The 56,823-nt window shown below is 71.3% G+C and carries 50 protein-coding genes (2 of these 50 only partly in view); 10 read left to right on the top strand and 40 right to left on the bottom strand.

Annotated elements, in window-relative coordinates:
- The 3 genes from ACRAKF_RS27335 to ACRAKF_RS27325 all read right to left on the bottom strand — a co-directional run.
- Positions 1-145: the 5' portion of a hypothetical protein gene (locus ACRAKF_RS27335; RefSeq protein ID WP_447040197.1), read on the bottom strand. 71 nt of this gene lie to the left of the window's left edge; 145 of the gene's 216 nt are visible here — the first part of the coding sequence; its start codon is at positions 143-145; its stop codon lies off the left edge, out of view.
- Positions 146-171: 26 nt separating this feature from the next.
- A complete protein-coding gene (locus ACRAKF_RS27330) occupies positions 172-495 on the bottom strand; it encodes a DUF6247 family protein (protein ID WP_447040196.1) in 324 nt (107 codons plus the stop codon).
- A gap of 137 nt (positions 496-632) precedes the next feature.
- Positions 633-962, bottom strand: a complete 330-nt coding sequence (locus tag ACRAKF_RS27325; protein ID WP_447040195.1) for a hypothetical protein — start codon at positions 960-962, stop codon at positions 633-635.
- A gap of 148 nt (positions 963-1,110) precedes the next feature.
- On the opposite strand from ACRAKF_RS27325, the gene ACRAKF_RS27320 reads away from it, so the two are divergent.
- A complete protein-coding gene (locus ACRAKF_RS27320; RefSeq protein ID WP_447040194.1) occupies positions 1,111-1,965 on the top strand; it encodes a helix-turn-helix domain-containing protein in 855 nt (284 codons plus the stop codon).
- Positions 1,966-1,983: 18 nt separating this feature from the next.
- Positions 1,984-2,172 carry a DUF397 domain-containing protein gene (locus ACRAKF_RS27315; RefSeq protein WP_447040193.1) on the top strand — a complete coding sequence of 63 codons (189 nt, stop codon included), beginning with the start codon at positions 1,984-1,986 and terminating at the stop codon, positions 2,170-2,172.
- A gap of 163 nt (positions 2,173-2,335) precedes the next feature.
- Here the strand turns inward: ACRAKF_RS27315 and ACRAKF_RS27310 are convergent, their stop codons facing one another.
- From ACRAKF_RS27310 to ACRAKF_RS27300, 3 genes are all read right to left on the bottom strand, one after another.
- Positions 2,336-2,533 (bottom strand): acyl-CoA carboxylase subunit epsilon, encoded by a 198-nt coding sequence (locus ACRAKF_RS27310; protein WP_447040192.1) that lies wholly within the window; start codon positions 2,531-2,533, stop codon positions 2,336-2,338.
- 36 nt (positions 2,534-2,569) lie between these two features.
- Entirely contained in the window at positions 2,570-4,162 is a 1,593-nt protein-coding gene (locus ACRAKF_RS27305; RefSeq protein WP_447040191.1) for an acyl-CoA carboxylase subunit beta, read from the bottom strand.
- Between the two features lie 340 nt (positions 4,163-4,502).
- Complete coding sequence (locus ACRAKF_RS27300) at positions 4,503-5,204, bottom strand: DUF4232 domain-containing protein (protein ID WP_447040190.1); 702 nt, start codon at positions 5,202-5,204, stop codon at positions 4,503-4,505.
- A gap of 404 nt (positions 5,205-5,608) precedes the next feature.
- Between ACRAKF_RS27300 and ACRAKF_RS27295 the strand changes: the two genes are divergently transcribed.
- The gene (locus tag ACRAKF_RS27295) at positions 5,609-6,226 is read left to right on the top strand and encodes a YceI family protein (RefSeq protein WP_447040189.1); all 618 of its coding nucleotides are present in this window, start codon (positions 5,609-5,611) and stop codon (positions 6,224-6,226) included.
- A gap of 98 nt (positions 6,227-6,324) precedes the next feature.
- On the opposite strand, the gene ACRAKF_RS27290 is transcribed toward ACRAKF_RS27295, so the two are convergent.
- From ACRAKF_RS27290 to ureA, 8 genes are all read right to left on the bottom strand, one after another.
- Positions 6,325-7,695, bottom strand: coding sequence for a hypothetical protein (locus tag ACRAKF_RS27290; RefSeq protein ID WP_447040188.1), 1,371 nt, complete (start codon positions 7,693-7,695; stop codon positions 6,325-6,327).
- A 68-nt stretch (positions 7,696-7,763) separates the two neighbouring features.
- The gene (gene cimA, locus ACRAKF_RS27285) at positions 7,764-9,368 is read right to left on the bottom strand and encodes a citramalate synthase (RefSeq protein WP_447040187.1); all 1,605 of its coding nucleotides are present in this window, start codon (positions 9,366-9,368) and stop codon (positions 7,764-7,766) included.
- A gap of 353 nt (positions 9,369-9,721) precedes the next feature.
- Entirely contained in the window at positions 9,722-10,969 is a 1,248-nt protein-coding gene (locus tag ACRAKF_RS27280; protein WP_447040186.1) for a hypothetical protein, read from the bottom strand.
- Positions 10,970-11,046: 77 nt separating this feature from the next.
- Entirely contained in the window at positions 11,047-12,138 is a 1,092-nt protein-coding gene (locus ACRAKF_RS27275) for a protein TolB (RefSeq protein ID WP_447042208.1), read from the bottom strand.
- 134 nt (positions 12,139-12,272) lie between these two features.
- The gene (locus ACRAKF_RS27270) at positions 12,273-12,887 is read right to left on the bottom strand and encodes a TetR/AcrR family transcriptional regulator (RefSeq protein WP_447040185.1); all 615 of its coding nucleotides are present in this window, start codon (positions 12,885-12,887) and stop codon (positions 12,273-12,275) included.
- A 14-nt stretch (positions 12,888-12,901) separates the two neighbouring features.
- The gene (locus tag ACRAKF_RS27265; RefSeq protein WP_447040184.1) at positions 12,902-13,939 is read right to left on the bottom strand and encodes an agmatine deiminase family protein; all 1,038 of its coding nucleotides are present in this window, start codon (positions 13,937-13,939) and stop codon (positions 12,902-12,904) included.
- Between the two features lie 11 nt (positions 13,940-13,950).
- Positions 13,951-15,633: an urease subunit alpha gene (locus tag ACRAKF_RS27260; protein ID WP_447042207.1), complete on the bottom strand. Its 1,683-nt coding sequence runs from the start codon at positions 15,631-15,633 to the stop codon at positions 13,951-13,953.
- Positions 15,634-15,650: 17 nt separating this feature from the next.
- Entirely contained in the window at positions 15,651-16,337 is a 687-nt protein-coding gene (gene ureA / locus ACRAKF_RS27255) for an urease subunit gamma (RefSeq protein WP_447040183.1), read from the bottom strand.
- A gap of 222 nt (positions 16,338-16,559) precedes the next feature.
- Between ureA and ACRAKF_RS27250 the strand changes: the two genes are divergently transcribed.
- Positions 16,560-16,733, top strand: coding sequence for a hypothetical protein (locus ACRAKF_RS27250; protein WP_447040182.1), 174 nt, complete (start codon positions 16,560-16,562; stop codon positions 16,731-16,733).
- A 74-nt stretch (positions 16,734-16,807) separates the two neighbouring features.
- On the opposite strand, the gene ACRAKF_RS27245 is transcribed toward ACRAKF_RS27250, so the two are convergent.
- Positions 16,808-17,899, bottom strand: a complete 1,092-nt coding sequence (locus ACRAKF_RS27245) for a branched-chain amino acid aminotransferase (protein ID WP_447042206.1) — start codon at positions 17,897-17,899, stop codon at positions 16,808-16,810.
- A gap of 248 nt (positions 17,900-18,147) precedes the next feature.
- The gene (locus ACRAKF_RS27240) at positions 18,148-19,197 is read right to left on the bottom strand and encodes a 3-isopropylmalate dehydrogenase (RefSeq protein ID WP_447040181.1); all 1,050 of its coding nucleotides are present in this window, start codon (positions 19,195-19,197) and stop codon (positions 18,148-18,150) included.
- A 152-nt stretch (positions 19,198-19,349) separates the two neighbouring features.
- Between ACRAKF_RS27240 and ACRAKF_RS27235 the strand changes: the two genes are divergently transcribed.
- On the top strand, positions 19,350-20,948 hold the full coding sequence (locus ACRAKF_RS27235; protein WP_447040180.1) for a purple acid phosphatase family protein: 1,599 nt from the start codon (positions 19,350-19,352) through the stop codon (positions 20,946-20,948).
- Positions 20,949-21,000: 52 nt separating this feature from the next.
- Here ACRAKF_RS27235 and ACRAKF_RS27230 read toward each other — a convergent pair whose 3' ends face one another.
- Both ACRAKF_RS27230 and ACRAKF_RS27225 read right to left on the bottom strand, forming a co-directional pair.
- On the bottom strand, positions 21,001-21,129 hold the full coding sequence (locus ACRAKF_RS27230; RefSeq protein WP_447040179.1) for a hypothetical protein: 129 nt from the start codon (positions 21,127-21,129) through the stop codon (positions 21,001-21,003).
- A 203-nt stretch (positions 21,130-21,332) separates the two neighbouring features.
- Positions 21,333-22,247, bottom strand: a complete 915-nt coding sequence (locus tag ACRAKF_RS27225; RefSeq protein WP_447042205.1) for a LysR family transcriptional regulator — start codon at positions 22,245-22,247, stop codon at positions 21,333-21,335.
- 137 nt (positions 22,248-22,384) lie between these two features.
- Between ACRAKF_RS27225 and ACRAKF_RS27220 the strand changes: the two genes are divergently transcribed.
- Complete coding sequence (locus tag ACRAKF_RS27220) at positions 22,385-23,386, top strand: NADP-dependent oxidoreductase (RefSeq protein ID WP_447040178.1); 1,002 nt, start codon at positions 22,385-22,387, stop codon at positions 23,384-23,386.
- A 21-nt stretch (positions 23,387-23,407) separates the two neighbouring features.
- On the opposite strand, the gene ACRAKF_RS27215 is transcribed toward ACRAKF_RS27220, so the two are convergent.
- A complete protein-coding gene (locus tag ACRAKF_RS27215) occupies positions 23,408-23,935 on the bottom strand; it encodes a GNAT family N-acetyltransferase (RefSeq protein ID WP_447040177.1) in 528 nt (175 codons plus the stop codon).
- A 76-nt stretch (positions 23,936-24,011) separates the two neighbouring features.
- Here ACRAKF_RS27215 and ACRAKF_RS27210 point away from each other — a divergent pair, with 76 nt between their 5' ends.
- Positions 24,012-24,719, top strand: coding sequence for a nitroreductase family protein (locus tag ACRAKF_RS27210; RefSeq protein WP_447040176.1), 708 nt, complete (start codon positions 24,012-24,014; stop codon positions 24,717-24,719).
- A 78-nt stretch (positions 24,720-24,797) separates the two neighbouring features.
- On the opposite strand, the gene pruA is transcribed toward ACRAKF_RS27210, so the two are convergent.
- Together pruA and ACRAKF_RS27200 are read right to left on the bottom strand one after the other, a co-directional pair.
- Positions 24,798-26,429: an L-glutamate gamma-semialdehyde dehydrogenase gene (gene pruA / locus ACRAKF_RS27205; protein WP_447040175.1), complete on the bottom strand. Its 1,632-nt coding sequence runs from the start codon at positions 26,427-26,429 to the stop codon at positions 24,798-24,800.
- Positions 26,430-26,482: 53 nt separating this feature from the next.
- Positions 26,483-27,409, bottom strand: coding sequence for a proline dehydrogenase family protein (locus ACRAKF_RS27200; RefSeq protein ID WP_447040174.1), 927 nt, complete (start codon positions 27,407-27,409; stop codon positions 26,483-26,485).
- A gap of 159 nt (positions 27,410-27,568) precedes the next feature.
- Here ACRAKF_RS27200 and ACRAKF_RS27195 point away from each other — a divergent pair, with 159 nt between their 5' ends.
- Positions 27,569-28,801: a PucR family transcriptional regulator gene (locus ACRAKF_RS27195; RefSeq protein ID WP_447040173.1), complete on the top strand. Its 1,233-nt coding sequence runs from the start codon at positions 27,569-27,571 to the stop codon at positions 28,799-28,801.
- A gap of 57 nt (positions 28,802-28,858) precedes the next feature.
- Here ACRAKF_RS27195 and ACRAKF_RS27190 read toward each other — a convergent pair whose 3' ends face one another.
- The 7 genes from ACRAKF_RS27190 to ACRAKF_RS27160 form a co-directional block, all read right to left on the bottom strand.
- Positions 28,859-29,446, bottom strand: a complete 588-nt coding sequence (locus ACRAKF_RS27190; RefSeq protein WP_447040172.1) for a TetR/AcrR family transcriptional regulator — start codon at positions 29,444-29,446, stop codon at positions 28,859-28,861.
- Between the two features lie 146 nt (positions 29,447-29,592).
- Positions 29,593-31,197, bottom strand: coding sequence for a phosphoglycerate dehydrogenase (gene serA / locus ACRAKF_RS27185; protein WP_447040171.1), 1,605 nt, complete (start codon positions 31,195-31,197; stop codon positions 29,593-29,595).
- A 273-nt stretch (positions 31,198-31,470) separates the two neighbouring features.
- A complete protein-coding gene (gene ilvC / locus ACRAKF_RS27180) occupies positions 31,471-32,469 on the bottom strand; it encodes a ketol-acid reductoisomerase (protein ID WP_447040170.1) in 999 nt (332 codons plus the stop codon).
- A 103-nt stretch (positions 32,470-32,572) separates the two neighbouring features.
- Positions 32,573-33,100: an acetolactate synthase small subunit gene (gene ilvN, locus ACRAKF_RS27175; RefSeq protein WP_447040169.1), complete on the bottom strand. Its 528-nt coding sequence runs from the start codon at positions 33,098-33,100 to the stop codon at positions 32,573-32,575.
- A 29-nt stretch (positions 33,101-33,129) separates the two neighbouring features.
- On the bottom strand, positions 33,130-34,977 hold the full coding sequence (locus ACRAKF_RS27170) for an acetolactate synthase large subunit (protein WP_447040168.1): 1,848 nt from the start codon (positions 34,975-34,977) through the stop codon (positions 33,130-33,132).
- Between the two features lie 233 nt (positions 34,978-35,210).
- Complete coding sequence (locus ACRAKF_RS27165) at positions 35,211-38,213, bottom strand: putative bifunctional diguanylate cyclase/phosphodiesterase (protein ID WP_447040167.1); 3,003 nt, start codon at positions 38,211-38,213, stop codon at positions 35,211-35,213.
- Between the two features lie 388 nt (positions 38,214-38,601).
- Complete coding sequence (locus tag ACRAKF_RS27160; RefSeq protein WP_447040166.1) at positions 38,602-39,555, bottom strand: 2-hydroxyacid dehydrogenase; 954 nt, start codon at positions 39,553-39,555, stop codon at positions 38,602-38,604.
- A 117-nt stretch (positions 39,556-39,672) separates the two neighbouring features.
- Between ACRAKF_RS27160 and ACRAKF_RS27155 the strand changes: the two genes are divergently transcribed.
- On the top strand, positions 39,673-40,689 hold the full coding sequence (locus ACRAKF_RS27155; protein ID WP_447040165.1) for an aldo/keto reductase: 1,017 nt from the start codon (positions 39,673-39,675) through the stop codon (positions 40,687-40,689).
- Positions 40,690-40,746: 57 nt separating this feature from the next.
- Positions 40,747-41,952: a PQQ-dependent sugar dehydrogenase gene (locus tag ACRAKF_RS27150; RefSeq protein WP_447040164.1), complete on the top strand. Its 1,206-nt coding sequence runs from the start codon at positions 40,747-40,749 to the stop codon at positions 41,950-41,952.
- A gap of 22 nt (positions 41,953-41,974) precedes the next feature.
- Here ACRAKF_RS27150 and ACRAKF_RS27145 read toward each other — a convergent pair whose 3' ends face one another.
- The 12 genes from ACRAKF_RS27145 to ACRAKF_RS27090 form a co-directional block, all read right to left on the bottom strand.
- Positions 41,975-42,178: a DUF6191 domain-containing protein gene (locus ACRAKF_RS27145; RefSeq protein ID WP_447040163.1), complete on the bottom strand. Its 204-nt coding sequence runs from the start codon at positions 42,176-42,178 to the stop codon at positions 41,975-41,977.
- Positions 42,179-42,258: 80 nt separating this feature from the next.
- Positions 42,259-45,354, bottom strand: coding sequence for a helix-turn-helix transcriptional regulator (locus tag ACRAKF_RS27140; protein ID WP_447040162.1), 3,096 nt, complete (start codon positions 45,352-45,354; stop codon positions 42,259-42,261).
- 79 nt (positions 45,355-45,433) lie between these two features.
- A complete protein-coding gene (locus ACRAKF_RS27135) occupies positions 45,434-45,613 on the bottom strand; it encodes a hypothetical protein (RefSeq protein WP_447040161.1) in 180 nt (59 codons plus the stop codon).
- Between the two features lie 187 nt (positions 45,614-45,800).
- Positions 45,801-46,451: a hypothetical protein gene (locus ACRAKF_RS27130; protein ID WP_447040160.1), complete on the bottom strand. Its 651-nt coding sequence runs from the start codon at positions 46,449-46,451 to the stop codon at positions 45,801-45,803.
- 35 nt (positions 46,452-46,486) lie between these two features.
- Positions 46,487-47,035, bottom strand: coding sequence for a GNAT family N-acetyltransferase (locus ACRAKF_RS27125; RefSeq protein ID WP_447040159.1), 549 nt, complete (start codon positions 47,033-47,035; stop codon positions 46,487-46,489).
- The gene (locus ACRAKF_RS27120) at positions 47,013-49,265 is read right to left on the bottom strand and encodes an MMPL family transporter (RefSeq protein WP_447040158.1); all 2,253 of its coding nucleotides are present in this window, start codon (positions 49,263-49,265) and stop codon (positions 47,013-47,015) included. The genes ACRAKF_RS27125 and ACRAKF_RS27120 overlap by 23 nt, the downstream gene beginning before the upstream one ends.
- Positions 49,266-49,486: 221 nt before the next feature.
- Positions 49,487-51,589, bottom strand: a complete 2,103-nt coding sequence (locus ACRAKF_RS27115) for a phosphocholine-specific phospholipase C (protein ID WP_447040157.1) — start codon at positions 51,587-51,589, stop codon at positions 49,487-49,489.
- Positions 51,590-51,846: 257 nt separating this feature from the next.
- Positions 51,847-53,361, bottom strand: coding sequence for an Asp-tRNA(Asn)/Glu-tRNA(Gln) amidotransferase subunit GatB (gene gatB / locus ACRAKF_RS27110; protein ID WP_447040156.1), 1,515 nt, complete (start codon positions 53,359-53,361; stop codon positions 51,847-51,849).
- Positions 53,362-53,377: 16 nt separating this feature from the next.
- Positions 53,378-53,617, bottom strand: coding sequence for a hypothetical protein (locus tag ACRAKF_RS27105; protein ID WP_447040155.1), 240 nt, complete (start codon positions 53,615-53,617; stop codon positions 53,378-53,380).
- Complete coding sequence (gene gatA, locus ACRAKF_RS27100; RefSeq protein WP_447040154.1) at positions 53,614-55,107, bottom strand: Asp-tRNA(Asn)/Glu-tRNA(Gln) amidotransferase subunit GatA; 1,494 nt, start codon at positions 55,105-55,107, stop codon at positions 53,614-53,616. Before gatA ends, ACRAKF_RS27105 begins: the two co-directional genes overlap by 4 nt.
- 4 nt (positions 55,108-55,111) lie before the next feature.
- A complete protein-coding gene (gene gatC / locus ACRAKF_RS27095) occupies positions 55,112-55,408 on the bottom strand; it encodes an Asp-tRNA(Asn)/Glu-tRNA(Gln) amidotransferase subunit GatC (RefSeq protein ID WP_447040153.1) in 297 nt (98 codons plus the stop codon).
- Positions 55,409-55,619: 211 nt separating this feature from the next.
- Positions 55,620-56,823, bottom strand: partial view of a putative bifunctional diguanylate cyclase/phosphodiesterase gene (locus ACRAKF_RS27090; RefSeq protein ID WP_447042203.1) — the 3' portion only. Its footprint extends 911 nt past the window's final position; the window shows 1,204 of its 2,115 coding nt (coding positions 912-2,115); its start codon lies beyond the right edge, outside the window; it ends in the stop codon at positions 55,620-55,622.

The following is a 56,823-nucleotide window of genomic DNA, read 5'->3' as shown; positions in this document are numbered from 1 at the left end:
CGGCGAAGGACGCCGACCAACTGCTGTCCCGGTTGCTCTGGGCGGGTGGCCCGAATGGATTCAGACAGATCCGCTTCTCCAGGCCCTCGAGCGCTGCCCGTTGCGAGGCGGCCAGGGCGGCCTTGCGCCGGGCGGCTCGGTCCACGTACCTGATCGTGTACGCGCTCACCTTCACTTACCCCTGTCTGCGACGGGGTTGCTGTCGGCGTCGTAAGAGCGCCCTTCCTCGTCCCGGAATACGAGCCCTTCTGTATCCCCCTCGATCATGCGCTTGATGGTCTGCTCGACGTCGTCCAGGTAGCCGGGAGTCGCGCAGGCGCAAGCGAAGGGCAGCCACTTGTCGAGTACGCCGTCCAGTGCCTCCTGCTCGAAGTCCGCGGCGGCGCTGAGCCAGTCCTGCTCGAAACCCTGGAGCCAGTCCGGCCGGCGCCCAAGGGCCGTGCGAATGGCGTCCGGCGTTCTCTCGCAGGCGTTCGGGTCGACTTCGTGGGCCATGATCTGCGACCTCCGGCGGGATGCGGGTGGGTGGCTGCCCACGGTAGAGGTGGTGGACCGGGAGCCGCACCCGGGACGCGCGATGGCCGTGTTCGCGTCCGAGTACGAACGCCGACGCCCCCCCACTGTCCGGCACCTCACGCAAGGCGACCGCCCGCGTCCAGCTCGGCCTGCGGCCACACGAGGCTGCTGACGCTGCCGGGGCGCATGGAGATGAGCTGCGCCGCACGCTCGGGGTTCCGCAACGACATGCGGACGCCACCGCTCACGGTGGTGACCTGGGCGCTTCCGTCCCCGTGGGCGAGACCCCAGGCAGCGACCTGGGCGTCCCGGTCGCCGTCCTCGGTGGTGTACTCCTCGACCACGGCGAAGAGGCGGGGGGCGGTGGCGTTGACCAGGGCTTGGATCTCTCGCCGGAAGTCTCCTGCCTGCTCCGGATCGAGAGAGGGTGGCGATGCAGTTGCCATACGAAGTCTCCAGACGTTAGAGGAAGTTGAGCGTCTCTGCCTCCTGAGCGTAGGGTCACGATTGGACTTCAGCCCAACTTGCGATGGACTGAAGTCCATAACCATTCGTGTGGGTGACCTTTTCGCTCTCTCGTGCAAGGAGAACCGCATGGCCCGCACCAAACTCCCACCGAGCGTCAGCCAGCGACGCTTGGGCGCCGAGCTGCGAAGGATGCGAGAACACGCCGACTTGTCGGCCACCCGCGCCGGAGAACTGTTCGGCGCCACGCAGTCACGCATCAGCAACATCGAGGCAGGCGGCTACGCGGTGAGCGCGGAACGGGTCCGGGCGCTGGCGAGGCTCTACGACTGCGGTGATGAGCAATTCATCGAGGCACTGACGGAAATGACTGGCGGGCGTACGCGCGGCTGGTGGGAGGAGTACCGAGAGATTCTCCCGTCCGACGCCCTGGACTTGGCGGAACTGGAGCATCGTGCCCGGCAACTGCGCGTCTCTTCAGCCATTCACCTTCCCGGCCTGCTACAGACCAGGGAACATGTGCGAGCCATAATCAGTGCCGCGGTCCCTCCGATGACACCGGACGAGGTGGAGCACCGAGTGTCCCATCGCCTCAAACGTCAGGCCGTCGTGTACGGAGAACCTCCGACGCCGCTTACAGCGATCATTCATGAAGCCGCACTACGCGTCGGTTTCGGCGGGCGCGCCATCGCGCAAGCCCAACTACGCCACCTCATCAACCGCAGCGAAGAGACTCACATCAAACTGCTGGTTGTCCCTTTCCGCGCCGAGGCGTATCCGAGTGCCGGCCACGGGATCGTCCAGCTCTCCGGGCGCCTCCCCCGGCTGGACACAGTTCAACTGGACACCGATCATGGGTCCGTCTTCATTGACAGTGAGGCGCAACTCAACAAGTACCGCACGCTACTTGACCGTCTGGAAGCCTGCGCGCTGGAGCCGGCCAAGTCACGGGACCTCATGACACGCATTCTGCGCGAGACGTAGAACGAGCGAGGAGGAAGCATGTCCGCCCTTGAATGGCAGAAGTCGTCCTTCAGCGCCGAAGCGGCGAACTGCGTATACGTTGCCGCCACGCCTGACGACACTGTGCGCGTCCGCGAGAGCGACGAACCCGGCCGAATATTGTCCGTGTCCCGAGAGGCACTCTGCGCGCTGCTGGCGTCGGTCAAAGAACACCCGCGCGGCGAATAGTCGTGCAGCAAGCCGAAGCGGCGACTGGCCGTGTCCCGGGAAGGGCTCTCCGCGCTCCTGGTGAGCGGCAAGACGGCGGCTGAAGCGGCGGACCCGGTCCGGGGAAACGGCAAGCGCCGGACGGCTCCGTGTGGGAGGCGTCCGGCGCTTGGTGGAGCGGGGGTCAGCCCTGCCAGCTGTGCGGGGCGCGGAAGCCCGGGGTGCGCTCCAGGCGGCGCCAGCCGGCCCTGTCGCGGCCTCGGCGGGGGGCCGGGGTCTCGGCGGACCGCGCGGCGGCCCGTGCCAGGAGGATCGCGGTGATGGCCGCTACTTCCTCGGGCTCGGCGTGGCCCTTTTCCACTCGGATGTCAGGGGGAGTCATCTGCAGCGTTCTCCTTGTGGGTACTGCGGCGCAGCGTTACTGCGGAGGGTTGCCGTGCTTGCGCGAGGGCAGGTCGGCGTGCTTGTTGGCGAGCATGGCGAGGCTGGAGATCAGGACCTGGCGGGTTTCCGCGGGGTCGATGACGTCGTCGACCAGGCCTCGCTCGGCGGCGTAGTAGGGGTGCATGAGCTCGGCCTTGTACTCCTTGACCATGCGGGCGCGCATGGCTTCGGGGTCTTCGGCGGCGGCGATCTGGCGGCGGAAGATCACGTTGGCCGCGCCTTCGGCGCCCATGACCGCGATCTCGTTGGTGGGCCAGGCGTAGGTGAGGTCGGCGCCGATGGACTGGCTGTCCATGACGATGTACGCGCCGCCGTACGCCTTGCGCAGGATCAGGGAGATGCGCGGGACCGTGGCGTTGCAGTACGCGTACAGGAGTTTGGCGCCGTGGCGGATGATGCCGCCGTGTTCCTGGTCCACGCCCGGCAGGAAGCCGGGGACGTCGAGGAGCGTGACGATCGGGATGTTGAAGGCGTCGCACATCTGGACGAAGCGGGCCGCCTTCTCCGACGCCTCGATGTCCAGGACGCCGGCCAGGGCCTGCGGCTGGTTGGCGACGATGCCGACGACCTTGCCGTCCAGCCGGGCGAGCGCGCAGATGATGTTCCGCGCCCAGCGCTCGTGGACCTCAAGGAAGTCACCGTCGTCGACGAGCTCCTCGATGACCTTGGTCATGTCGTACGGGCGGTTGCCGTCCGCCGGGACCAGGTCGAGCAGTACGTCGGAGCGGCGCTCGGCCGGGTCGTCCGACTCGTGCGCGGGCGGGTTCTCGCGGTTGTTGGAGGGCAGCATCGCGATGAGGTAGCGCACCTCGGCGAGGCAGGTCTCCTCGTCGTCGTACGCGAAGTGCGCGACGCCCGAGGTCTCGGCGTGCACGTCCGCGCCGCCCAGACCGTTCTGCGTGATCTCCTCGCCCGTGACCGCGCGGACCACGTCCGGGCCCGTGATGAACATCTGCGAGGTCTCGCGGACCATGAACACGAAGTCCGTGAGCGCCGGGCTGTACGCCGCGCCGCCCGCGCACGGGCCCAGCATCACGCTGATCTGCGGGATCACGCCCGACGCCTTGGTGTTGCGCTGGAAGATGCCGCCGTAGCCGGCGAGCGCGCTGACGCCCTCCTGGATACGGGCGCCCGCGCCGTCATTGAGGGAGACCAGCGGCGCGCCGGCCGCGATGGCCATGTCCATGATCTTGTGGATCTTCGTGGCGTGGGCCTCGCCCAGCGCCCCGCCGAAGATCCGGAAGTCGTGCGCGTAGACGAAGACCGTACGGCCCTCGACCGTGCCCCAGCCCGTGATGACGCCGTCGGTGTACGGCTTCTTCGTCTCCAGGCCGAAGCCCGTGGCGCGGTGCCGCCGCAACTGCTCGACCTCATTGAAGGAGCCCGGGTCGAGGAGCAGCTCGATCCGCTCGCGTGCGGTCAGCTTGCCCTTGGCGTGCTGCGCCTCGGTCGCCTTCTCGCTGGGTCCGCGCAGCGCCTTCGCACGGATCTCGTGCAGTTCGGCCACGCGCCCACGCGCGTCGGTGGGCTCGCCCCCGGAGGAGGCGGTCTCGTCCAAAACGGTCATGTAGCGACCTTACGGAGCAGCCCCGGGGAAACGGACCGTCGACTCCGTACAGTCTCCGGGCCGTTTTCCTGGCACCCCCGGACAGAAGAGAGCGGGGGCACTGAAGAAGTGACTGCTCAGACCCTCTCCCTCTGTGGGGATCCCACAAAGGAACCCCCTAGCTGCCACCGCCGAGCCGGTCCCGGCCGGTCACGTTCCGTTGAGAGACGCCTCACAACGCGGGCCCCGAGCACCGGACCACCGCTGCGCGTGGGGAGGCGGCTGGAGTCCGTCCCGGCGACCTGGGCCGCAGGCGTATTGGCGAGGAGCGACAACCGGGCGGGCGCGCAGGCCCTCGCGGTCAGTTCGCCCCGCCCTGTCCGGCGCTGCCCATCGGGCCGACCGTGACGGGGCTGCCGGAGCCGTCGGTGACGGGCAGGGAGCCCTCGCCCGGCCAGGCGATGGAGACCGACTTCGTCTCGTTCGGCGGGGTCACGATCAGCGTGGTGATGCGGACGCCGGAGCCGCCGGAGTCGTTGATGGGGTAGCCGATGCCGAAGGACACCGACTCGCCGTCCTTGAGGACCATGGGGCTCGACGCCTGGCCACTGCGCTTGGCGGACAGGTCGCCGGCGCTGGTCTTCAGGTCGACGCCCGCGTAGCCGGAGAGGCTGCAATCCCGGCCGCCGCCGTTCTTGAACGTGACCGCGACGGTGCCCTCGGTGTCGCCGCCGACGGTGCCGTCGGTCGCGGTGACCTCCAGCTCGTCGGTGCGGCACTTGCCGACCTTGGTGTTCGCGTCGGAGCCGCTGCCGGCGGTGGCCGACTCCTGCCCGCCGGAGCTCTTTCCGCCGGAGTTCGTCCCCGCGGAGTCCGAGGAACCCGCGGAGCCCTCCCCGCCGCCCTGCTCCGAACCGCCCGAGCCGGAACCGCCCTCCGAGGACGACTCGGAGGAAGCGGAGGACTTGTCGCCCTGTGCTGTGCCGTCGTCACCGTTGCAGGCCGTCAGCGACAGACCCGCGGCAACGGCCAGGGCGGCGAAGGTGAGCTTGCGAACGCGCATCGTTTGTTTCCTCAGTGTCGGTGGGGGGAGCCTGCCGCTCAGCACGAGCGATCGTTTCTGATCACCAAGAGCACACCTGCCCGGCGAACCGTTCCCTCCCACCACCCCCTAAGACATTCCTGTGACATACATGAATCGACGCGGGGGCACCGCCGCCGCCCATTCCCCGCGCCGGACCGGGCTCCCGCCGCCCGTTCACGCCCGTCCGCGGCCACCACCCGCTGGGACAGAGCCGTAACCCTGTGGATCTTGACCGGCGCCGACACCGGAGCCGCCCACCACACCGTATCGACAAGAGGTTGAATGTTGAACAGAATCGCGCTACATTCAATCTCGTTGAACATTCAACGAAACGCAGCGAAGCTTCCGCTCGATACGGGAGCCCGTCCCCCAAGGAGCACGTCATGGGCATCTTCGGCCGCAAGAACGACACCGCCACCCTCACCGCCCCGGAACAGGCCGCGCCCGTCGCCGTCAGCCCGGAGCTCGCCGCGCTGACCGGTGACTACGCGATCGACCCGGCGCACTCGACGCTCGGTTTCGTCGCCCGCCACGCCATGGTCACCAACGTCAAGGGCTCGTTCCTCGACGTCTCCGGCACGCTGCACCTGGACGGCTCCGACCCGTCCCGCTCGACGGCCTCCCTGGACGTCAGGATGGACAGCATCGACACCGGCAGCGCCGACCGTGACGGGCACCTGAAGAGCGCGGACTTCTTCAAGGCGGAGGAGTTCCCCGAGATGACCTTCCGCTCCACCGAGGTGCGGGCGCTGGGCGGCGACGACTACCGCGTCACCGGCGACCTGACGATCCTGGGGACGACGAAGCCGCTCTCCATCGACCTGGAGTTCAACGGCTCGGCCAAGGACCCCTTCGGCAACGAGCGCGTGGGCTTCGAGGGCAAGGCGGAGATCCTCCGCTCGGACTGGGGCCTCACGTGGAACGCCGCCCTGGAGACCGGTGGCGTCCTTGTCTCCGACAAGATCAAGCTGAACTTCGACATCAGCGCCATCCGCGCGTGAACGGGTCCTCGCCGCACGGGGCGCCCCGGCTTCGGCTTCGGCGCCCCGTGGCTCTTCCCCGCTCATAGCGGTTGCAGGCTGAACGGCCACCGCCCCGCCTAGAACCCGCTTCCCCCGCCGAAGTCCCCGCCGCCGCCGAAATCGCCGCCTCCGCCGAAGTCACCGCCGCCTCCGAAGCCGCCGCCTCCTCCGAAGTCATCCGGGTCGAAGTCCGTGCCCGAGTAGTCGCCGCCCTCGAAGCCGCCGCCGTAGTCGCCGTATCCCGCGCCATAGTCGGCCGCGTATGCCGGGCCCGCCATCATTCCGCCGAGCATGGTGCCGAGCAGGAGGCCGGGGAGGACGCCGCCGCCGAAGTAGCCGCCCGCCCAGGGGCCGTAGGCCGGGCCCGCCTCCCAGTAGGGGCGGCGGTCGCCGTACTCCGTGGGGACCGTGCGCACCAGCGGGTCCTGGCCGTCCGCGAGGCGTGCCGCGTCCGCCGCGCAGACAGGGACCTCGCGCTCGGCGCCGCCGGCCGGGGCCCACCGGACGTCCTGGACCGAGGGGCCGTGCCGCGGGTCGAAGAAGCAGGGGGCCCGGCGCTCCGGCAGTTCGCGGCCCTCGCGACGGGCGGCGAGCAGGGCCAGCGAGAAGCGGCCGTCCTCCAGGGCCTGGGTCACGGCCCGCACGTCCTCGGGCCGCTGCGCGGCGGCCATGTACGACTTCGCCTTCTCGTAGGCGTCGAGCGCCCGCGCGTAGTCGGCGCGCATCGCGTCGTCCGCGCCCGCCTCCGCGGGGTGGAAGTCGAGCCGGTCGAGTTCCTCGCCGAACGCGGTGATGTCCTCGTCGACGACCACGGAGAGTTTGCGCAGGGCCTCGCGCTGCGCCCGCTCGTGGCGCCGCTTCTTGCGCCGGATCACGGCGTAGGCGCCGACGCCGCCCGCCACGATCACCACACCGACTCCGCCCAGGGCGCCGGGCGAGATCCCGTCCCCGGAGCCGCCGTCCCAGGACTCCGGGGCCGCGCCCCTCGCCTGCCTGACCGCCTGGTCGACGAATGCGTTGAGCTGGGTTTCCGCGTCCTGCCCGCGGACGAGGGAGACGAGGTTGGACACCGCGTTGCGCGACAGGACCGAATGGTCGGCCTTGGCGTTGAAGCCGTCGCCGAGCCGGACCGCGTAGACGCCCGTCACGCCCGTCTCGGCCCGCAGCCGGGGAAAGATGTCCTGCGGCGGGAAGTCCGGCGGCAGCACCGCCACGAAGACCGGTTTGTCCGCCTCCTCGATCTTCTGCGCCAAGGAGTCCGCCTGGCCGTCGGACAACTGGTCGGCGGCGGCCGGATCGACGTACACCGGCCTTTCCTCCCAGGCCGCGGCGACCTCCGAGGTACTGGTGGCGGCCGTCGCCCCGGGCGCCGCCGTGAAGGAGACGGCGCTCAGGGTGAGCAGCAGCCCGGACAGACCAACGGTGACCCGCTTCGCCCGATTCCTCATAATTCGAACGTAACGCAGGGAGCGCGTCGGCGTACGTTTCGGGAAGGGGCTGTTCGGCTCCGGAAGGGCTATTCGACCGGCTCGACGCCCGCGCGCAGCAGCCCGTAGGTGTACGCGTCCTCCAGCGCGCCCCAGGACGCGGCGATGACGTTCTCCGCCACGCCGACGGTCGACCACTCGCCGGCGCCGTCGCTGGTGGAGATCAGGACGCGCGTGGTGGAGGACGTGCCGTGCTTGCCCTCCAGGATGCGGACCTTGTAGTCGACGAGCTCCAGCTTGGCGAGCTGGGGGTAGATCCGCTCCAGGCCGACCCGGAGCGCCCGGTCGAGCGCGTTGACCGGGCCGTTGCCCTCGGCCGTGGCGACGATGCGCTCGCCCTTGGCCCACAGCTTCACGGTGGCCTCGTTGGCGTGCGTGCCGTCGGGGCGGTCCTCGACGATGGCCCGCCAGGACTCGACGCGGAAGTAGCGGCGCGCCCTGCCCTCGGCCTCCTCGCGGAGCAGCAGTTCGAAAGAGGCGTCGGCAGCCTCGTACGTGTAGCCCTGGAGCTCGCGCTCCTTGACGCGGTCCACGACGCGGCCGATCAGCTCGCGGTCGCCGCCGAGGTCGACGCCGAGCTCCTTGCCCTTGAGCTCGATGGAGGCGCGGCCCGCCATGTCCGAGACCAGCATCCGGATGCGGTTGCCCACCAGGTCGGGGTCGATGTGCTGGTAGAGGTCCGGGTCGACCTTGATCGCGGAGGCGTGCAGCCCCGCCTTGTGCGCGAAGGCGGAGACGCCCACGTACGGCTGGTGCGTCGACGGGGTCAGGTTCACGACCTCGGCGATGGCGTGCGAGACCCGGGTCATCTCGCGCAGCGAGCCTTCGGGCAGGACCTGCTTGCCGTACTTGAGTTCCAGGGCGGCGACGACGGGGAAGAGGTTGGCGTTGCCGACGCGCTCGCCGTAGCCGTTGGCCGTGCACTGCACGTGGGTGGCGCCCGCGTCGACGGCGGCGAGGGTGTTGGCGACGGCGCAGCCGGTGTCGTCCTGGGCGTGGATGCCGAGGCGGGCGCCGGTGTCGGCGGCCACGGTGGAGACGACGGCCTGGACCTGCGCGGGCAGCATGCCGCCGTTGGTGTCGCACAGGACGACGACGTCGGCGCCGGCCTCGGCGGCGGCCCGCACGACGGCCTTGGCGTACTCGGGGTTGGCACGGTAGCCGTCGAAGAAGTGCTCGCAGTCGACGAACACGCGGCGGCCCTGGGCGACGAGGTGGGAGACGGTGTCGCGGACCATCTCCAGGTTCTCGTCCAGGGTGGTGCGCAGGGCGAGTTCGACGTGCCGGTCGTGGGACTTGGCGACGAGGGTGATGACGGGGGCCCCGGACTCCAGGAGGGCCTTGACCTGCGGGTCCTCGGCCGCCTTGGCGTGGGCGCGGCGGGTGGCGCCGAAGGCGACGAGCTGGGCGTGCCGGAAGGTGATCTCCTGCCCGGCCCGGGCGAAGAACTCCGTGTCGCGCGGGTTGGCGCCGGGCCAGCCGCCCTCGATGAAGCCCACGCCGAAGTCGTCCAGGTGCCGTGCGATGGTCAGCTTGTCCGCCACGGTGAGGTTGATGCCCTCGCGCTGCGCGCCGTCGCGCAGCGTCGTGTCGAAGACGTGGAAGGAATCGTCGGGGGTACTGGTTTCCGTCATGCTGATCTGGCTCCTGTGTCGGATCTCGGTCTACCGGAATGACCGGCTCCACCGTCTTGATGATCCCGCGTGCTCCGCGTCCGGCCTGTGTGGGGCCTGGAAACGAAAAAACCCCTCGTGGGTACGAGAGGTTCGCGCGCGGGTCTGAAGACGACGGTGTCCGCCCGTACGTGGTGGTACGAGACGGTCACTGCGGACCGGCGCGCCTGCTGCCAATAATCATGGCGAACGAGAGCACGGTGGCAGCCTGCCACAGCCCGTGCACTCCGCGCTGTTCCGTCTCACGATGCGGGCGGCGCGGTGGACACCACCGCCCGCATCGGTGTGCGGCGTGAGACGTGAGGTGCGCTGCGTCAGCGCAGATGGCGTACGAAGACGTCGTCGCCGTCGTTCGTGTCGCCGTCCAGCAGCGTCTCGTCGTGGGACGTGAAGGCGATACGACGGCCGTCGGCCGCGACGCCGCCGGGGGCGACCTTGGCGGACGCCGCGCCTCCGGTGGTGTCCGGGCTGATCAGGGTCGTGGTGTTCTTCCTCAGGTCGCGCAGGTAGACGGGCCACTCCTTGCCGTACTCGGCCCCCGGCTCGGCCAGCTCCGTCAGGTACGTGAGGTAGCGGCCGTCGGCGCTGATCGCGGGCGAGCGGGTGTAGGCCTCGCCCGGGCCGCCCTGGGTTCCGTGGACGCGCTGGTTGGTGCCGGAGGCGATGTCGTGGACGAAGACGTTCCAGGCGGCGTCGTCGTCGTTCGGGACGAGATGGGTGTCGCGTGACTCGAAGACGACCTTGCGGCCGTCGCCGCTGATGGACGGGTCCAGCGACTCCTTCTCGGTCTCCGAACCGTCGTACGAGCGGTCGATCTCCGTCAGCTCACCGGTCTCCCTGTCGCGCAGCCAGACGTCGCTCCAGTCGTCGCCGCGCGGGCCGTTGGAGTAGTTGCGGGCGTAGACGACGCGGCTGCCGTCGTCGCTGACGGTCGCGGAGTGCGACCTGCGCGGCTCCCAGCCGTCGTCCGGCTGGCTGATGCGCTCGGTCGTGCCGGTCTTCCGGTCGCGCAGGAAGACGACGCCGCCGTCGTCGCGGTGGTCGGTGTCGAAGACGGCGTAGCGCGCGTCGGCGCTGAGCGAGACACCGCGCGCGCCCCGCCCGTCGAAGCCGTCGGGCAGCTCGACGTCGAGCCGCTCGGTCTTCTTCGTCCGGCGGTCGTGGATCCGGACGTCGGAGGCGGAGTACTCCCCCTCGGGCGAGGAGATGAACGCGACCCGGCGGCCGTCGGCGCTCAGCGCGGCCCCCCTGAGCTCACGCCCCGCCAGGGCGATCCGCTCGGTCCTGCCGGTGCGCAGATCGCGTACGAAGATGTCGCTGAGCCCGTTCGTGTCGCCGGCCACCAGGTCGCCGGCCTCCGAGTCGAAGGCGACGAACCGCCCGTTCCGGCTGATCACCGCCCCCGTCGACCTGCCGTTCGCCGCCTTCCCCTCGGCCGTGACGCTGATCCCCTCGGTGCGGGGCGCGGCGGGCGCGGCGAAGGCGGCGGGCAGGGTCGCGGCGGCGACCGCGGCGGCGAGAGTGGCGGCCGCCAGGGCGGCGCGGCGCTTGGTGCTGTGCATGGTGTGTTCCCCCGTGCTTTCTCGTGCTTTCTCGTGCTTTCTCTGCGTGGTCACTTGTTCCGCTGCTGTGCGGGACATCAGCGTGCCGTCCACCTGAAGACGTCGTTCACGCCGTTGGTGTCGCCGGGGACGACGTCCGCGTCGGGCGTGGAGTAGACGACGGTGCGCGCCTTCGCGCCGATCGCGCCGGGGGCCGCGACGCCGTGCCCGACGGTGGTCTCGCGGCCGTCGCTCAGCTTGCGCAGCCGCAGCGTCGACCGGTCGTCCCGGTAGAGGACGTGGCGTCCGTCGGGGCTGACCGCCTCCGCGTCGGCGCCCGGGATCCTGTGGAGCTTGCCGGTGCGCAGGTCGCGGATCTGGGCGCCGTCGGCGGAGTTCATCGCCACGGTGCGGCCGTTGCCGCTGATCTGCACGACCGCGGTGGCCGTGCCCTCGTCGGCGCGGGTGACCTCGTCCGTCTCGCGGTCGCGGACCCAGACCTCGCCGGTGCCGGCGTCACGGTAGGCGACATGGCGTCCGTCGGCGCTGAGGGACGGCGTCGTCATGTCGTGGACGGAGCTCTGCGGTGGGCCGCTGACGACCTCGCGGGTGTCGGTGACGCGGTCGTAGACCTCGACGCGGTACGGGTCGCCGGGGTGGTGCGGGTGCAGTTCGTACGCGATGTGGCGGCCGTCGGCGCTGATCGAGGGGCGGGAGGAGGTCTCCTTGAAGGCCGCGCCGTCGATCCGCCGGCGCTCACCGGTGGCGAGGTCGGTGAGGAAGACGTTCATGAGGTACGGGCCCCAGTCGCTGTAGGCGGCGTAGCGCCCGTCGCCGCTGATGACCGGGGCGCTCATGCTGGGTCTGATCCTGGTGACCTGCCCGGTCGTGAGGTCGCGCACGTGGCCGCGGGCCTCCGGCCGCGGCGCGCCGTCCGGCGTCAGGTTGGTGGCACTGCTGCTGAAGCCGATGTGGCTGCCGCTCGCCGTGATGGAAGCGGCCCCGGAGCCGCCATCGGCCTCCGTTCCGTCGGCCGCGACGCTCACGCGCTCCACCGTCGGCGCGTGCTCCACCGTCGGCGCGGGCTGCGCCGCCCGGACGGCGGTCGTCGGCGACGCGGTCGCTTGCGACGCGGTCGCCGGCAGCGCGGTGGCGCCGAGTGCCGCGACGAGTAAGGCGCTCAAGGACACACGTCTGGCAGTGGACATGGTTTCCCCCACGGACCTGTCACTCCCCCGGCCCGACGCCGAAGGCCCACGGGGATACAAGCGCACCTCCGAGGCAGCACGCAATCCGCCGGATTGCGTACAACCTGGACGGGCGGCTAGGCGTCCGAGGTGAGCGACGCGTCCAGGAACTCCCGTACGTGGGCGAGGACTTGTTCGCGTCCGGTGCCGCGCAGGCCGATCGCCACGTGGATGGAGAAGCCGTCGAGGAGCGCCCGCAGCCGGGCCGCGAACCGGTCCGGGTCGACGGCGCCGAACTCGCCGCGCGAGACGCCCTCGGCGACCAGCGCCACCAGGTCGCGGTGCCAGGCGCCCTCGATCGCGGCCTGCCGGTCGCGGCCCTCCTCGTCGGCGTTGAGGGAGCGGTTCCAGACCTCCAGCCACAGCGTCCAGTGGGGGTCGCCGACGCCGTCGGGGACGTACAGCCCGACGTAGGCGTCCAGGCGTGCGCGGGCCGTGCCGGTGCGGGCGAGGAGGCGGCCCCGCTCGGCGCCGAGGCGGCCCTCGCTCCACTCCAGGGTGCGCAGGAGCAGCTCGTCCTTGGTGCGGAAGTAGTAGAGGAGGTGGCCGGAGCTCATGCCGACCTCACGGCCGAGCGCGGCCATGGTCAGCTTCTCCAGGCCGCGCTCGGCGATCATCTCCATGGCTGCCGCGAGCACGTCCTCACGCGGCGGTGCGTTCTTCCGCGCGCGGGCCTGTCCGGCTCCGGCCATGGCTCACTCCCTGGTCACACCTTCGGCTGCTGCTGGGTGATGCAGTGGATGCCACCACCCCCGGCGAAGATCGTACGGGCGTCCACGAGCGTCACCGTCCGGTCCGGGAAGAGACCGCGGAAGATGCCCGCGGCGATCTCGTCGTTCGGGTCGTCGAAGGCGCACAGCACGACGCCGCCGTTGCAGAGGTAGTGGTTGATGTAGGAGTAGTCGACCCAGCCCTCGTCGTCCTTCAGGACGGTCGGGGCCGGCACCTCGACGATCCGCAGGGTGCGCCCGCGCGCGTCCTGCTGCCCCTGGAGGGTCGCGATGATCTCCTTGCTGACCTCGAAGTCGGGGTGCGCGGGGTCGCGCTGGGAGTGGACGAGGACGACGCCGGGCGCGGCGAACGCGGCGACGATGTCGACGTGGCCGAGGGTGCCGTAGCCGTGGCCGGGGTAGTCGGCGGTGAGGCCGCGGGGCAGCCAGATCGCCTTGGTGGTGCCGATCTTGCCGTGGATCTCGGCCTCGACCTGCTCCCTGGTCCAGCCGGGGTTGCGCTCGGGGCCGAGCTGCACGGTCTCGGTGAGCAGGACGGTGCCCTCGCCGTCGACGTGGATGCCGCCGCCCTCGTTGACCAGGGACGAGGCGTACGTACGGGCTCCGGCGAGGTCGGCGACGTGGGCGCCGATCCTGGCGTCGTGGTCCCAGCGGGCCCACTCCTGGGCGCCCCAGCCGTTGAACGTCCAGTCCACCGCGGCCAGCGCGCCCTTGCCGTCGGTGACGAAGGTCGGCCCGATGTCCCGCATCCAGGCGTCGTCGAGCTCCCGCTCCACGACCTCGATGTCCGGGCCGAGGAGCTCCTTGGCGTACGCGGACTGGGCGGGCCCGCAGACCACGGTGACGGGCTCGAAGCGGCGTACGGCTCGGGCGACGTCCGCCCAGGCCAGGCGGGACTCGTCGAGGCCGGCGGGGTCGTCGAAGGTGGGGTTGGGGCACGGCCACGCCATCCAGGTGCGCTCGTGCGGGGCCCACTCGGCGGGCATGCGGAAGCCGTCGGCGGCAGCAGACATGACGTAAACCCTTAAAGGAAGTAGAGGCGGTTGAGGGAGACCGAGTCGGCGGGCTCGGAGCGGACCGGGTCGCCGTCGAGGGTGACGAGGCCGGTGCGCTGGTTCACGTCGACCGCACCGGTGCGGGAGTTCAGCCGCAGGTCGGCGGGGCCGATGCCGCGGGTGCCGCGCACGGCGACCCTGCGGCGGCGGGTGGGCATGAGGTCGTTGCCCTGGTCGACGGCCGCCTGCGCGACGAACGCCACGGAGATGTCGGCGGGCGTCGCCCCGTACGCCCCGAACTGCGGGCCGAGGACGAGGGGTTCGCAGGTGTCGGTGGCGGCGTTCGGGTCGCCCACGACGCCGTACGCCGGGAAGCCGGACTTGAGGACGAGCTGCGGCTTGGCGCCGAAGTACTCGGGGCGCCAGAGCACGATGTCGGCGAGCTTGCCGGTCTCGATGGAGCCGACCTCGTGGGCGAGGCCGTGCGCGAGGGCGGGGTTGATGGTCAGCTTGGCGATGTAGCGCAGCACGCGCGCGTTGTCGTCGCGCTCGCCGTCGCCCTCCATGGGGCCGAGCTCGGCCTTCATCTTCCCGGCCATCGCGAAGGTACGGCGTACGGTCTCACCGGCGCGGCCCATGCCCTGCGCGTCGGACGAGGTGATGCCGATGGCGCCCAGGTCGTGGAGGACGTCCTCGGCGCCCATCGTCCCGGCACGGATGCGGTCGCGGGCCATGGCGGCGTCGCCCGGCAGGTCGGTCTTCAGGTCGTGGACGGAGACGATCATGCCGTAGTGCTCGGCGACGGCGTCCCGGCCGAAGGGCAGGGTCGGGTTGGTGGAGGAGCCGATGACGTTCGGCACGCCCGCCATCTTCAGGACGTTCGGCACGTGGCCGCCGCCGCATCCCTCGATGTGGAAGGCGTGGATGGTGCGGCCTTCGAGGACCTTCAGGGTGTCCTCGACGGACAGGCACTCGTTCAGGCCGTCGCTGTGCAGGGCGACCTGGACGTCGTGCTCCTCGGCGACGCGCAGCGCGGTGTCGAGCGCGCGGGTGTGCGCGCCCATGTCCTCGTGCACCTTGAAGCCGGACGCGCCGCCCTCGGCCAGCGCCTCGATCAGCGGGGCGTCGTGCGAGGACGAGCCGCGGCCGAGGAAGCCGATGTTGACCGGCCAGGCGTCGAAGGCGCTGAACGCGTGCCGCAGCGCCCAGGGCGAGTTGACGCCGACGCCCCAGACGGGGCCGAACTCCTGGCCGATGATCGTGGTGACGCCGGAGGCGAGGGAGGCCTCCATGATGCGCGGCGAGAGCAGGTGGACGTGGGTGTCCACGGACCCGGCGGTGGCGATGAGCCCCTCCCCCGACACGATGGACGTGCCGGTGCCGACCACGACGTCGACGCCGTCGAGGGTGTCGGGGTTTCCCGCCCGCCCGATGGCGTGGATGCGGCCTTCCCTGATGCCGATGGACACCTTGCGGATGCCCTGCACGGCGTCGATGACGACGACGTTGCTGATGACGACGTCACAGGTGTCGCGGACCGCGGCGGCCTTGAGGTGGAGCCCGTCGCGGGCCGTCTTGCCGAACCCGGCGAGGAACTCGTCGCCGTACTTCTGGGCGTCGGACTCGACGCGGATGGTGAGTCCGGAGTCGCCGAGCCGGACGTGGTCGCCGGCGCGGGGGCCGTGCGTGGAGGCGTACTCGTAGGGGTTCATCGCCTGCCCGAAGGGGTTCATCGCTGCTCCTCCGCTCCGAGGTAACCGCAGGCCACGGCCCTGCGCAGGGCCTCTTCCCGCGCGCCGGGCGCGTCGAGCGCGCCGTCCACGAGACCGGCGAAGCCGATGGCGATCCGCTCGCCGCCGATCGGCAGCAGCCCCACGTCGACGCTCTCGCCGGGCCCGAAGCGGACCGAGGACCCCGCGGGCACCGCGAGCCGCAGCCCGTAGGCGGCGGCGCGGTCGAAGTCGAGCCGGGGGTTGGCCTCGAAGAAGTGGAAGTGCGAGGTCACCGAGACCGGCACGGTGGCGGTGTTGCGCACGGTCAGGGTCACCGTGGGCGCGGGGTCGGCGTGCGCGGGGCCGGGGAGCAGCGCGCCCGGGGCCTCGCTGCCGAGGCCGGCGCCTATGGGGTCGCTGACCACCGCGAGGCGGGATCCGTCGTCGAAAACGGCCTCCACATGCACCTCGGTCACCACGTCGGCGACGCCCGGCAGTACGTCGTCGGGGCCGAGGGCGGCGCGGGCGCGCTCGACGGCCTCGGCGAGCCTGACGCCGTCGCGGGCGGCCTCGCAGACCGTGTCGGCGATCAGCGCGGTCGCCTCGGGGACGTTGAGTCTGAGGCCGCGCGCCTTGCGGGCCCTGGCGAGCTCGGCGGCCCCGAAGAGCAGCAGCCGGTCGCGTTCGGTGGGCGTCAGTCGCACCCCTCGACACCTCCTCGGTCACGGGATTTGAGCACCACTCTAACGGCGAGATCCCGCAGCCGGAACCATTGACGGAGAGGCACGACGCAGGCCACATTGAGCGCTGCTCTAAGAGCGTGGCGGGCACCCCGCACGGGCTGCTCGCGGCTTTCCTGGCGCTGGCGGTAGCCTGAACGGACCGTGATCAGCGGTGACCAGGACAGCAGTACGGGGAGAACCACCATGGAAGAACTCATAGGACTCGGCGTCCGCGCGGCGAAGGGTGCGGGGGCCGCGGTCCTCACCGTCGTCGACGCCATCACCGGCGGGCCGCTCACTCCGGTGGGTTCGAACGTCCCGAAGGAGAACGACGGGAAGGCCGACGACAAGGCCGCGGGCGACAGCGGCGACAAGTAGGACGGCCACGACGCGTCGAGCCCGGCCCCCCGAAGACTTTCGGGGGGCCGGGCTCGACGCGTGCGGGCCGGGGCTCAGCCCAGGTTGTGCATCCAGCCGTGCTGGTCATCGGCCGTGCCGCGCTGGATGTCGAGGAGGGCCTCGCGGAGCGCCATCGTGACCTTGCCCGGCTCGCCCCCGCTCTGCTGCCACTCGCCCGCGTTGCACTTGACCGTGCCGACAGGCGTGATCACGGCGGCGGTGCCGCAGGCGAAGACCTCGGTCAGGGTGCCGTTCTCGGAGTCGGTCCGCCACTGGTCGATGGAGATCCGGCCCTCCTCGGAGGTGTAGCCGAGGTCACGGGCGACCGAGAGCAGCGAGTCACGGGTGATGCCGGCGAGCAGGGAGCCCGTCAGCGTGGGGGTGACGATCCTGTCCCCATACACGAAGTACAGGTTCATGCCGCCGAGCTCCTCGACCCACTTGTGCTCCACGGCGTCGAGGTAGGCGACCTGGTCGCAGCCCTTCGCGGCGGCCTCGGCCTGCGCGAGCAGCGACGCGGCGTAGTTGCCGCCGGTCTTGGCGTCGCCCACGCCGCCGGGGACGGCGCGCACGCGGTCCTCGGAGAGCCAGATGGAGACGGGCTTGACGCCACCGGGGAAGTACGCGCCCGCGGGCGAGGCGATCACGATGAAGAGGTACTCGTTGGCGGGCTTCACACCCAGGCCGACCTCGGTCGCGATCATGAAGGGGCGCAGGTAGAGGGATTCCTCGCCGCCGTGCGCCGGAACCCAGTCGATGTCCTGGCGCACCAGCAGGTCGCACGCCTCGATGAACGTCTCGACGGGCAGCTCCGGCATGCCGAGGCGGCGCGCGGAGGACTGGAACCGGCGGGCGTTGGCGTCGGGGCGGAAGGTGGCCACGGTGCCGTCGGGCTGACGGTAGGCCTTGAGGCCCTCGAAGATCTCCTGGGCGTAGTGCAGGACGTTCGTCGCCGGGTCGAGGGCGAGCGGGCCGTAGGGCACGAGTTGCCCGTCGTGCCAGCCGCGGCCCTCCGTCCACTTGACCGTCACCATGTGGTCGGTGAAGTGGCGGCCGAACCCGGGGTTGGCCATGATCGCCTCGCGCTCGGCGGCGCCGAGCGGGGTCGATGAGGGCTTGAGCTCGATGGTCGGCGTCGTCGTCATGAGTACTTCGTCCTTCACGGTGTGATGGTGACGGACCGCGCTCACGCCCGTACCCCCAGGTACGTGGACGTCCGAGCTTCCCTGTCTCTTTCACGGCCCCACGTTCGATTATCGCTCGTGGGGTCGCCGAGAGAGAAACGGCATGGCTGCGGCCCGGGGATCGATGGTGACACCCCGGGGCTCCACAGAGAAGCCGCCGGGTGTCCTCGCGGACCCGGCGGCTTCTGATACGGGATCGAACTACCGGGTCAGCCCGCTACTCGTACGGCGAGCGCGTCGCCGATCTGCTCCGTGGAGCGGGCCGTGTCCCCGCGCTCCGCGAGGTCGGCGGAGACCGCGGCCTCGATGCGGGCGGCCTCGGTCTCGTACCCGAGGTGGCGCAGGAGGAGCGCGACGGAGAGCACGGTGGCCGACGGGTCGGCCTTGCCCTGGCCCGCGATGTCCGGCGCCGAGCCGTGTACGGGCTCGAACATCGACGGGAACTCGCGGCTGGGGTTGATGTTGCCCGAGGCCGCGACGCCGATGCCGCCGGAGACGGCCGCGGCGAGGTCGGTGATGATGTCGCCGAAGAGGTTGTCGGTGACGATCACGTCGAAGCGGCCGGGGTCGGTGACGAGGTAGATCGTCGCGGCGTCGACGTGGATGTAGTCGGTGGTGACCTCGGGGAACTCCTTGGCCACCTGGTTGAACACGTTCGTCCAGAGGTGACCCGCGTAGGCCAGGACGTTGTTCTTGTGGACCAGCGTCAGCTTCTTGCGCGGGCGGGCCTGCGCGCGGGTGAAGGCGTCGCGGACCACGCGCTCCACGCCGAAGGCGGTGTTGACCGACACCTCGGTGGCGACCTCGTGCGGCGTGCCGGTGCGGATCGAGCCGCCGTTGCCCGTGTACGGGCCCTCGGTGCCCTCGCGCACGACGACGAAGTCGATCTCGGGCTGGCCCGCGAGCGGCGTGGCGACACCCGGCAGCAGCTTCGAGGGGCGCAGGTTGACGTGGTGGTCGAAGAGGAAGCGGAGCTTCAGCAGGAAGCCGCGCTCCAGGACGCCGGACGGGACCGAGGGGTCGCCGATCGCGCCGAGCAGGATCGCGTCGTGCTGCTTGAGGGCATCCGCGTCGGCGTCGGTGAGGGTCTCACCGGTCGCGTGGTACCGCTTGGCGCCGAAGTCGAACTCCGTCGTCCGCAGCTTCACATCCTGCGGGAGCACGGCGTTGAGGACCTTGAGCCCCTGGGCCACGACCTCTGGGCCGATGCCGTCTCCGGGGATGACTGCGAGATTGATGCTGCGCGTACTTGCCGACATGCGGGCACCCTACTCTTCCGTCCCACGGGATGACACGAGCAGTCCGCCATACGGACACGCCATGGCGTGCCGCGGGCACGCCACCACATGGCCACCCCTTCTTCACCTCGGGGCCCGCCTCCAGTTGGCGCCCGCTGGGAACTTCTCCCTGCATGGACACTCCCCACGTCGGCATACCGGAGCGGCTCGCGGCCGGGATGAGCATGCCGGAACAGCACGAGTACCTGCGCGCACGGCTCTCCCGCCGCAGGGTGCTCGCCGGGTCGTTCGCCGCGGCCGGGACGGCGGCCGGCGCCGGACTCCTCGCGGGCAGCTCGGGCAGCGCGTACGGCGAGGGAGCCACGCGCACCTCGGCGGTGACGCCGGCGACGCCGACCACGCGGGCCCGGGTCGACGGCAGGCTGGTCGCGCCCTTCGGGCGGCACCTCGCGTTCGGCGCCGACCCGAGGACGCAGATGCGGATCTCCTGGCAGGTGCCGCTCGCGGTGAGGTCGCCGTACGTGCGGATCGGCACGCGGCCCTGGGAGCTGAGCCGGCGGATCGGGGCCGAGGTGCGCGACCTGCACACCCCGTCGCTGTCGAAGAAGCTGCCGGCCGTGGAGCAGTACTACGTCCACGCGGCGCTGGACGGGCTGCGGCCGGGCACGACGTACTACTACGGCGTCGGTCACGACGGCTTCGACCCGGCGTCGCCCGAGCGGATGGCGACGCTCGGCACGTTCAGGACGGCGCCCGCCGCGCCCGAGAGGTTCGTCTTCACGGCCTTCGGCGACCAGGGCGTGAGCTACCACGCGCTCGCCAACGACCAGCTCATCCTGGGCCAGGACCCGTCCTTCCACCTGCACGCGGGCGACCTCTGCTACGCGGACGACACCGGGCACGGCAAGGAGTCGGACACCTACGACGCGCGCGTGTGGGACACCTTCCTCGCGCAGACGGAGTCGGTCGCGAAGTCGGTGCCGTGGATGGTGACGACCGGCAACCACGACATGGAGGCGTGGTACTCGCCGAACGGCTACGGCGGGCAGGCCGCCCGCTGGTCGCTGCCGGACAACGGCTTCGACCCCTCGCGCGCGCCCGGCGTCTACTCCTTCACCTACGGCAACGTCGGGGTGGTCGCCCTCGACTCCAACGACGTCTCGTACGAGATACCGGTGAACCGGGGCCACTCGGACGGCAGGCAGACCGCCTGGCTCGACCGGCGCCTCGGTGAGCTGCGGGCGGCCGACGGGATCGACTTCATCGTCGTCTTCTTCCACCACTGCGCGTACTCGACGTCGCGGCACGCCTCGGACGGCGGGGTCCGTGACGCCTGGCTGAAGCTGTTCACGCAACACCAGGTGGACCTGGTGATCAACGGCCACAACCACGTCTACGAACGGACCGACGCCATCAAGGGCGGCGAGGTCGGCAGGCCCGTGCCGGTCGGCGCGTCGACCGATCCGACGCGCGACGGCATCGTGTACGTCACCGCGGGCGGCGGGGGCAAGGAACTCTACGGTTTCGGCCCCGGGGTCAAGGACAGCCACGAGGGCCGCGTCCGCGACCGCGACCACGTCACGACCTTCCACTGGACGCGGCAGCGGCACTCCGCCCCCGAGACCGTCGAGTGGTCACGGGTGCGCTACACCGGCTACTCGTTCCTCGCGGTGGAGGTGACGGCCGGCGCGCGCCCGAAGCTGACGGTCTCCGCGCTCGCCGAGAGCGGCGAGCGCATCGACCACTTCGAGGTCGTACGCGGGTCGCGGTGATCCGCGTCGCGGTGATCCGACGGTGACCGCGACCCGGTCGTACGGGCGGGGCTCAGTGCCCCGTTTCGCCGCCGTTGTCCCGGCGGTCGAGGGCGCGCTGGAGGGCGGCCGCGGCGTTCTTGCGCTCGGAGTCGCTCTTGCGGGAGATGTGACGGACTCGGCGGACGGTCGTCTCGGCCATGGGGGATCCACTCCTTGAGGGAAGGGTGATTTCGAGACGCCGGGGGCGGGGAGCGGCGGAGCGGCAGGGTTCGCCTGCGCGGGGCTCCGGCTCACGACCGCCATTCGCTTGATCTAGCGAGACGTTCGGCTCCTACAAAGCTAAGGGAGGACGGAGCGTCTGTCTCCACAGTTACTCGGACTTCCTACTATCTGAGACGGCCTTCACGCGCGCGCCGCCCTCAGCTCGCGGATCAGCGCCCGCACGGCTACGGAAGAGGCCAGCTCAGGGGTGGTGACATAGCCGACGGAGCGGGTCGGGCGCCCCGTTCCGAGGTCGGTGACCTGGACCACGTCCGGCGCTCCCGTCAGCGACAGGGCGGGCATGATCGCCATGCCGTGGCCGTTGCCGACCATGGAGAGGACCGCCCCGTCGTCCTCGGTGAGCACCGTCGCCCTCGGTATCCAGTCCTGCCGGCCCCACCACTGCCTGGTGTACGAGCCGCAGTTCTCGTGCCAGTCCACCAGCGGCAGGGAGCGCGGGTCGGGATGGCCCGCCGGGTGCACCAGCGAGTACTCCTCCTCGATCAGCTCGCCGCTGATGAGCCCCGGGGGCAGCGGCGAGGTGCCGCCGAGCGTCGCGATGCCCACGTCGGCCCGGCCGGCCGCGACCTCCCCCGCCGTGCCCGCGCCCAGCTCGCGCACCACCCGGACCTCCGGCTCGATGCCGGGGTGCCGGGCGGCGAGCCGCTTCAGGGCCGCGGGCAGCAGGTGCAGCGCCGCGCTGCGGAAGGCGGCGATGCGCAACGGCCCCTCGACGGTGCCCCGCGCGGCGCCGCGGGCCTCCGCGACCAGGGCGTCGAGCAGCCGCAGGACGCGCCGGGCGTGCGCCGCGGCGGCGACCCCGGCGGGCGTGGGCGTCGCGCCCTTGCGCCCACGCTCGAAGAGGACGACGCCGACCTTGCGTTCCGTGCCGCGGATGGAGTGCGACACGGCGGACTGGGTGAGCCCCAGCGCCTGCGCGGCAGCGGAGAACCCGCGCTCGCGGTCGACGGCGACCAGTATCCGGAGCTCGTGCGGGGCGAGATCGGCGGCGGTGAGCGAGGCGGTGGCAGAGGGCGAGGCGGTGGCGGAGGGCAGCTTCGGGGTGCCCGGGCGCGCGTTCGTGACGGGTTTCGTGGGGCTCACCTGCTTCTATGAGCGGCTCTCATGGGCCGGGGCGTTCCATGAGCGGAACCCTCTGCCCGGGGGCCGCATTCCCGCCTAGCGTCACGGACATGACCGAGACCGCGCTCACCGTGCACCAGACCACCCGCCCCCACGGCTTCCCCACCGCCGCGGACTTCGCCTTCGTGGAGTCCGCGCCGCCCGCGCCGGCGCCGGGCACCGCCCTGGTCGAGAACCTCTACTGGTCCGTCGACCCGTACCACCGCGAGATGATGGACGGCGAGTTCGAGCTCGGCGCCCCGCTGGAGGGCCGCACCATCGGCCGCGTCGTGGAGTCGCGCGATCCGGCGCTCCCCGAGGGCGAGATCGTCTTCCACCGCCAGGGCTGGCGCACCCACGCCGTGGTGACCCCGGACGAGGCCCGCCGCCTCCCCCGCTTCGACGGCGTACCGCTCTCCGCGTTCATGGGCATCCTCGGCGGCACCGGCCTGACCGCGTACGTGGGCCTCACCCGCGTCGCCGAACTCCGCGAGGGGCAGGACCTGTTCGTCTCCGCGGCCGCCGGCGGCGTCGGCACGGCGACCGGTCGCCTCGCCCGGCTCATGGGCGCGGGCCGCCTCGTCGGCAGCGCGGGCTCGGCCGCCAAGGGCGCCCACCTCACCGAGCACGTCGGCTACGACGAGGTCTTCGACTACCGCGCGGGCCCTGTCGCCGATCTCCTCGCCAAGGCGGCGCCCACCGGCATCGACGTGTACGTCGACAACGTGGGCGACGAGCACCTGGAGGCCGCGATCACCTCGCTGCGCGAGCACGGGCGGATCGTACGGGTCGGCACGATCGCGCGGTACAACGCCACGGACGCGCCCTACGCGCTGCGCAACCTCCCCGACATCGTCGAGAAGAGCCTGCGCATGGAGGGCTTCCTCGTCCGCGACTACCGCCACCTGCAAGAGGAGTTGTACGAGTTCGTCGTGCCGCATCTGCGCAGCGGCCGGGTGGGCCTCGACCAGACCGTGGTCACGGGGTTCGACCGCATCGTGGAGGCGTTCCTGGGCATGCTGCGCGGCGAGAACCTGGGGAAGATGATCGTCCGCGCCACCGACGCCGACTGAGGGCCGCGCCCCTCGTACGGGTCAGTACACGTCGCCGTCGCGCCAGTCGATGAACAGCTCGTGCGCCGGGTCCAGGTCCGCGCCCCACAGCAGCGGCGGCTCCTCGTCCGGCAGGGTGACGGGACCCCTCGGGCCGAGCGTGCCGACCGCGCCCTTCCACTCCGCCCAGCCGCGCCCGAGGTACAGCCGCGCTCCCTCGTCGGAGGCGGACAGCGCACCCAGCGCGTAGGCCCGGTCGATGACGTGCTCCAAGGCGTCCATCACCCGGCCGCCGAGGCCCTGCCGCTGCCGGTCGGGGCGGACGGCGACCGCCTCCACGTAACCGACGCGGAACGAGCGGCCGTCGTGCAGGACGCGGCGCTGGGTCACCGAGCCGTGCGCGAGGAGGGCGCCCGTGGCGTCATGGATGAGGGCGTGGACACCGCCGAGGCCGTGGTCCCAGTCGTGGTCGCCGAAATCGCCGTCGAAGGCCTCGTCGAGCAGGGAGCGCGCGGCACGCAGCTCGGCCGCCGTCAGTTCACTGGTGTGGGCCGTACGCAAGGTGGTCACGGTGACACCGTACTCAGCCGCGCCAAGACGGCGGAAAGCCGGGCGCCGACGGCACGGGGCACCCAGAATCGGGGACATGTCTGAGACCCAGCATCAGCAAGAGTGGGCCCCCATCCACGGCCGGCCCTACCGTTCCGTCCCCTACCGTCCGGAGCGCATGCCCGACGCGGAGTCCCGCGAGACCGCGGCCCGCCTGCGCAGGCGCATGGACGAACGCCGCACCGTACGGCAGTTCTCCTCCGACCCCGTACCGGAGCAGGCCGTGCGGGACGCCATCGCGTGCGCGGCGACGGCACCGTCCGGCGCACACCAGCAGCCCTGGACGTTCGTCCTCGTCAAGGACCCGGAGGTGCGCCGCCGTATCCGCGAGGCCGCCGAACACGAGGAGCGCGTCTCCTACGACGGGCGGCTGGGCGAAGAGTGGCTCGCGGCCCTGCGCCCCCTCGGCACGGACGAGGTGAAGGCGCACCTGACGGACGCCCCCGCCCTGATCGTCGTCTTCCAGCAGCGTCACTGGCTCGGCGAGGACGGCACCAAGCACAAGCACTACTACGTGGACGAGTCCGTCGGCATCGCGGTCGGCATGCTGCTCTCCGCCCTGCACCTGTCCGGCCTCGCCGCCCTGATCCACACGCCGAGCCCGATGCGGTTCCTCTCCGAGGTGCTCGGCCGCCCCGCGAACGAGAAGGCGTTCGCGGTGATCCCCGTGGGCTATCCGGCGCCGGACTGCCGGGTCCCCGACCTCGTACGCAAGTCACTGGACCAGGTCCTCGTGGAGGTCTGAAGACACCGCCTCCGACCGGGGTGGGGCCCAGGTCGGAGGCGGGGTTCAGGGGCGGGCCACAGGGGCCCGGCGGGGGCGTCAGCCCATGTGCGGGTAGCCGTACTCGGTCGGCGGGACCAGCGTCTCCTTGATGGCGCGGGTCAGCGTCCACCGCTGGAGGTTCTGCGGGGCGCCGGCCTTGTCGTTGGTGCCGGAGGCACGGCCGCCGCCGAAGGGCTGCTGGCCGACGACGGCGCCGGTCGACTTGTCGTTGATGTAGAAGTTGCCCGCGGCGTAGCGGAGCTTCTCCATCGTGTACGCGGCGGCGGCGCGGTCGTTCGCGATGACCGAGCCGGTGAGCGCGTAGTCGGAGGCCGACTCCATCTGGGTCAGCATCTCGTCGTACTTGTCGTCCTCGTAGACGTGCACGGCGAGGAACGGGCCGAAGTACTCGGTCGTGAAGACCTCGTTCGTCGGGTCGGTGCACTCGACGACGGTCGGACGCACGAAGTAGCCGACCGAGTCGTCGTAGGTGCCGCCCGCGACGATGGTGCAGGAGTCGTCCGCCTTGGCGCGGTCGATGGCCGCCTTGTTCTTGGCGAACGCGCGCTCGTCGATGACGGCGCCGATGAAGTTCGACAGGTCGGTGACGTCACCCATCTTGATGCCGTCGACCTCGGCCGCGAACTCCTCCTTGAAACCGGAGTTCCAGATGGAGGCCGGGATGTAGGCGCGCGAGCTCGCGGAGCACTTCTGGCCCTGGAACTCGAAGGAACCGCGGGTCAGCGCGGTCTTGAGGATCGCGCGGTCGGCGCTGGGGTGCGCGACGACGAAGTCCTTGCCGCCGGTCTCGCCGACCAGACGCGGGTAGGTGCGGTACTTGGCGATGTTCTCGCCGACCGTCTTCCACAGGTGCTGGAAGGTCGGGGTGGAGCCGGTGAAGTGGATGCCCGCGAGGTCACGGTGGTGCAGGGCGACCTCGGAGACGGCGATGCCGTCACCGGTGACGAGGTTGATGACGCCCTTGGGCAGGCCCGCCTCCTCCAGGAGCTGCATGAGCAGCACGGCGGCGTGCGTCTGCGTCGGGGACGGCTTCCACACGACCACGTTGCCCATGAGGGCCGGGGCGGTGGGGAGGTTGCCCGCGATGGCGGTGAAGTTGAACGGCGTGATCGCGTAGACGAAGCCCTCGAGCGGGCGGTGGTCCAGACGGTTCCAGACGCCGGTCGCGTTCGCCGGGGGCTGCTCGGCGAGCAGGTCACGGGCGTACTTGACGTTGAAGCGCCAGAAGTCGATGAGCTCACACGGCGTGTCGATCTCGGCCTGCTGGGCGGTCTTCGACTGGCCGAGCATCGTCGAGGCGGCCAGCGTCTCGCGCCACGTGGTGGAGAGCAGCTCGGCGGCGCGCAGGATGATCGCGGCGCGGTCGTCGAAGGACATCGCGCGCCACGCGGGGGCGGCGGCCAGGGCGGCGTCGATCGCGTCCTGGGCGTCCTGCTTGGTGGCGCCGCGGCCGGTGCCGATGACGGCCTTGTGGTTGTGCGGCTGCACGACCTGGAAGGGCTCGCCGCCGCCGAGGCGCTTGACGCCGCCGATGGTCATCGGCAGCTCGATCGGGTTCTCGGCCAGCTCCTTGAGCTTGGTCTCGAGGCGGGCACGCTCCGGGGAACCGGGGGCGTAACCGTGCACCGGCTCGTTGACCGGGGCCGGGACCTGAGTGACAGCGTCCATGAGTTCCGTATCTCCTTAAGAGGGTCGAGGGGGTGGGAAGCTCAGCCCTTGGTTCAGTCCTTGGTGAGGATGGAGCGGGCGAAGAAGAGCAGGTTGGCGGGCTTCTCGGCGAGGCGGCGCATGAAGTAGCCGTACCAGTCGGTGCCGTAGGCGGTGTACACACGCATGCGGTGTCCCTCGGCGGCGAGCCGCAGGTGCTCGTCGCTGCGGATGCCGTACAGCATCTGGAACTCGTACTCATCCAGTTTGCGCCCCGCACGCCGGGCGAGCTCCTGCGCGATGGAGATCAGCCGCGGGTCGTGCGAGCCGATCATCGGGTACCCGTCGCCCTCCATGAGGATACGGGTGATCCGCACGTACGCCTTGTCGATCTCGGCCTTGTCCTGGTACGCGACCTCGGCGGGCTCCTTGTAGGCGCCCTTCACGATGCGTACGCGGCTGCCGGCGGCGGCCAGGCGGCGGGCGTCGGCCTCGGTGCGGAAGAGGTAGGACTGGATGACGCAGCCGGTCTGCGGGAAGTCCTTCCGCAGCTCCTCGTGGATGGCGAACATCGAGTCGAGGGTGGTGTGGTCCTCGGCGTCCAGGGTGACCGTGGTGCCGATGGCCGCGGCGGCCTCGACGACGGGCCGGACATTGGCCAGAGCCAGCTCGTGGCCGTCCTCAAGCGCCTGGCCGAACATCGACAGCTTCACCGACATCTCGGCCCGGGTGCCGAGGCCCAGGTCCTTCAGGCGCCCGATGAGCTCCAGGTAGGCGTCGCGGGCGGCGTGGGACTGCTCGCCGGTGGTGATGTCCTCGCCCACCACGTCGAGGGTGACCTCAAGGCCCTTGCCGGTGGCGTCGACGATGATCGGCACGACGTGGTCGACGCTCTCGCCCGCGATGAAGCGGTCGACGACCTGCTTGGTGCCGGGGGCCGCCGAAACGAAACGGCGCATGTTGTCGCTGCGCGACGCGGCGAGGATCACGGGACCCAGCACGGGCACCTCCACAGGTGTATGAAATCGAGTGCGTAACGACATGCCCCCCATAGGGGGAATGCGGTGGTACGGCACGGAGAACCACCGTGAAATCTAAGGATCCACCGGGCACCGGACCATCGACACCTGTCACGCATCCGTGCCCCGGATCTCAGACAGATGTCTGAAGGACCGGGCGGCCTGCGCGAGAATGGAGGGGTGAAAGGTGACTACCAGGAACCGGTGGACGAGATCTCGGCGCTGCTGGGCGCCCCCGCGACCCTGGAGAACCGGGATTTCGAGCTGATCGCCTTCGGCGCGCACGACGGCGGTGACGGCGGCGACGGCAGCGGATTCGACGCGACCGTCCTCGACCCGGTCAGGACCCGCTCGATCCTGACCCGCCGCTCCACGGCCGAGGTCCGCGCCTGGTTCGAGGGCTTCGGCATCACCCGCGCCACGGGCCCCGTCCGCATCCCGCCCACGCCGGAGGCGGGCGTCCTGCGCGGCCGGATCTGCCTGCCGGTGCGCCATCGCGGCTTCGCCCTCGGCTACGTGTGGCTGCTCGACGACGAGCCGGGGCCCAGCGACCGGCAGCTCGCCGCCGCCATGGAGGTGGCCGCGCGGATCGGCGCGCTCCTGGCCGACGAGGCGCAGGCGGGCACCGATCTGACCAGGGAGTTCCGCGCGGTCCTGACGGCCGAGCGCGGCTGGCAGCGGGACATGGCGGTGGCCGCCCTGCGCACGGCTCTGGGCCCCCGCGCGGAGAACCTGCACGCCGTGGTCTGCGTGGCCCCCTGGCCCTTTGCCGACCCCGAGGAGACCCCGGCGGCGCGCACGGTGACCGGAGCGGCGGCGGTCTGCACCGTGCCGTGGGGCACGTCGGGCCAGTCCCTCGCGGCCCTGGTCCGGCTGCGCTCGGCCGACGCGCTGTCCCCCGCGCACACCGCGGCGTCGCGCCTGGTGGAGACCGCGCGGGGCACCTCCGGGAACGCGGCGGGCAACGCGGCCGCGGGCATCGCCGGCGCCCGGCACGGCCTGGAGGACCTGGGCGCGGCCTGGTGGGAGGCGTCCGGGGCGGCGCGCGCCGCGCTCGCCGAGCGCCGGTTCGCCCCGGTGGCTCAGTGGTCGGACGTGGGCCCCTACCGGCTGCTCACCTCCCTGCCGCCGGAGGCCGCGCACGACCCGGTGGGCGGCCAGCTCCTCAGCCCCGCCCACCGCGAACTCGCCCGCACCGCCGAGGTGTTCCTCGACTGCGCGGGCCAGGCGGGCCGCACGGCCGCGGAGTTGCGCATCCACCGCCAGACGCTCTACTACCGGCTCTCGCGCGTGGAACAGCTCACCGGGCTCGACCTGGACGACGGCGAGGACCGGCTGTTGCTGCACATGATCCTGAAGTCGTCACGACTGTAAGTGCCGGGAAACGAACGACCACCGGCCGGACCGGCCCGACCGCCTCGGGACCTCTGCTCAGGCTCCCTCGCCCCGCAGCCGCTCCATCGCGCGCCGCAGCCCCTCGGTCAACTGCTCGGCGGTCGTGGCCGATTCGGGGTCGAAGAGCCACTGCACCATCAGGCCGTTGAGCAGCGTCGCGTAGAGACGCCCCTCGGTCTCGACGACGTCGTCCGGGATGACGCTCTCGTCGATTCCCGTGATCATGGCAGCGAGGCCACTGCGTCCTTCGCCCTGCGCCTTGGCCAGCAGTTCGCGGATGCCCGCCAGCCGCTCGCCCTGGGTGATGACCTCCAGCGTCAGCATCCAGAGGGGGCGCGACTCGGGGGCGGAACGGAGGATGCTCGTCCACACCTCCCGGAAGCGGTCGAGGCCGCCCTTCTCGGCGTCCCCTTCTTCCCGCGTGGCCGTGAAGCCCTCCCCCGTCGCCTCGATGAGCGCGACGTACGCCTCGACGAGCAGGGCGTCCTTGGACCCGTAGTGGTAGCCGATGGACGCCAGGTTCGTCCCCGACTCCTTCACGATGTCGCGGGCCGTCGTCCGGACGAAGCCCTTCTCCAGGAGGCAGCGCTTGGCGCCTTCGAGCAGATCTTCGCGATGTCCCATGCTGGCCACCCTAAGTGCCATCCGTACAGCCGTCCCATACGGCCGTACCAGACGAACGGACGGGCTGGAGTCACCCGGCGCTGACGCGGGGATGTCCAGCCCGTCCGGTGTTCGAGCGTCGGTACTGTTCGGGGTGCTGGCCGGTACTAGTCGGTCAGGTTCACCGCGCGAACGGACTCCGCACCGATCTCCTCCGCCAGCTCGTTGAGCACACTCTGCGGCACCGTGTCGTCGACGGTGAGAACGGCGAGCGCCTCCCCGCCCACATCGGCACGGGCAACCTGCATGCCGCCGATGTTGATGCCCGCCTCGCCGAGGACGCGGCCGACGGTGCCGACGACGCCGGGCCGGTCCGCGTACCGCAGGACGACCATGTGCTCGGCGAGCGCCAGGTCCACGTCGTACTCGCCGATGGCGACGATCTTCTGGAGGTGCTTGGGCCCGGCCAGCGTGCCGGAGACCGCGATCTCCTCGCCGTCGGAGAGCGTGCCGCGCACGGTGACCACATTGCGGTGGTCGGGCGACTCGGAGCTGGTGGTGAGGCGGACCTCGACGCCGCGCTCCTGGGCGAAGAGGGGCGCGTTCACGTAACTCACGGTCTCGTCGACGACGTCCTCGAAGACGCCCTTGAGCGCGGAGAGCTCCAGCACCTTCACGTCGTGCTGGGTGATCTCGCCGTACACCTCGACGTCGAGGCGGGCCGCGACCTCGCTCGCGAGAGCGGTGAAGATGCGGCCGAGCTTCTCCGCGAGCGGCAGGCCGGGACGGACGTCCTCGGCGATGACGCCGCCCTGGACGTTCACGGCGTCCGGCACGAGCTCACCGGCGAGGGCGAGCCGCACCGACTTGGCGACGGAGACGCCCGCCTTCTCCTGTGCCTCGTCCGTCGAGGCGCCGAGGTGCGGGGTGCAGACGACCTGGTCGAACTGGAAGAGCGGGGAGTCCGTGCAGGGCTCCTTCGCGTACACGTCCAGACCGGCGCCCGCGACGCGGCCCTCCTTCAGCGCCGAGTACAGCGCCTCCTCGTCGACGATGCCGCCCCGCGCGGCGTTGACGATGCGGACGGTCGGCTTGACCTTGTGCAGCGCCTCGTCACCGATGAGGCCGAGCGTCTCGGGGGTCTTCGGGAGGTGCACGGTGATGAAGTCGGAGACTTCGAGCAGCTCGTCGAGCGAGAGGACCTTCACGCCCATCTGGGCGGCGCGCGCGGGCTGCACGTAGGGGTCGTAGGCGACGACCTTCATGCCGAAGGCGCTCATGCGCTGGGCGACGAGGGCGCCGATGCGGCCGAGGCCCACGACACCGAGGGTCTTCTCGGCGAGCTCGACACCGGTGTACTTGGAGCGCTTCCACTCGCCGTTCTTCAGCGCCTGGCTGCCCTGCGGGATGTTGCGCGCGGTGGCGATGAGCAGGCCACAGGCGAGCTCGGCCGCGGTGACGATGTTCGACGTGGGCGCGTTGACGACCATCACGCCGGCCTTGGTGGCGGCGGAGACGTCGACATTGTCGAGGCCCACGCCCGCGCGGGCGACGACCTTCAGCTTCTTGGCGGCGGCGATGGCCTCGGCGTCGACCTTGGTCGCGGAGCGGACCAGGATCGCGTCGACGTCGACGATGGCGGGCAGCAGCTCGGCGCGGTCCGCGCCGTTGCACTGACGGATCTCGAAGTCCGGGCCCAGAGCGTCGACAGTCGCGGGCGACAGCTCTTCAGCGATGAGTACGACGGGTTTGCCGGTGGCAGCAGTGCTCACGTGAGTCCTCACAGATCCAGGCGGACGGCCGTCCCGACGGCCGCAGGCGGTGGAGGGTGCTTGCCGCGTGGAAGACGCACGACGCTGTGGGCCCGACGCGAATGTTGAACAGAAGTGTAGTGGCGCGGCATGGATCAGCATGCGCCTCTACGGAAGGATCACCCGTCCGTGGCTGGACGTGGTGGACAACGCCGGGGGGAATCAGCCCCTCCGGCGTTTTCCGAGCGGGGTCCGGGGCGGCGCCCCGAGGGCGGCGCCCCGGACCCGGGGTGCCTAGTCCTCGTCGTTGACCCAGGACATGAGCTTGCGGAGCTCCTTGCCCGTGGTCTCCAGGAGGTGGTTCTCGTCCTGCGTCTTGTACTCGTTGTACTTCTTCAGACCGCCGTGGTACTCGTCCATCCACTGCTGGGCGAACGTGCCGTCCTGGATCTCCGTGAGGACCTTCTTCATCTCGGCCTTGGTGGCGTCCGTGATGATCCGCGGTCCGGTGATGTAGTCGCCCCACTCGGCGGTCTCGGAGACCGACCAGCGCATCTTCTCCAGGCCGCCCTCGTACATGAGGTCCACGATCAGCTTCAGCTCGTGGAGGCACTCGAAGTACGCGATCTCCGGCTGGTAGCCCGCCTCGGTCAGCGTCTCGAAGCCCGCCTTGACCAGCGCGGCGGTGCCGCCGCAGAGCACGGCCTGCTCGCCGAAGAGGTCGGTCTCGGTCTCCTCGGTGAAGGTCGTCTTGATGACGCCCGCACGCGTGCCGCCGATGCCCTTGGCGTACGAGAGAGCCAGCGGGAAGCCGTTGCCGGTGGCGTCCTGCTCGACGGCCGCGATGCACGGGACGCCGCGGCCCTCCTCGTACTGGCGGCGGACGAGGTGGCCCGGGCCCTTCGGGGCGACCATGCAGACGTCGACGCCCTCGGGGGCCTTGATGAAGCCGAAGCGGATGTTCAGGCCGTGGCCGAAGAACAGGGCGTCGCCGTCCTTGAGGTTGTCCTTGATGGACTCCTCGTAGACCTGGGCCTGGATCGGGTCCGGGACGAGGATCATGATGACGTCGGCCTCGGCGGCCGCCTCGGACGGGGTGACGACCCGCAGGCCCTGCTCCTCGGCCTTGGCCTTGGACTTGGAGCCCTCGTGCAGACCCACGCGGACGTCGACACCCGAGTCGCGGAGCGACAGCGCGTGGGCGTGGCCCTGGCTGCCGTAACCGATGACCGCGACCTTGCGGCCCTGGATGATGGACAGGTCTGCGTCGTCGTCGTAGAACAGCTCGGCCACTGGGAATCTCCTATGTGTGCTGGTGTTGCGTCCCACCGTACGGCGGGTTCAGGGAGGGAAGTTCTCGGGTCTCGGTATCCGAGAGGGGTACCGGGAACCCGGGTCAGGCGCTGCGGTCGAGCGCCCGCAGACTGCGGTCGGTGATGGAGCGGGAGCCGCGGCCGATCGCGATGGTGCCGGACTGCACGAGCTCCTTGATGCCGAAGGGCTCCAGCATCTTGAGCATGGCCTCCAGCTTGTCGCTGCTGCCGGTGGCCTCGATGGTGACGGCCTCCGGGGAGACGTCCACGGTCTTGGCGCGGAAGAGCTGGACGATCTCGACGATCTGGGAGCGGGTCTCGTTGTCGGCGCGGACCTTCGCGAGGACGAGCTCGCGGGCGACGGCTGCGTCCGGCTCCAGTTCGACGATCTTCAGGACGTTGACGAGCTTGTTGAGCTGTTTGGTGACCTGTTCGAGCGGGAGTTCCTCGACGCCCACGACGATGGTGATGCGGGAGATGTCGGGGTGCTCGGTGACGCCCACGGCGAGCGAGTCGATGTTGAACCCGCGGCGCGAGAACAGGGCGGCGATCCGGGCGAGGATGCCGGGGGTGTTCTCGACCAGGACGGAGAGCGTGTGCTTGGTGGACATGACTCTTGGTCTCTCTTTCGCTCTCGGTCTCAGTCGTCTTCGTTGTCGCCGAAGTCGGGGCGGACACCCCGGGCGGCCATGACCTCGTCGTTCGATGTGCCCGCGGCGACCATCGGCCAGACCTGGGCGTCCTCGTGGACGATGAAGTCGACGACGACGGGCCGGTCGTTGATGGCGTTGGCCTCGGCGATGATCTTGTCGAGGTCCTCGGGGCGCTCACAGCGCAGCGCCACGCAGCCCATGGCCTCCGACAGCTTGACGAAGTCCGGGACGCGGGTGCCCTTGTTGGGACCGATCTCCTCGGGACCGCTGTGCAGGACGGTGTTGGAGTAACGCTGGTTGTAGAACAGCGTCTGCCACTGGCGGACCATGCCCAGGGCGCCGTTGTTGATGATGGCGACCTTGATCGGGATGTTGTTCAGGGCGCAGGTGGTCAGTTCCTGATTGGTCATCTGGAAGCAGCCGTCGCCGTCGATCGCCCAGACCGTGCGGTCGGGCCGGCCGGCCTTGGCGCCCATCGCGGCCGGGACCGCGTAGCCCATCGTTCCGGCGCCGCCGGAGTTGAGCCAGGTGGCGGGCGTGTCGTACTCGATGAAGTGCGCGGCCCACATCTGGTGCTGGCCGACGCCCGCGGCGAAGATCGTGCCCTCCGGGGCGAGTTGCCCGACGCGCTCGATGACGTGCTGCGGGGAGAGCGAACCGTCCTCGGGCTGGGTGTAGCCGAGGGGGTAGGTGTCGCGCCAGCGGTTGAGGTCGGCCCACCAGGCGGTGTAGTCGCCCGTGTGGCCCTCAGTGTGCTCGGCCTGGACGGCCTGGACCAGGTCGGCGATGACCTCGCGGGCGTCACCGACGATCGGCACGTCGGCGGCGCGGTTCTTGCCGATCTCGGCGGGGTCGACGTCGGCGTGCACGATCTTCGCGTACGGGGCGAAGCTGTCCAGCTTGCCGGTGACGCGGTCGTCGAAGCGGGCTCCGAGGGCGACGATCAGGTCGGCCTTCTGCAGCGCGGTGACGGCGGTGACCGCACCGTGCATGCCCGGCATTCCCACGTGCTGGGGGTGGCTGTCGGGGAACGCGCCGAGCGCCATCAGGGTGGTGGTGACGGGCGCCCCGGTGAGCTCCGCCAGGACCTTCAGCTCGGCGGTGGCGTGGGCCTTCAGGACGCCGCCGCCGACGTAGAGCACCGGCCGCTTGGCGGCGGTGATCAGCTTGGCGGCCTCGCGGATCTGCTTGGCGTGCGGCTTGGTGACCGGGCGGTAGCCGGCCAGGTCGAGCTGCGGCGGCCAGGAGAACGTCGTCTGCGCCTGGAGGGCGTCCTTGGCGATGTCCACGAGGACGGGGCCCGGGCGGCCCGTCGAGGCGATGTGGAAGGCCTCGGCGATGGTGCGCGGGATGTCCTCGGCCTTGGTGACCAGGAAGTTGTGCTTGGTGATCGGCATGGTGATGCCGACGATGTCCGCCTCCTGGAAGGCGTCGGTGCCGATGGCCTTGGAGGCCACCTGTCCGGTGATCGCGACCAGCGGGACGGAGTCCATGTGGGCGTCGGCGATCGGCGTGACCAGGTTGGTGGCGCCGGGGCCGCTCGTCGCCATGCAGACGCCGACCTTGCCGGTGGCCTGCGCGTAACCGGTGGCCGCGTGGCCGGCGCCCTGCTCGTGCCTGACCAGGACGTGACGGACGCGGGTGGAGTCCATCATCGGGTCGTACGCGGGAAGGATGGCGCCGCCGGGAATTCCGAATACCGTGTCGGCCCCGACTTCCTCGAGAGAACGAATGAGGGACTTCGCACCCGTGACGTGCTCGACGGGCGTCGGCTGCTGTCCTGAGGATCGGGGCCGCGGCTGCGGATGGTGGGCCCCGGTGGCCTGCTCGGTCATCGGCATTCTCTTCTCGAAGCTGAGGGTTTTTGCGGGGGTTTAGCAGGTATTCGGCAGGTGCCGGTGCAACAAAAAACCCCTCGTGCCGTGAGGCAAGCGAGGGGAGCGCGTCGGTTGCGGTCGCTGGGATCCGGTGTTCGGACCGGTCCGTCCCAGCTTCAGCCGACGCGCTTTCCAAGTACGAGAATTCGGGTGCGCATGGCATTGACCCTCCCCCCGGCACGCAGTGCCTGTCAAGTAGGTGGGACGCGGGTCTCATCATGTGAACGCGCATAGGGCAGAGCGGTGGTCATGAAGGGCCCCGTGGAGCCCCCCGCGTACGTCTGCACACCACCCCCGGCGAACGTCTGCGCGGGCAGGCCCGCGAGGACGGGCTCCGCCGCACCGCGCGGCACCGGGTACTCCCCGAGCGCGAGCGCCCTGCGCAGCCGGTGCTCGTCCAGCGGTCCGGAGAACGCCACGCCCTGCCCGTGCGTGCAGCCCATCTCGCGCAGGGCCGTCACCTGCTCGGGCAGGTCCACGCCGTCGGCCACGGAGAACAGCCCGAGGTCGCCCGCTATGCGCAGCAGCCCCGAGGTGATCTTGTACGCCCGCGCGGAATCGACGACGCCCTCGATCAGGCCGCGGTCCAGCTTCAGGATGTCGACGGGCAGCCGGCGCAGCGCCGTGATCGCCGCATGGCCGCTGCCGAAGCCGTCGAGCGCGATGCGTACGCCGAGCCTGCGCAGGGTGGTGAGGCGGCGCTCCAGGTCCTCGAAGGGGACCCGCGGGTCGTTCTCCGCGAGCTCGATGATGAGCGCGCCCGAGGGCAGGCCGTGCCGGGTCAGGAGCGCCTCGACGGAGCCGCGGGGCATGGAACGGTCCAGGAGCCTGCGCGCGCTCATCCGTACGGTGACGGGGACCGCGTGGCCGCTGCGGCCCCGCTCGGCGGCCTGCTCGACGGCCTTCTCCAGCGTCCAGCGGCCGAGCTCGGCCGCGCGGTCGCTCTCCCTGGTGTCCCGGCCGCCGCCCCTGCCGTCCCCGGCCTTGGTGGCCCGCAGGAACTCGGCGGGGGTGTAGAGGATGCCCTGGGCCGAGCGCCAGCGGGGCTGTGCGGCGACCGCGGTGATCCGGCCGTCGTCGAGGGCGACGACGGGCTGGTGGAGCAGCGCGAACTCGCCGTCGTGCAGGGCGGCGCGCAGCCGGGTGGCCTGCTCCGCCTTGCGGGCCACGTCGGCCTGCATCTGCGGGGCGTAGAGCTCCACGCGGCCCTTGCCCGCGGCCTTGGCGCGGTACATCGCGAGGTCGGCGTTGCGCAGGAGCTCGCCCGCGCCGATGCCCGGCTCGGCGAACGCCACGCCGATGGACGCCGCGACGCGCACGTCATTGCCGTCGATGGCGTAGGGCTGGGAAAGGGTGATTCTCAGCCGGTCGGCGAGCTCGTGGATGTGCCGTTCCCTCGCGGCCTGGTCCCTGGTCCCGTCGCCGACGATGAGGGCCGCGAACTCATCGCCGCCGAGCCGGGACGCGGTGTCGCTCGAACGCACCGCCTCCTGAAGTCTGCGCGCGGCCTGGATGAGCAGCTCGTCCCCTGCCTGGTGGCCGATGGTGTCGTTGACCGCCTTGAAGCCGTCGAGGTCGATGAAGAGCACGGCCGTGCCGCGGTCGGTCACTCTGCGGCCGGTCAGCGCCTGGCTCACCCGCCGGGTGAACAGGGCGCGGTTGGGCAGGTCGGTGAGCGGGTCGTGCTCGGCGTTGTGCTGCAACTGGGCCTGGAGCCGCACCCGTTCGGTGACGTCCCTGCTGTTGAAGATGAGGCCGCCCTGGTGGCGGTTGACGGTGGACTCGACGTTGAGCCAGTCGCCGTTGCCCGATCTGAAGCGGCACTCGATGCGGGTGGTCGGCTCCTCGACCGGGTGGGCGGCGAGGAACCTGCGCACCTCGTGCACGACCCGCCCGAGGTCCTCGGGGTGCATGAGCGTGGCGAGCTCGCGGCCCACCAGCTCGTCGGCGTCCCGGCCGTAGACCCCGGCGGCGGCCGGGCTCACGTAGTGCAGGATGCCGTTGGGCGTGGCGATCATGATGACGTCGCTGGAGCCCTGGACCAGGGAGCGGAAGTGGTTCTCCTTCTGGGCCAGCTCCTGGGTGAGTGTGATGTTGTCCAGGAGCATGATGCCCTGGCGGACGACGAGGGCGAGCACGACGGTGCCCGCGGTGAAGAGCACGACCCGGTCGACGCGGTGGCCGTTCAGCACGTTGTAGAGAATCCCCAGCGTGCAGACCGCGGCGGCGAGGTACGGCGTGAGGGCGGCGAGCGAACCGGCGATCGGACGCGTGCCGGACACCTTCGGCTCCTCGGGCCCGCTGTCGTACTCCTCGGGCCCGTGGTCCTGCTCGGCCTGCCCGCGCATGTTCCAGGGTGCGGCCCAGGGCGCGTACGCGAGGAGGAGGGAGCCCGCGAACCAGCCGGCGTCCAGCATCTGGCCCGAGCGGTAGCTCGCGTGCAGCAGGGGCGAGGTGAACAGGGCGTCGCACATCACCGTCACCGCGAGCGCGCCGATCGCGGTGTTCACCGCGGTGCGGTGCGCCGATGAGCGTCTGAAGTGCAGCGCGAGGACCATGCTGACCAGCGCGATGTCGAGCAGGGGGTAGGCGAGCGAGAGCGCGGCGTGCGCGACGCTCTGGCCCTCGAACTGCGCGGTGTGCGCGAGGGCCAGGCTCCAGGCGATGGTGAGGAGCGAGCCGCCGATCAGCCAGGAGTCGAGGGCGAGGCAGGTCCAGCCCGCCCTGGTCACCGGGCGCTTGGCGAGCACGAGCAGGCCGATGATGGCGGGCGGCGCGAAGCAGAGGAAGAACATGTCGGCGAGGCCGGGGCTCGGCACGTCCCGGTCGAGCACGACTTCGTACCACCCCCAGACGGCGTTCCCGGCGGCGGCCATCGCGGAGGAGAGCGCGAAGAGGAGCCATGCGGGTCGAAAGCGGCTGCGGCGGGTGCGGGAGTAGCGGAAGCAGGAGACCGCGGCCACCGCAGCCGCGACACTCAGTCCGAAGTCGCCCATGATCAGGGCCAGTCGCCCGGACCCCCAGCCGACGGCGGAGCCCGCGGCATACCCCCCGCAGAGGAGGAGCAGGAGCACCTGGGAGACGAAGCCGCGGCCGCCCGGCAGGGGGCGGCGCAGGAACAGCGCCCTCGGGGGCGGCGGCGTCGCCGCGATCCCTCCGTCGAGGACGGCGGTGGAGCCCGGGGGGGTGCTCACCGCGCCGCCCTGGTCGGCGCCGTCCCCGTGCCCGGCCGATCCGTCCGACGGCTGTGCCGGCACGGAAGCGGCGCGGCCCAGCGGCGTCCGCTCGCGCGGACCCCGCCCCACTCGCTGCTGTGTCCACGGGTCTTGGCGCCCGAGAGTCGGCGGCGACTGTCCCGCCACGCCGGATCGTCCGCCCATAGGCCATACATCGCCCGTCGCCCCCCTCGGTCTGCTCTTCATCCCCGGCGCCGAACAGGTCCACGGCGCCTCCCCAGTCGGGACGATACACCAGGATCGTCACTCAGCGACATAGCCCCTCTACGCTCTGTGACTATGATCGACGAAGTGGACACCCGTCGCACACACATGAGTGCGGAGCGTGTGCGTGGCGGCTCTCCGGTCAACCGCCCACGGTGTGCACGACGTTGTCGACCGGCTCTCCGGCGGCGAACTTCGTCAGTTGCGCGGCCAGCAGCCGCCGGGCCCGGGGCAGGAAGGCGGACGTAGGACCTCCCACATGCGGGGTGATGAGCACGCCGGGAGCCTGCCACAGGGGGTGACCTGCGGGAAGCGGTTCCGGATCGGTCACGTCGAGGGCGGCGGTGAGGCGCCCGGACTCCAGCTCGGCGATGAGCGCCTTGGTGTCGACGACGGGCCCGCGGGCGATGTTGACGAGCAGCGCGCCGTCCTTCATGCGGGCCAGGAAGTCGGCGCCCACGAGACCGCGGGTGTCCTCGGTGAGCGGCGTCGCGATGATGACCACGTCCGCTTCGGGCAGCAGGGAAGGCAGGTCGGTGAGCGGGTGCACGGGGCCGCGCTCCGAGGCACGGGCAGAGCGCGCGACGCGCGCCACCCGCGCGCACTCGAAGGGGGTGAGCCGGTCCTCGATGGCGGCACCGATCGCCCCGTAGCCCACTATGAGCACGGACTTGTCGGCGAGCGCCGCGTTGAACCCCGTACGCCACTCCTGCGCGCGCTGGCCCTCGAAGAACTTCGGGAAGCCCCGCAGCGACGCCAGGATCAGGGCCAGGGTCAGCTCGGCGGTGCTCGCCTCGTGCACGCCGCGTGCGTTGCACAGTCGCACGCCGGGGCGCAGGAACCTCAGCCCCTGGTCCATCTGGTCGACCCCCGCCGACAGTGTCTGTACGACGCGTACGGACGACATCTCGGGCAGCGGGCGCACGGCGGCCTCCGGGCCCCGCAGATAGGGCACCACGTAGAACGCGCAGTCGGCCGGGTCCGCGGGGAACTCCTGCCCGCCGTCCCAGAAGCGGTACGTGAGGCCGGCCTCGGACGCCTCGGGCAGCCCCGGGATCTCGTGCGCGGGGAACGGAAGCCATACATCAGTCGTCATGCTCAGGAGGCTAATGCGCCACTGCCGTCCGCGGCCCGCGGGGAGGCAGCGCTCCGGCCTCGGGGCGCAGCGGCTAGTTTGGGTGATCTTCGACGTGGAGCGGGAGGTCACGGCCAGGTGGAGCGCAGGACGATCGGCGCGGGGGCGCTCGAAGTGGGCGCCGTCGGACTCGGCTGCATGCCGATGAGCTGGGCTTACACCGGCTCGCGGCAGCGCGGCGACGCGTCGCTGCGCACCGTGCACGCCGCGCTGGACGCGGGCGGTGGGGCGGCGACGCTCCTCGACACCGCCGACATGTACGGGCCCTTCAAGAACGAGCTGTTGATCGGCAGGGTGCTCAAGGAGCGGCGGAGCGAGGCGTTCGTGTCGACCAAGTGCGGACTGCTCGTGGGCGAGCAGCACATCGTCGCCAACGGCCGTCCCGGCTATGTGAAGCGGGCCTGCGACGCCTCGCTGCGGCGGCTCCAGACCGAGACCATCGACCTGTACCAACTGCACCGCGTCGACCCCGAGATCCCCATAGAGGAGACCTGGGGCGCGATGGCGGAGCTGGTCGCCGCGGGGAAGGTGCGGGCCCTGGGTCTGTGCGCCGTGGGGGCGCGCGCCGGACGGCGTACGGCGCACGGCGGCCCCCGGCCCGGACTGCACGACGCGACGATCCGGCTCCTCGAACGGGCCCAGCAGGTCTTTCCGGTGAGCGCGGTGGAGGCCGAGCTGTCGGTGTGGTCACCGGAGGCGCTGGACGCGCTGCTGCCGTGGTGCGCGGCGCGCGGGGTCGGATTTCTGGCGGCGATGCCCCTGGGGAACGGTTTCCTCACCGGGACGCTCACGCCCGGCCAGGGCTTCGAGCCGGACGACCTGCGGGCCCGCCACCCGCGCTTCACCGCCGAGATGATGGCGGCCAACCAGCCGCTGGTGGTGGGCCTGCGCCGGGTGGCGGAGCGGCACGGGGCGACCCCGGCGCAGATCGCGCTGGCCTGGACGCTCCGGCAGGGACCGCACGTGGTGCCGATCCCCGGCGCCAAGCGGGAGCGCTGGGCGGTGGAGAACGCGCGGGCGGCTTCGGTACGGCTGACGGCCGCGGACCTGGCGGAGATGGCGGCGCTGCCGCCCGCCCTGGAGTCGTGGGACTGAGGTTCCGCCTCCCACGGCTTCTGTTGCCGCGCCGTGGGAACTCATGGAGCGCGAGCGGTGTATGAACAGGGGAAGCGCCGCGTCGAAGGGAATCTCATCGTGCAACGACCTGCTGTTACCGCCGTGTTGGCCGCCGCTGCCGCCCTCGCCCTCACCGTCGGCTGCTCGTCCGGGGACGGCGACGGGCCCGGCGAGCGCGAGAGCCCCCCGGATTCCGGGAGGTCCAGCGGGTCCGCCACCGGGAAGCGGGGCCCCGACGCCCCGCCGGAGAAGGGTTCGGCGAAGGTCACCCGCACCCTGACCACCGGTCTGAAGTCGCCGTGGGGCCTCGCCGCGCTGCCCGAGGGCGACCTGCTCGTGTCCTCGCGCGACGAGGGGACGATCACCCGGGTCGACGCCGAGACGGGCAAGAAGACGCGGATCGGCTCGGTGCCCGGCGTCTCCCCCGGCGGCGAGGGCGGCCTGCTCGGCCTCGCGCTCTCCCCTTCGTACACCTCCGACCACATGGTCTACGCGTACTTCACCACGGAGTCCGACAACCGCATCGTCCGCATGCCGTACGACGAGAAGAAGCCCTCCGGCCGGCAGCTCGGCGCGCCCGACACGATCCTCAAGGGCATCCCCAAGGGCTCCAACCACGACGGCGGCAGGATCGCCTTCGGCCCGGACAAGATGCTGTACGCGGGCGTGGGCGAGACCGGAGACACGGACCTGGCCCAGGACAAGAAGTCGCTGGGCGGCAAGATCCTGCGCGTCACGCCGGAGGGCGAGCCCGCTCCCGGCAATCCGTTCGACGGCTCGGAGGTCTACTCCCTCGGCCACCGCAATGTGCAGGGCCTCGCCTGGGACGAGCAGAAGCGGCTGTGGGCGTCGGAGTTCGGCCAGGACACCTGGGACGAGCTGAACGAGATCAAGGCGGGCGGCAACTACGGCTGGCCCGAGGCGGAGGGCAAGGAGGGCGGGGAGGGCTTCCGCGACCCGGTCGCCCAGTGGAAGACCTCCGAGGCCTCACCGAGCGGCGTGGCCTACGCCGAGGGCTCGGTCTGGATGGCGGGACTGCGCGGCGAGCGGCTGTGGCGCGTCCCGGTCCGCGGCGTGGACGGCGAGCCGGAGTCGCAGGCGTTCCTGGAGGGCCGGTACGGCCGGCTGCGCACGGTGCTCGCGGCGGGCGGCGACAAGCTGTGGGTGGTCACGAACGAGACGGACACCAGGGGCACGCCGGAGAAGGGCGACGACAAGATCCTTGAGGTGCGCGTGAAGTAGCTTCAGGCCGCGTGAAGTGGCTTCAGGCCCCGGGACTCTCGTCGGCCTCGTCCTCGCGGGGCGCGGGAACAGGCGGGCGCACGACCACCTTGCCCGAGGTCAGGTCTATCGGGCCGCGGCCGGGATCGCCGTCGGCGAGATCGACGCGGGTCGTTTCCAGCCGCTTCTGCTCGTCGTCGGTGTGCTTGCGCCCGGGAGCGAACAGGGCCTCGATCGCGTTGAACACTGCGCCTCCTCGGAGTGGAGATCCTGCCGTCCAGCGTAGGCGACCGGACCGAAAACCGGCCGGGGGCGTGTCGTCGCAGGTCAGCCGCCGACCTCGGCGCGGTCACCGCTCTGCGGGAAGAGGCGCAGGCGGTGGGCGAGCGCGGCGGCCTCGCCGCGGCCGGTGACGGAGAGCTTGGCGAGGATGTTGGAGACGTGGACGCTCGCCGTCTTCGGGGAGATGAAGAGCTCCGCGGCGATCTGACGGTTGCTGCGGCCCACCGCGACCAGGCGCAGGACGTCCCGCTCCCGGCTGGTCAGGCCGAGCGCCTCGGCCGGGTCGGCGGGGGCGGCCGGGGTCCGCGCGGGCTCGTCGGGGTCCAGGGTGAGGCGGGCGCGCAGGGCGAGCCCGGTGATCGCGTCGGTCAGCGGCCTGGCGCCGAGCCGCTCGGCCACCTCACGGGCCTGGCGGAGCAGCCGGGCGGCACCGGCGCGGTCGGTGCGTTCCTGGGCGAGGAGGGACTCGGCGAGGCGGAGGCGGACCCGGGCGAGGTCGTAGGGGCGGTCGAGCGGCTCGACGGCGGCGACCACGGCGGTCCAGTCGGCGGAGGTGTCGCGGTCCTCGGAGCGCAGGAGCTCGGCGCGGGTCCACTCGTCGTAGGCGCGCCAGAGCGGGATGGGGGTGGCGAGGGACTTGGTGACCTCGCGGATGCGGGCGACGGCGTCGGGGCGGCCGGGCTCGGCGGCGGGCAGGCCGCGGGCGTCGGCCTCCATCGTGGCGGCCGCGAGGAGCAGCGGCCAGCCGTACTTGTAGGTGCCGAAGGGCAGCCCGGCGGCGAGGCCGCGCCCGACCTCGGCACGGCCGTCCAGTACGCGCCCCTCGGCGGCGGCGATGCCGAGGGCGATGCAGGCCAGCGGCAGGATGTACTGCGGCTGGGGGTCGTGGCTGCCGTAGTGGTGGTGGGCGCTCTGGAGGTACCGGGTGGCCGCGGCGTGGTCTCCGCGGTAGAGCGCCATGCGCGCGGAGCACTGGGCGGCCGAGCCGCGGGGCTTGGCGCTCTGCGCGCAGCGGTGGGTGTGGACGACGGCTTCGGCCGCCTCGTCCCAGCGGCCGAGGGAGAGCAGCGACTCGGCGGCGTTGCCCCAGACCCAGCCCTCGGTGTCCATCAGGCCGTACTTCCGGCAGAACGCGATGCCCTCCATCGCGACCTTGACGGACTCGGCGGAGCGGCCGACGCCCTCCAGGGCCGAGGGGAGGTTGATGTGGGCGCGGCTGAGGTCGGTGACCAGGCCCTGTTCGACGACGCGGTCCCTGACCTCGTACATCTCGGCGAGGCCGGTCACGGGGTCGCCGGCCTCGATGAGGAGGTTGCCGCGGGTGAGGCGGGCGTTCAGCTCGATGGTGTCGGCCTTGACCATGCGGGCGTACTCGACGGCCCGTTCGGCGGCGGCCATGGTCTCGGGTCCCGGGGCGTGCAGCATGCCCCAGGAGGCGCGGTGGACCAGGACGTCGGCGTGCACCTCGGAGGGCGGCAGGCCGCGCATCAGCTCCTGGGCCTTCGCGATCTCGTCCCAGCCGTCGCCGCGGCCGAGGGTGGAGACGAGGCGGGAGCGCGCGACCCAGAACCAGGCCTCCCTGAGAGGTCCGTGCTCGTCGGCGAGGAGCCGCAGGGCGCGCTTGGTGATCTTCAGGGCGCGGTCGCGTTCGCCGCTGAGCCGTCCGGCGACGGTGGCCTCGGCCATCAGGTCCAGATAGCGCAGGGGCTCGGCGGGGTCGCTGCCGCAGGCGGGGTAGCTCTCCACGTAGTCGGTGGGGCGGAGTTCCTCGCGTACGTCCTCGGGGGCGTCGTCCCACAGCTCCATGGCCCGCTCCAGCAGGCGGAGCTGTTCGGCGTAGGCGTGGCGTCTGCGGGCCTCGACGGAGGCGCGCAGGACGGCGGGCAGGGCCTTGGCGGCGTCGTGCGCGTGGTACCAGTAGGTGGCGAGCCGGGCGGCGCGCTGGTCGGCGGCGACGAGCGTGGGGTCGGCCTCCAGGGCTTCGGCGAGGCGGCGGTTGACGCGCGAGCGCTCGCCGGGCAGCAGGTCGTCGCTGACGGCCTCGCGGACCAGGGAGTGCCGGAAGCGGTAGCCGTCGCCGTCGGGCGAGGCGTGCAGGATGTTGGCGCCGACCGCGGCCCGCAGCGCCTCGATCAGGTCGTCCTCGCCGAGCCCCACCACCTCGGCGAGCAGCGGGTATTCGACGGTGGAGCCGCCTTCGGCGACGATGCGCGCGACGCGCTGGGTGTCCTCGGGCAGTTCCTCGACGCGTACGAGGAGCAGATCGCGCAGCGAGTCGGTCAGGCCCGCGCGGCTGCCGCCGTGCGCGGCGACGGCGAGTTCCTCGACGAAGAAGGCGTTGCCGTCGGAGCGGTCGAACACCTCGTCGACCAGGGAGGGTTCGGGCTCGGCCGCGAGGATGCCGGCCATCTGACGGGCGACCTCGTCCTTGCTGAAGCGGCCGAGTTCGATGCGGCGCACGGTCCGCAGCCGGTCCAGTTCGGCGAGGAGGGGGCGCAGCGGGTGGCGGCGGTGGATGTCGTCGGCGCGGTAGGTGGCGAGGAGGACGAGACGGCCGCCGCGCAGGGTGCGGAAGAGGTAGGCGAGGAGGTGCCGGGTGGAGGTGTCGGCCCAGTGCAGGTCCTCCAGGGCGATGACGACCGTGCGCTCGCGCGAGAGCCGTTCCAGGAGGCGGGCGGTGAGCTCGAAGAGGCGGGCCATGCCCTGCTCGTCGGAGCGGCTGCCGGGGCCGTGGCCGTGCGGGGCGGGGGCTGCCAGCTCGGGCAGGAGCCGGGCGAGCTCCTCCTCCTGGCCCTCGGCGGCCGCGGCCAGCTCCTCGGGGAGGCGGCGGCGCAGGGCGCGCAGGGCGGTGGAGAACGGGGCGAACGGCAGGCCGTCCGCGCCGATCTCGACGCAGCCGCCGAGCGCGACGACGGCGCCCCGCTTCTCGGCCGCCTCGGTGAACTCCTCCACCAGGCGGGTCTTGCCGACGCCCGCCTCCCCGCCGAGCAGCAACGCCTGGGGCTCGCCCGTGCCCGGGCCCCCCGCTCCTGTCGGCGGGGTGCCCGTGGCGCGGACGAGGGCTTCGTTCAGTACGGCCAGTTCATCGGCGCGGCCGACGAACACCGGGCTCACGGACCTGGTCTCCACAGCGGCGAGCATCGCACAGTGTCCGTCCCGCACGGCACCGGACGGCCGAGAAGTGATCTTCGGCGGAACCGTTCCCGCCCCGCCTCCCATCTCATGCGGCCCGTGCGAAACGGGCCTTCCGGGCGGGCGGGCTCACCCGCCCCCCGGCTTCGTCGCGTGCCGAGCGGCGGGCGGCGGCGCGGCTCCGGCGGACCTCGCGGACCAGGCGACGGCGGTCGGCCTCCCGGCTCAGCTCGGCGGCGCGCATCTGGTGCATCTCGTACTCGAACATCTCGTACCCCTCGGGTCCCGGTGGTGTCGTCGCTCTTTGCGACGGCTCCACTCTGGTGTCCCAGGGGGGTCCCTCACATCGGGCGAGTGCCGCATCTGTGCGGGAGCGGAGGCCTTACGTACGACGAGGGGCGGGGCAGGGGCCTTAGCCCCTGCCCCGCCCCTGCCTTATGCGTGGTCGCCGTGGGCTAGGAAGGCGCTGAGGGCAGCCCGAGCAGCAGGTCGGAGTACTTGGCGATGGCCAGGAGCAGTCCGATCACGCCGAGCGCGACGCCTGCCCACGACACCGACTTGATCCAGGGCGCCTGCTCCTTGCCGGGGGCGCCGAACGCGGGCCGGACCAGCACGATGAAGCCGATGACCAGCGCCGCGAGCGCGAAGACGCCGGCGATCAGCGCGGTGATCTTCCAGGAGTCCCCGTACAGGGCCTGGATCTGGTTGGCGACGCTCGCGGACTGGGCGGTCTCGAGCTGCCCGACGATGTTCGAGCGGGCGCCCGCGACGGTGCCGAGCCAGCCGCCGGAGAGGCCGACGACGCCGAGCGCGACGGAGACGACGGCCGCGGCGCCCTGGCCGACGCCCGCGGACCCGGCGGGCTTGGCAGCCGCCTCGGACACCACGTCGGACTCGTCGTCGTCCGCGTCGTCCGCGTCCGCGTCCTCGTCGGTCTCGGCGTCGGGCGACGCGTCGGCCGGCTCAGCGGTCTTGGTGACGTCGACCGCGGCCGCATCCTTCTTCGGTTCCGACGTCTCGGATCCGGTCACTTCCTCGTTCTCGGCGGCGTCCTCGGCCCCGGAGGCATCCTTCGCCCCGGCCGCGTCATCTGTCTTGGTAGCCATGCGACGCACCGTACGGACGCAGTCTGAGAGCCTCCTTAACGAAAGGCTCGCCACTCCGGCGCCAGCACGGACCAGACCTCCATGTCGTGGCGGATTCCCTGCCAGGGAAAGCTCTCCCGCAGCACGCCGTCCTTGGTGAACCCCAGGCGCGCGGCGGCGGCCTTGCTGCGCTCGTTGCGCGAGGAGACCAGCCACTCGATCCGGTGCATGCCGCGCTGGTCGACGGCCCAGTCGATGAGCTCGCGCGACGCCCTGTTGACCAGGCCGCGCCCGGCCGCCGACGGCTCCAGCCAGACGCCGATCTCACAGCCGTCGACGCCGGTGTCGAAGATCCGGAACAGGACGCCGCCGACCAGGGTGCCGTCCAGCCATATGCCGTACAGGCGCCCGGTGTCGGCCGCCTGCTTGTCGGCGTACGTCTGGAGCACGCCCCGCGCCGATTCGAGGTCCTTGGCCAGGACGGTCAGGGGCACATACGGCCCCGCGTACTCCCGCGCCCGTTCGACGTGCTCCAGGAACTCCTCGGCCTGCCACGGTTCGAGCGGCCTCAGTTCGGCGTTCTCACCCAGCGATGTTGCGAACATCCCGGTCTTCCACCCCGCTTGTGTCGTCTGCTGCGTCCCTCTGTCCGGGGATCTTGCCACGCGCGCCGTCTGCGTTCGAACGACATTCGGGCGGCTCGATGCTGATGCGCGGCAGCAGGCGGTCGAGGCCGCGCGGCAGCCACCAGTTGGCGCCGCCGAGCAGATGCATCAGCGCGGGTACGAGGAGTGTGCGCAGGACGAAGGCGTCGAGCGCCACGGCCGCGGCGAGGGCGATGCCGAACATCGCGATGACGCGGTCGCCGCTGAGCACGAAGGCGAGGAACACGGAGATCATGATGACGGCGGCGGAGTTGATCACCCGGCTGGTCTCGGCGAGGCCCACCCGCACGGCGCGCCGGTTGTCGCCGGTCTCCAACCACTCCTCGTACATCCGGCTGACCAGGAAGACCTGGTAGTCCATGGAGAGGCCGAAGAGGACGGACACCATGATCACGGGCAGGAACGGCTCGATCGGCCCGGCCCTGCCGAGGCCGAGCAGTTCGCTCCCCCAGCCCCACTGGAAGACCGCGACGACGACGCCGAAGGCGGAGGCGACCGCCGCGACGTTCATCACGGCGGCCTTGAGCGGGATGCCGATCGAGCGGAAGGCGAGCAGGAGCAGGACGCAGCCGAGGCCGATGACCACGCCCACGAAGAGCGGCAGCTTCTCGACGATGACCTCGGCGAAATCGTCGTAGCTCGCGGTCACGCCGCCGACCCGCACGTCCAGGGAGCTGCCCGCCTCTGCCTTCGGCAGGACGTCGTCGCGCAGTCGGTCGACGAGCGCGCTGGTCGCCTGCGACTGGGGTGCGGAGTCGGGGACGACGGTGAGGAAGGCCGTGCGGCCGTGTCCGTCGTACGTCACCGGGCTCACGGAGTCGACACCCTCGGTCGTCCGCAGCACCGTGCCGAGGCCGTCGAGCGCGATGCGGTCACCGGCGCCGTAGACCTCGCTGACCAGCGTCAGGGGGCCGTTGACGCCCGGCCCGAAGCCCTCGGCGAGGAGGTCGTAGGCCTGCCGGGTGGTGGCCTTCTCGGGGTTGTTGCCCTGGTCGGAGGTGCCCAGATGCAGGGTGAGGGTGGGCAGCGCGAGCACGGCCATGACGAGGACGGCGAGGGCGCCGAGCAGCTTCGGCCGGCGCTCCACGAAGGCGGCCCAGCGGGCGGCGAACCCGGTCGGCAGCTCCGGCCGGGGCCCGTGCTCGGCGAGGCGGCGCCGCTCACCGCGGCTGAGAGCGCGCGGGCCGATGAGGGACAGCAGCGCGGGGAGCAGCGTCACGGCGGCGGCGACCGTGAGGACGACGGTCAGCGAGGCGGCGATCGCGACGCCGTTGAGGAAGCCGAGCCGCAGGATGAGCATGCCGAGCAGGGCGATGCAGACGGTGGCGCCCGCGAAGACGACGGCGCGCCCGGTGGTGGCGACGGCACGCTCGGCGGCGACGGCCACGGGCAGGCCCCGTTTGAGGCCCTTGCGGTGCCGGGTGACGATGAACAGGGCGTAGTCGATCCCGACGCCGAGGCCGATCAGGGTGCCCAGCATCGGTGCGAAGTCCGCGACGGTCATGACATGGCCGAGCAGCACGATCCCCGCGTACGCCGTGCCGACGGAGACCAGGGCGGTGGCTATCGGCAGCGTGGCCGCGGCGAGCGAGCCGAAGGCGAGGAAGAGCACGACGGCGGCGACGGCCACCCCGACGATCTCGGCGACCTGGGCGCTCTTGAACTCGGTGAGCCCGATGGCGGTGCCGCCGAGCTCGACCTGGAGAGCGGAGGATTCGGCGCCCTCGGCGATGTCGACGACCCGCCGGGCGTCGGCCTCGGCGATGTCGTCGGCCTGCTCGCGGAAGGTGACGGTGGCGTAGGCGGTGCGGCCGTCCTCGCTGATCCGCCCGGCCCCCTTGTCACCGTAGGGGCCGGCCACCGAGGCCACGGCGGGCAGTGCGGCGATGTCGTCGAGGGTGTCGGACATGGCCTGTTCGACGTCGGCCGCGCGCACGGAGGTGCCGGGTCCGGTGCGCCAGACGACGGTGTCGCTGTCACCGCCGAGCCCGTGGAACCCCTTGTCCAGGAGCTGCGTCGCGCGGCCGGACTCGGTGCCGGGGACCTCGTAGTCGTTCGAGTACGCGCTCCCCGCGACGGCTGCGGCCGCCGCCGTGGAGCCGAGGGCGAGCAGCCAGAGCAGAACGACGACAAGGCGGTGCCTGACGCACCAGCGGGCAAGTGCTGCCACGGACCGGCTCCCTGGGTGTTTTGTTGATCTTCACCGGGAACAGCGGCGTACAGCCGGATACAGCCCGCAAAGAACACATGAGCGGCGACACGCTCGCCTCGGCCACTTTGGCAGCCTTTGATGATCCTTGGTCCGTTTCGTGGCCTGACTCACAAGAGCCCCCAAGGGCCCAAAAGGTGCGCGGCGGCCTCACGGCCCACTCCGCGCACCCGCGCCGGGCGTCAGCCCGAGACGCTCGCGCGTCCGTTCTCGATGTGGCCCATGAGCCGGCGGCGGAACGCGGTGTCGGAGTCGGCGGTGACCTCCACGTCGTACCAGCCGTGCTCGTCGTCGGTCCGCCAGGCGAGGGTGCGGCTGTTGCCGGACCTGACGCGGACGGTCCGCGTCCGGGACCTGACGTCGTCCTCGTCCACGTATCCGAGCGGCTTGACCGTGAAGACGAGTTCCCCGCGGCCCCGGTTGGCCAGCGTCAGGTGGATCTCGCGGCGGGTGATCGCGGAGGTGAGCCGCGCGCCGCCCTCCTCGCTGCCCGTGAACTCGCGCCGGAAGCCGTTCGGTCCGGTGACGGTGAAGTCGTAACGGCCGCCGGTCACCGGGACGGTCCAGGAGCCCTTGCGCACGACGTCCTGGTGCTGCGGGGCCGTGAACTCGCCCGCGTAGGGGTAGAGCGCGAAGTGCGCGCTGGAGCGGCCGCCGTTGCGCAGCCGCACGGCGAGCTCGCCGTTCTCGCCCGGCCGCGCGTCCGCGTCGGGCTGGTACGGCAGCGGGCGGGCGCGGCGGACGCCGGGCTCCTGGACGGGCATGGCCTGCACCTGCGGCGGCTTCGGGGCCCATCGGCCGCTGAACGCCGGGATGGGCCCCGGCTGCTCGATGCCGGGCGCGCGGTGGGCTTGCCGGAAGTCGAAGGCGCCGGTGAGGTCGCCGGTGACCTTGCGGCGCCAGGCGCCGATGTTGGGCTCCTTGACGCCGGTCCACCTCTCCAGGAAGCGCACGACGGAGGTGTGGTCGAAGACCTCGGAGCTGACGTAGCCGCCGACGGTCCACGGCGAGACGACGAGCATCGGCACGCGTACGCCGAGCCCGGTCGGCCTGCCGTTCCAGCGCTCGGCCCGCTCCGCCTCGGAGTCGCCGCCGGGGACGGGCGGCGGGACGTGGTCGAAGAAGCCGTCGTTCTCGTCGTAGTTGATGAAGACGGCGGTACGGCGCCACACCTCGGGGTTCTTGGCGAGCGCGTCGAGGACCTTGTAGACGATGGTCGCGCTGTGGACCGGCGAGGAGACGCTGGGGTGCTCGGAGTCGAGCGCGGAGGGCACCAGGTACGTCACCTTCGCGAGCCTGCCGTCGGCGACGTCCTCGGCGAACTTCTGCGCGAGCGTGCCGGTGGGCACGCGCCGCAGCCCGCGCTCGAAGAGGGACCGCTCGCGCTTGTCGAGGGTGCGGACGCCGTCCTCCAGGTCGGCCAGCAGTCGCGCGCGCTTGGTCTCGTCCTTGGCGTCGCGCACCTTGGCGTAGAAGGCCTCCATGTAGGTGAGGCCGGTCTTGGCGAGCACCTTGCGGGCGATGGCCTTGAAGGTGGTGAAGAACTCGATCTGGTTGTCGGTGAAGTTCTCCCACTCCGTGTACGTGCGCCAGCTCACGCCGGCCTTCTCCAGGCGCTCGGCGTACGTGCCCCAGCCGTAGCCGGGGTGGGTGCCCTCGGCGTAGGCGTCGTTGTCGACGGCCCGCTCGCCGCCCGCCTCGTAGCCGGTCTTGCCGCTCCACAGGTGGTTGCGGTTGGGGCTGGTGGAGGTGTGGATGGAGGAGTGGTAGGCGTCGCAGACGGTGAAGGTGTCGGCGAGTTCGTAGTGCAGGGGGAGGTCGTCGCGCGTGTAGTACGCCATGGTCGCCGCGGTCTTGGCGGTGATCCAGCCGTCCATCCAGCCGTCGTGCCAGGCCTTGGCGCCGCCGTTCCAGGAGTGGTCGAGCGCGCCGATGTACTGGAGGTCCTTCTTCTGCGTCTCGGCGGCCTGCCGGACGGGGAAGGGCAGGACCGTGCGGAGCCCGTCGGGCTGCTCGAAGACGGACTTCCCGCTCGGCAGCCGGATGGCGTTGCGGTCGCCGAAGCCGCGTACGCCGCGCAGGGAACCGAAGTAGTGGTCGAAGGAGCGGTTCTCCTGCATGAGGATCACGACGTGCTCGATCGAGTCGAGACCGCCGTGGCCCTTCGGCGGCCCCTGCGCGAGCGCCTGCTGAAGCGAGGGCGGCAGGAAAGAACCGACGGCGGCGGCGCCGAACGCGCCTCCGCCGACCGCCATCAGACGTCTGCGCGATATCTCCGGAGTCACGTATGACCTCCCTGTGGTCCTGGCCGACAGTCAATGGTTCTCTGCTGATCCATTTGATCTGTACGGCGGGGACGCTAGTGACGTCCGGTTTCGATGTGAAGTCCGTGGACCGAAGTCGAAGTGAACGTCCAAAAGGTGTCGCGCGCGTGGGCGTTGGCGCGTGGGCGTCGGCGCGTACGCCACAGGGGCGGCGCACCCTGTACGGGTGCGCCGCCCCTGTGGCGTACGGCGGGCCGGGCGGTCAGCTTTCGCTGACGTCAGCCCTCGCTGACGCCCAGCTTGTCGAGGATCAGCTCCTTGACGCGGGCCGCGTCGGCCTGGCCACGGGTGGCCTTCATGACCGCGCCGACCAGGGCGCCCGCGGCGGCGACCTTGCCGCCGCGGATCTTGTCCGCGACGCCCGGGTTGCCTGCGATGGCCTCGTCGACGGCGGCCGTGAGCGCGCCCTCGTCCGAGACGACCTTCAGACCGCGCTTCTCGACGACCTCGTCCGGCGTGCCCTCGCCCTTCAGGACACCCTCGATGACCTGGCGGGCCAGCTTGTCGTTCAGGTCACCCTTGGCGACGAGCTCGGTGACCCGGGCGACGTGCTCCGGGGTGATCGGGAGCGAACCGAGCTCCACGCCCTGCTCGTTGGCGTGCCGGGCCAGCTCGCCCATCCACCACTTGCGGGCCGACGCGGCGTCCGCGCCCGCGTTGACGGTGGCGACGATCGGGCCGATGGCGTCGGCGTTGAGGATCGACTGCATGTCGTGCTCGGAGACGCCCCACTCCTCGCGGAGCCGGTTGCGGCGCACCCGCGGCAGCTCCGGGAGGCCGGCGCGCAGCTCCTCGACCCACTCGCGGGACGGGGCGACGGGCACCAGGTCCGGCTCGGGGAAGTAGCGGTAGTCCTCGGCGTTGTCCTTGATGCGGCCGGACGTCGTGGAGCCGTCTTCCTCGTGGAAGTGCCGGGTCTCCTGGACGATCGTGCCGCCGCCGTTCAGGACGGCGGCGTGCCGCTGGATCTCGAAGCGCGCCGCGCGCTCCACGGAACGGAGCGAGTTGACGTTCTTCGTCTCCGAGCGCGTGCCGAACTCCTCGCGCCCGTGCGGCCGCAGCGACAGGTTCACGTCGCAGCGCATCTGGCCCTTGTCCATCCGCGCCTCGGAGACACCGAGCGCCTTGATGAGCTCGCGCAGCTCGGCGACGTACGCCTTGGCGACCTCGGGGGCGCGCTCGCCGGCGCCCTCGATCGGCTTGGTGACGATCTCGATCAGCGGGATGCCGGCGCGGTTGTAGTCCAGGAGCGAGTGCGAGGCGCCGTGGATACGGCCCGTCGCGCCGCCCACGTGCGTGGACTTGCCGGTGTCCTCCTCCATGTGGGCGCGCTCGATCTCCACGCGGAAGACCTCGCCGTCCTCCAGCTGGACGTCCAGATAGCCGTTGAAGGCGATCGGCTCGTCGTACTGCGAGGTCTGGAAGTTCTTCGGCATGTCCGGATAGAAGTAGTTCTTCCGGGCGAAGCGGCACCACTCGGCGATCTCGCAGTGCAGCGCGAGGCCGATCTTGATGGCGGACTCGACGCCGATCTCGTTCACGACCGGCAGCGCGCCGGGCAGGCCGAGGCAGGTCGGGCAGGTCTGGCTGTTCGCCTCCTGCTTGAGCGTCGTCGAGCAGCCGCAGAACATCTTGGTCCTGGTGCCGAGCTCGACGTGGACCTCGAGGCCCATGACGGGGTCGTACGTCGCGAGGGCTTCCTCGTACGACACCAGGTCAGTAGTGACAGTCACGGTGAAACTTTCCCTCTCAGCCCAGCAGGACGTCGTCGTCGCCGAGACGCTTCAGCTCGCGCAGGAGCAGCGCGACGCCGGTGACGATGGCGGCAGCGGAGACAGCGGCGTCCACGAGACGGAGCGTGTCGTGGTCGTAGCGGGCCTTCTTGGCCTGCTTCAGCACGGACACCGCGCCGAACGCGGTGGTGCCGATCGACAGGTACGTACCGGTCCGGGACTTCTTGAAGCCCTTGGCCTTGTTCAGTGCGCTCACAGCGACGGTGCCTCCTCCAGCAGCGGGTGCCCCCACCTTTCCACGAAGGCGGCCTCGACGGCTGCTCCGACCTTGTAGAGACGGTCGTCCTTCATGGCGGGGGCGATGATCTGCAGTCCGACGGGCAGGCCGTCCTCCGGCGCGAGGCCGCAGGGCAGCGACATGGCGGCGTTGCCCGCCAGGTTGGTCGGAATGGTGCACAGGTCGGCCAGGTACATGGCCATCGGGTCGTCGGCGCGCTCACCGATCGGGAAGGCGGTGGTCGGGGTCGTCGGGGAGACGATCACGTCGACCTGCTCGAAGGCCTTCTCGAAGTCCCGCGTGATGAGGGTGCGGACCTTCTGGGCACTGCCGTAGTACGCGTCGTAGTAGCCGGAGCTGAGCGCGTACGTGCCGAGCATGACGCGGCGCTTGACCTCGTCCCCGAAGCCGGCCTCGCGGGTGAGCGCGGTGACGTCCTCGGCGGACTTCGTGCCGTCGTCGCCGACGCGCAGGCCGTAGCGCATGGCGTCGAACCGGGCGAGGTTCGAGGAGCACTCGGAGGGCGCGATCAGGTAGTACGCGGACAGGCCGAGGTCGAAGGACGGGCAGTCCAGCTCGACGACGGTCGCGCCGAGCGACGTGAGCAGCTCCACGGCCTCGTTGAACCGCTGGACGACACCGGCCTGGTAACCCTCGCCGGAGAACTGCTTCACGACGCCGACGCGCATGCCCTCGACGCTGCCGTTGCGCGCGGCCTCGACGACCGCGGGGACCGGGGCGTCGATGGACGTCGAGTCGAGCTCGTCGTGGCCGGCGATGGCCTCGTGCAGGAGGGCCGCGTCCAGGACGGTGCGGGCGCAGGGGCCGCCCTGGTCCAGGGAGGACGAGAAGGCCACCATGCCGTAGCGCGAGACGCCGCCGTAGGTGGGCTTGACGCCGACCGTGCCGGTGACGGCGGCGGGCTGGCGGATGGAGCCGCCGGTGTCCGTGCCGAGGGAGAGGGGCGCCTCGTAGGCGGCGAGGGCGGCGGCGGAGCCGCCACCGGAGCCGCCGGGGATACGGGTGAGGTCCCAGGGGTTGCCGGTGGGGCCGTACGCGCTGTTCTCGGTGGAGGACCCCATGGCGAACTCGTCCATGTTGGTCTTGCCGAGGATGACGAGGTCGGCGGCCTTCAGGCGCTTGGTGACGGTCGCGTCGTACGGCGGGATCCAGCCCTCGAGGATCTTGGATCCGACCGTGGTCGGGATGCCCTCGGTGGTGAAGATGTCCTTGAGCGCGACGGGGACGCCGGCCAGCGGGCCGAGCTTCTCGCCCTTGGCGCGCTTGGCGTCGACGGCGCGGGCCTGCGCGAGGGCGCCCTCGCGGTCGACGTGCAGGAAGGCGTGCACCTTCTCGTCGACGGCGTCGATGCGGGCCAGGTGGGCCTCGGTGACCTCGACGGCCGTGAGCTCGCCGGAAGCGATCTTCGCGGCGATCTCGGCGGCGGTGAACTTGATGATGTCCGTCATGTTCTTAGTCCTCCCCCAGGATCTGCGGCACCTTGAAACGCCGCTGCTCCTGGGCCGGGGCGCCAGAGAGCGCCTGCTCGGGGGTGAGCGACGGACGGACCTCGTCCGCGCGCATGACGTTCGTCAGCGGCAGCGGGTGCGAGGTCGGCGGTACGTCTTGGTCGGCGACCTCGGCGACGCGGGCGACCGCGCCGATGATGTCGTCGAGCTGTCCGGCGAAGTGGTCGAGCTCCTCGGCCTTCAGCTCCAGACGTGCAAGGCGGGCGAGGTGGGCGACCTCCTCGCGCGTGATGCCAGGCATGCGGCGATCCTCAGGGGTGAGTGTGCGGGTTGTGACCCCAATCCTATGGGGCGGGGTGGCGTGGCCGTTAAACGGTTTCCCCGACGGGTTCCGCGGGGGCGGCCGACCGGTCCAGCCGGCCGAGGCTCCGAGGCCCGGGCGTGCCTGACCGCGGGGGTGGCGGATGCTGGGCGTGGCTGGTCGGCGGCGGGTGTCGGGGGCGGGCCAGGGGTCAGTTCACCACGTGGTCCGAGGGCTGCTCCGCCTCGGAGCCGTCGGCCGAGGCCAGCGCCGCTGCCTCCGCCGCCACGTCCACGGGCCGGCGCCAGCCCCGTGAGCCCCGCGCCCGCAGCCACGCGGTCGTCTCCTCCGGGGGCATTGCCGCGGCCACCAGCCACCCCTGCACCGCGTCGCAGCCGAGGTCACGCAGCCGCTCCCACGTCTCGTCGTCCTCGACGCCCTCGGCGACCACGAGCAGCCCGAGGGAGTGCGCGAGGTCCACGGTGCAGCGGACGATCTCCGCGTCCTCGTTGTCCACGGCAAGCCGGGCCACGAAGGACCGGTCGATCTTCAGCTCGCTCACGGGCAGCCGCCGCAGATGCACCAGCGAGGAGTACCCCGTACCGAAGTCGTCCAGGGACATCTTCACGCCGTGCCCGGTGAGCCCGGCCAGCGTGTCCGCGGCGCGCTGCGGGTCCTCCAGGAGCACGTGTTCCGTTATCTCCAGCTGGAGCGCCCCCGCGGGGACCCCGTGCCGGGCGAGGCGGGCCGCGACGGCTCCGGCGAAGCCGGGGGTGTGCACGTCACGCGGCGAGACGTTGACCGCGACGGGGACCTTGAGACCCATCGCCTGCCACTTCGCGACCTGGCCGAGGGCCGTCTCCAGGACGTACTCCGTCAGGTGCGGCATCAGCCCGGAGGACTCGGCGATGGCGATGAACTCGTCCGGCGGCACCTTGCCGCGCTCCGGATGCACCCAGCGCACCAGCGCCTCCAGGCCCGCCACCTTGCCGTCGAAGCGGACCTTCGGCTGATAGTGCAGCTCCACGTCGCCCGCGTCGAGGGCCCGCCGCAGGTCGCCGAGGAGGCCAAGGCGGTCGGGGGTGTTGGAGTCCCGCTTCGACTCGTACACCTCGACGCCCGTGCGGTCCCGCTTCGCCTGGTACATCGCCACGTCCGCCCGCCGCAGCAGCCCCTCCGCGTCCACCGCGTGGTCCGGGAAGACGGCGAGGCCCGCGCTGGCCTCCAGGACGAGGGTGAGGCCGTCGAGGTCGAGCGGCGAGCCGAGCGCGGCGACCAGTTGCCGCGCCACGCGCGTGGCGGACGTCGTGGAGTCGGCGATGGGCAGCAGTACGGCGAACTCGTCGCCGCCGAGCCGGGCCGCCTCTGCGCCACGCGGCAGCGCGAGCCGCAGCCGGTCCGCTATCTGTAGCAGC

The sequence above is a fragment of the Streptomyces sp. DSM 118878 genome, from assembly GCF_052936595.1.
This window is presented reverse-complemented; position numbering and strand designations above follow the sequence as displayed.

Coding starts and splice junctions, on each gene's coding strand:
- ACRAKF_RS27280 (WP_447040186.1), bottom strand. CDS start 10,969: ATGCACAGCACCAAGCGCCGCGCCGCCCTGGCGGCCGCCACTCTCGCC.
- ACRAKF_RS27245 (WP_447042206.1), bottom strand. CDS start 17,899: ATGACGACGACGCCGACCATCGAGCTCAAGCCCTCATCGACCCCGCTC.
- pruA (WP_447040175.1), bottom strand. CDS start 26,429: ATGGACGCTGTCACTCAGGTCCCGGCCCCGGTCAACGAGCCGGTGCAC.
- ACRAKF_RS27170 (WP_447040168.1), bottom strand. CDS start 34,977: ATGACCGAGCAGGCCACCGGGGCCCACCATCCGCAGCCGCGGCCCCGA.
- ACRAKF_RS27270 (WP_447040185.1), bottom strand. CDS start 12,887: ATGGCCGGAGCCGGACAGGCCCGCGCGCGGAAGAACGCACCGCCGCGT.
- ACRAKF_RS27160 (WP_447040166.1), bottom strand. CDS start 39,555: ATGACGACTGATGTATGGCTTCCGTTCCCCGCGCACGAGATCCCGGGG.
- ACRAKF_RS27240 (WP_447040181.1), bottom strand. CDS start 19,197: ATGTCGGCAAGTACGCGCAGCATCAATCTCGCAGTCATCCCCGGAGAC.
- ACRAKF_RS27290 (WP_447040188.1), bottom strand. CDS start 7,695: ATGAGGAATCGGGCGAAGCGGGTCACCGTTGGTCTGTCCGGGCTGCTG.
- ACRAKF_RS27130 (WP_447040160.1), bottom strand. CDS start 46,451: ATGGCTACCAAGACAGATGACGCGGCCGGGGCGAAGGATGCCTCCGGG.
- ACRAKF_RS27230 (WP_447040179.1), bottom strand. CDS start 21,129: ATGGCCGAGACGACCGTCCGCCGAGTCCGTCACATCTCCCGCAAGAGC.
- ilvN (WP_447040169.1), bottom strand. CDS start 33,100: ATGTCCACCAAGCACACGCTCTCCGTCCTGGTCGAGAACACCCCCGGC.
- cimA (WP_447040187.1), bottom strand. CDS start 9,368: ATGACGGAAACCAGTACCCCCGACGATTCCTTCCACGTCTTCGACACG.
- ACRAKF_RS27265 (WP_447040184.1), bottom strand. CDS start 13,939: ATGTCTGCTGCCGCCGACGGCTTCCGCATGCCCGCCGAGTGGGCCCCG.
- ACRAKF_RS27210 (WP_447040176.1), top strand. CDS start 24,012: ATGTCTGAGACCCAGCATCAGCAAGAGTGGGCCCCCATCCACGGCCGG.
- gatA (WP_447040154.1), bottom strand. CDS start 55,107: ATGACGGACATCATCAAGTTCACCGCCGCCGAGATCGCCGCGAAGATC.
- ACRAKF_RS27315 (WP_447040193.1), top strand. CDS start 1,984: ATGTCCGCCCTTGAATGGCAGAAGTCGTCCTTCAGCGCCGAAGCGGCG.
- ACRAKF_RS27330 (WP_447040196.1), bottom strand. CDS start 495: ATGGCCCACGAAGTCGACCCGAACGCCTGCGAGAGAACGCCGGACGCC.
- ACRAKF_RS27325 (WP_447040195.1), bottom strand. CDS start 962: ATGGCAACTGCATCGCCACCCTCTCTCGATCCGGAGCAGGCAGGAGAC.
- ACRAKF_RS27250 (WP_447040182.1), top strand. CDS start 16,560: ATGGAAGAACTCATAGGACTCGGCGTCCGCGCGGCGAAGGGTGCGGGG.
- ACRAKF_RS27310 (WP_447040192.1), bottom strand. CDS start 2,533: ATGACTCCCCCTGACATCCGAGTGGAAAAGGGCCACGCCGAGCCCGAG.
- ACRAKF_RS27305 (WP_447040191.1), bottom strand. CDS start 4,162: ATGACCGTTTTGGACGAGACCGCCTCCTCCGGGGGCGAGCCCACCGAC.
- ACRAKF_RS27260 (WP_447042207.1), bottom strand. CDS start 15,633: ATGAACCCCTACGAGTACGCCTCCACGCACGGCCCCCGCGCCGGCGAC.
- ACRAKF_RS27125 (WP_447040159.1), bottom strand. CDS start 47,035: ATGTTCGCAACATCGCTGGGTGAGAACGCCGAACTGAGGCCGCTCGAA.
- ACRAKF_RS27235 (WP_447040180.1), top strand. CDS start 19,350: ATGGACACTCCCCACGTCGGCATACCGGAGCGGCTCGCGGCCGGGATG.
- gatC (WP_447040153.1), bottom strand. CDS start 55,408: ATGCCTGGCATCACGCGCGAGGAGGTCGCCCACCTCGCCCGCCTTGCA.
- ACRAKF_RS27300 (WP_447040190.1), bottom strand. CDS start 5,204: ATGCGCGTTCGCAAGCTCACCTTCGCCGCCCTGGCCGTTGCCGCGGGT.
- ACRAKF_RS27295 (WP_447040189.1), top strand. CDS start 5,609: ATGGGCATCTTCGGCCGCAAGAACGACACCGCCACCCTCACCGCCCCG.
- ACRAKF_RS27135 (WP_447040161.1), bottom strand. CDS start 45,613: ATGTTCGAGTACGAGATGCACCAGATGCGCGCCGCCGAGCTGAGCCGG.
- ACRAKF_RS27195 (WP_447040173.1), top strand. CDS start 27,569: ATGTCTGAAGGACCGGGCGGCCTGCGCGAGAATGGAGGGGTGAAAGGT.
- ACRAKF_RS27190 (WP_447040172.1), bottom strand. CDS start 29,446: ATGGGACATCGCGAAGATCTGCTCGAAGGCGCCAAGCGCTGCCTCCTG.
- ACRAKF_RS27320 (WP_447040194.1), top strand. CDS start 1,111: ATGGCCCGCACCAAACTCCCACCGAGCGTCAGCCAGCGACGCTTGGGC.
- ACRAKF_RS27140 (WP_447040162.1), bottom strand. CDS start 45,354: ATGCTCGCCGCTGTGGAGACCAGGTCCGTGAGCCCGGTGTTCGTCGGC.
- ACRAKF_RS27220 (WP_447040178.1), top strand. CDS start 22,385: ATGACCGAGACCGCGCTCACCGTGCACCAGACCACCCGCCCCCACGGC.